We start from the raw sequence: 49,810 nt of genomic DNA, 5'->3' as shown, positions 1-49,810 counted from the left end.
ATGCAAGCATTTTACACCTGTTTTATGAAATTTTGCTTGGCTCTGAACAGTTACATTTTTTTAAAGTTTAATTAAGGTTACGGGAGTATCTTATATATGTAAAATAAAAAACAGGAGGAAAACAATGGCTTATCAAATGACTTTTAAGCGTTATGAATTGAAATATCTGCTGAACAGACAGGAAAAAGAGCAGATTCTTCTGGCAATGGAGCCTTATATGAAGCTGGATGATTACGGAAGAACCGTCATAAGAAATATTTATTTTGATACTGATACATTTCGGCTGATTCGGCGTTCTCTGGAAAAACCGGTGTACAAAGAAAAGCTGCGGATCCGAAGTTATAAACCTGTAGAAAAATCCGATCCGGTATTTGTAGAAATCAAGAAAAAATATAAATCTGTCGTATACAAACGCAGGTTACAGCTTCCGGAAGAGAAGGTTATGGACAGTTTTCAGACTGGAGAACCGTTACCGGTTCATTCACAGATTGGAAATGAAATTCAATATTTCCGCGATTACTATGAAAATCTTCATCCATCCGTATTTTTATCCTATGAACGGGAAGCTTATTATTCTCTGGACGGCAGTGATTTTCGTGTAACTTTTGATGAAAATATCCTGTATCGGAGAAATGATTTTTCCCTTGGCAGCGAAATCTATGGATTTTCTTTACTGGGAAATGATCAGACACTGATGGAAATTAAAACTTCCGGAGGAATTCCACTCTGGATGAGCGAAGTGCTTACGAAACAGCATTTATACAAAACATCATTTTCAAAATATGGTTCTGCTTATCAGCGTATATTAACAGAATCTTTACAAGGAGGATACAGCAATGTCTAATACTTTATTTCAGGGAATTTTTGATACCAATATGACCAGTGTGATTTCTATTTCGAATTTCTTATTATGCGTGGGATGTGCCTTAGTGATTGGTCTGATCTTAGCCGTCACTTATATGTATGGAACAAAATATACGAAAAGCTTTGTAGCAACACTGGCGCTGCTTCCGGCAGTGGTTTGTGTAGTGATCATGATGGTCAATGGAAATGTAGGAACCGGTGTGGCTGTTGCCGGAGCATTCAGCCTTGTCCGATTCCGTTCAGTTCCTGGGTCTGCAAAAGAAATCGGAGCGATTTTTCTTGCCATGTGTTCCGGTTTAGTAGCTGGAATGGGATATCTCGCGTATGCTTTACTATCTGCTGCAATTCTTGGAAGTATCATGCTTCTGTATAATCGTCTGGATTTTGGAACAAGAAAACATGGAGCACGTTACAAAACTTTACATATCACGATACCGGAGGATTTGGACTACAGCGGAGTATTTGACAGGATCTTAAAGAAATATACAATAGATTATGAAATTCTACAGATCAAAACTACAAATATGGGAAGCTTGTTTAAGCTGACTTACAATTTAACATTAAAAGATCCTGCAACAGAAAAAGAACTGATCGACGCTCTTCGTTGCAGAAACGGCAACCTGGAAATTACGATGTGCAGACAGGAAACTATAGTCGGAGAATTATAAGAATTCAGGAGGCGATAACTGATGCAAAAAAAAACAATTATATTATTTCTCACAATGGGAGCTTTGATGCTATCCGGCTGTAACACAAAAATTGGAAATACAACACAGCAAACTACAGAATCATCTACTACGACAAGTTCTTCTGTTACCGAAACAGATACTTCCGATATGTTTTCAGATCGAGATAAAGAAGTAGGATATGACGAATCCGAAAGCGTCACCATTTCTCTGGCTGATAATAGTTCCAGCTGTGAGTCCGATGCAGTGTCCATTACGGAAAATACTATAACGATCAAAGACGAAGGAACCTATATTCTTTCAGGCTCTTTATCTGACGGAATGGTGGTTGTAGAAGCAGAAGATACCGACAAAGTTCAGATTGTTCTTAACAGAGTAAGCATCTCTAACGATCAATCCGCTGCATTATATGTCCGCTCGGCAGATAAGGTATTTGTTACTACAGCTTCTGGAACTGAAAATACCTTAGAGCATAACGGAAGTTCCTATACTGCCATAGATGAAAATAATATCGATGCCGCTATATTTTCTAAATCAGACCTGACTCTAAACGGAGAGGGAACCCTTACAGTTACAGCACAGGAAGGACACGGAATTGTATCCAAAGATGATCTCGTTCTCACAAGCGGAACATATGTGATCACCAGTGCCAGTCATGGACTTTCCGGAAAGGACAGCGTGCGTATTGCCAATGGTACTTATACGATTGTATCAGGAAAAGATGGTATCCATGCACAAAATAAAGATGATAGCAGTTCCGGGTTCGTTTATCTGGCTGGAGGTACTTATACGATATCAGCAGGAGATGATGGAATTCATGCAGCTTCTAATGTGACTATTTCTGATGGAAAGATAGACATTACGCAAAGCTATGAGGGCATCGAAGGATTAAGTATCGACATTGCGGGCGGTGAAATTACAGTATTGGCATCGGATGATGGATTAAATGCTGCAGGCGGAAATGATAGTAGTAGTTCTGAAGGATTTCAGGGCGGAGACGACCAGTTTGCAGCCACAGAAGGCGCTTATATTCAAATTTCTGGCGGCGTGCTTCATGTAAATGCTTCCGGAGACGGAGTTGATTCCAACGGAGACATCACAGTTTCCGGTGGAGAAACCTACGTTTCAGGTCCTACAAATGATGGAAATGGAAGCTTAGATTACAATGGAAGTGCCCAGATAACCGGTGGCATATTTGCAGCATCCGGTTCCTCTGGTATGGCACAAAATTTTGATTCTTCTTCAACGCAGGGTGTTATTATGGTAAATGTTGATGGACAGGAAGGTAATACTGCGATTTCACTCCTTGACAGTAGTAGTACCGAACTTCTCAGCTGGACAGCAGAAAAACAATATTCTTCCATTATCATAAGCACCCCGGAAATCCAACAGGGAGAAACTTATACTATAACAGCCGGAACAGCAGAGCAGAGCGTTACCATGGATAGTCTGGTTTATGGAAGTAACGCGCATGGAGAAATGCCTGGCAATGGTGGAGAAAGAGGTGACATGAAAGGCGGACCAGGGAACAGACAGCCTGACGCAGACATGGAGAAACCTCAGGGGAGCACTCCTCCAGATGCCCCATCCGGTAGTAAGTAAGAAAAAATGCATGAGTATGAAACGAAAAATCATACACATGCATTTTTTCGTTTATTTATCATATAACAAGTGAAAAGCAAACTTGTTCATGTTATAATTGATTCAAAGAAAAATGGTAAAAATACTTTGCCAAACTTGATAAAATAGCGAACAATGAGGCAGTACACTAGCAGGAGGCAGAAAAATGTTTAACACAGAATGTAAAAAAACAGTTTCAAAAATAATCCTATCATTCATACTGATTATGATGACTCTATTGTCCGGCTGTCAAAAGAATACCACCCATTCTGCTATTGAGTTTGGAACTATAGATGTGTCTGAAATTGATAAAATCGAACTTTCTGGCACAACAGGTGGGAAAGATGGAAATTTTTCCTATACACTGTCAGATCAGGAAAAGAAGGAGTTCGTCCATTTGCTGAATCAAGTTGAGCTTGGTGATGAAGTTGATAAAAATCAAGCATTATCAAGTGGAGCAGTTACTTACTATAAGCTTTATTTCCAAGGAAAAGACGTAGTTACACTCTGTCCGGGACATTATTTCGGTGTTGATGAAAAGTATTATGAGTTTGTTAATTTCGATAAATTGTGGGATGAATTTGTCACTTTCAATAGTAAACAAGATACCTCTCAGCAAGACAAATGGGATTGTTCTGTTACTTGCGCAGAAACCTCTGAGACAAATAACTATGTAGTTACATATTCTGATAAAAAAGTATTCTCCCAAACTGGAATACTCACCTTTCAAAACAGCAATAATTTCAATATTATTGTTCATCTACAAATACCGGATGAAGAAGAAAGAACAGCAGAAATTCCAGCGGGCGGTGTTAGTTCCTTGTATCAGATATCCCAAAACAAGGCATGTACTGTAGGTGTATACGCTGATGTTCCTGAAAATGAAACGATAAAATTAATGGTCTATGATGGAGCTGTAGCAGATTTAAATTCAAGTCAGGAAAAAGAACAAGTATATTTTGATGCAACTGTTCTTGAAGTAAAGAAAAAATCAATTAAGGTAAAATGTTCAGAATCCTTTGATAGTGGTATTCCTGTTGATGAAGAATTCTCTGTAACAACAAATATAGTAGAAAGTGGTGAGCTCCCTGATTTGAATGCCGGTGACCATATTCGTATTGTATTTGATGGCATCATCAAGGAAAGTTATCCTCTGCAACTTGGAAAAGTCTTTGCTATATATCTTCTAGATGAAAACAGAAACTTGTGAAGTCCGTAGTCTGAAAGGCTCCTGCAGGAGCCTTTCGTTTTTTTATGTCCCAAACCAATATATTTTATGGCCATAATATGAATGCGTGTTCGAAGTATGTTATACTGATACTGATTATGTGAGGCGAGGTGAATTCAACTTATGATAAAAATTGCAATCGTTGACGATGAAGAACAGACAAGAGAACAAATTCTCCGGACTCTAAAGGAAAATATACAGGAACAATACGAAGTAGAGATTAAACTATATGCATCAGGTGAAAGTTTCTTTGAGGAAATTCAAAAGGGCGAATCAACAGATATTTTATTTACAGACATTCAGATGCAACAGCTGGATGGAGTGGAACTGGGGAAATTGGTTCGAAGGCTTTGCCCTGACATGTACATTGTCTTCATCACATCTTATGAAGAATATGCGGCAGAAAGTTATCGGATCGAAGCATATCAGTATATTTTGAAACAGGATCTAGAATTTCGTCTTCCCGGAGTTGCTGAACAGCTTATTGAAAAGCTGCAAAAACAAAAGAAAGAATTCTGTATTATAAAAGACGGTACAGAACAGGTGAAATTGCTTTATAAGGATATTCTTTATCTGTATAAATCCAAAGGTGCTAAGTATGTAAATTATGTTACTACCCAAGGCGTTGTGAGAGAGCGAACTTCTTTGGAAAATGCACTGAAAATGTTAAATAGTAGACAATTTCTTCTGGTGGAACGTGGATACGCTGTTAATATAAAGCAGATTTGCAGAGTAAGCGGTGACACTATCTATCTCGAAAAAGGATATGAAGTACCGGTAAGTAAGGCAAGACTTGCAGAAGTAAAGCGAGAAATCAATCTCTACTGGAGGAATTCGTAACGATGGATACACTTGGAATATGGATTGGACTGAATTTTCTTGAAACCTTCCTTTTCTATTATCTGTTATTCGGAACAGTTATAGACAGAAAGACTCTGAAAACGAAAGATAAATGGATTCTCTATTTTGTTTTGATCAGCACTTCAACAATTATTTCTGTATGGGTCAAAAGATCTGTGTTTAGTGCTTATGGATACCTGTTGACGATTTTTATTTTGGTTTTCGGAAGTTTCCTTGCCTATCGAAAGAAATTGATTCTTCTTACAGGGATCGCATCTATGTATGAAGCAGCGATGACATTATTTTTATATATCATTTACTACCTTCTCGCATTTATTTATGGGAATCAGGCAGAAAACCCTCAGATTCTATTTTTCCGTTACCATGAAAATGAAGTATCTTGTGTGATACGAAGCCTGTTATTAATTATTTTCTTTTTTATCATTTTCAAAATAAGAAGCTGGAAGAAGAAAAAAGACATAGAAGCCTTTCAATGGGTATTTGTTTTATGTGGCGTACTGTTGTCAGCACTCGTTCTGGAGTATCAAAAACTTTTAAAATACGGGCTTCTATACTCTGCAGCCGGAATTCCGGTGATTCAGGATGTCTTAAAAGGAAGTCTCATCAGTTTTCTTACTATGATCGTGCTTGTCAGCGTCATGACATTTCTTATATGGAAAAACAGAAACATAACGGGACAAAATACATTTCTTCTGATGAAAGAAGAGATGGAGAAACAGAAATATGAGGAAATAAAAGCTTCCATCGAGCAGAACAAAGAACTCGTTCATGATACAAAGAATCATTATCTTGTAATCAGTGAATATGTAAAAAATCAGGAATATGAAAAGCTGGAAAATTATGTAGATGAAATCAGAAGAAATTTCGTAAAAATCAATCCACAGATTTATACAGGAAATCATGTAGTGGATCTGATTCTTGGGCAAAAGCGAATCCTGGCAGTACAAAAAGGGATTGATTTTCAATTGGATGTAACACCACTATCCAGTCTGACGATGGAAGAAAGAGAGATCTGTTCACTATTTGGGAATCTGCTAGACAATGCCCTGGAAGCCTGTGAGAAAGTGACTGATAAAGAACGTAAGAAAATCAGTATAAAGATTGAGCAGCATATGCAAATGTTGTTTCTTGAAATTAAGAATGGAACCGATAAGCTTCCTGCCAAATCAGGACATACTTTTCTGACTTCGAAGCAGGATAAATCTCTTCATGGATATGGTTTGAAAAGTGTGGAACGGATTGTCACACGATATGATGGAGATCTGGCCTATGAAATGGAAGATGGAATGTTTGTTGTTTCAATAACATTTTTTGATTTATAAATACTCATGTCCAGTAATCCAGTACTTGAAGGCCATCCGCTTGCAGTACTTTCACCACAAGATTAAACTGAATGTAAGAAAAAAACCTGTTCCAAATTTTCAGGATACGAAATTCATATCACACAAACAGGAATGGAAATGGAGGAATGATGCCATGACAATTAAGAAAAAGAGAACTAAAATCATTTTACCATCGATTCTGACAGTCAGTCTTACTTGTGGTCTGTTACTTACGGGATGTCAGAAGACACCTGACCAGAGTGCAGTTGTCAGTAAGGCCGGAGGATTAAGCGAGGATGTAATTGCAGAACCATTGAAAGATGGAGAGACACAGACACTGGATCTGCCGGAACACTGGGACACAACAGTAACATGGAGTAATGACCGCGGAGTTTTTCACGCAGATCAGAAATTAGAATCTGTTACGACAGGAAATCTTCCGGTGATTGAAGTCAGTCAGAAAAAACTGGAGCTTGAACAATTAAACGGACTTATTTCCTATTTTGCAGGCGGAGAGATTTTGTATCAGACGCAGGAACTTACCAGAGAATACTATCAGAACCTCTTAGATAGGATTAAGAACAGGGAAGGATTCTATGCTGACAACAGTGTGGAGTATGATTTAACAGGGCTTGAAAAGTTAGTGGAAGAAGTTCTTCCTCTTGCGCCAGAGCAGACACCATTGCAGGAAATTGGACAGATTGAATACACATCAAAAAAGACAGATCCGGCGTATGAAGCAACAAGAAAATCACTGGAAGCTAACGGATATGATATTCTTCCGGATACCACAAAGCAGGATGGAATGGAGATTCATTTTCAGGCAACGGTTGGTGCAGATGCAAAGGGTACGATCAATGCAGAAACTTACGATCCGGAAGCAGGAAATTATAGTATCTTCTCCTGGTCAGAAGGAAATGGGATCGAACTGGCAACTATTGAAAACTATCTGGCAATAGAGAATCGCACAGACGAATATGGAGTTCCTGCAGGAAGCGTAAAAGAATCTTTTATGGAGAAACTACAAACACTGAAAGACCAGATGAAAGAAACCACTCTCTTAGAAGAGACAGCAGAAGATGAAGCTGAAAAAATTCTGAAAGATCTGAACCTCGAAAATATGCAGTTGTTGTCATCAGACAAAATCCTCTGGTATGCACAGTCTGATTATCCGGAAGCCACTATATTAGAACAACAGGAAGCATTATGGAATGCTGATCCAAATCTTGGAAAAACCGGTTATCGGCTTACTTACGTTCCTTCTGTTTCCGGATTAAAAATAAATCAGGATAAAACCGGAGGATATTCAGATGATAGTGGATTTGCATATGCACCTTCCATGCCGGTAGAGCAGATTTATATTGTAGTGACAGAAGATGGAATCCGTTCCTTCAAATGGAAGGGTATGAGTCAGGAAGAAAAGATAGTTACAGAAAATGTAAAACTCCTTGCATTTGATGAAATAGAAAACCGCCTGATCGATCAGGTGAAATATCTTTACCCTTCCAGTCAGCCTGCAGAGAGCAAGACGATATTTGGTTATGATGTTGCAACTGTCGAACTGGGATATACTTATATACCGGCATATAAGAATCCACAAAATGCCTGGCTGGTTCCGGCATGGTTTTTCACTATAAGCGAGAGTCAAGATGCAACTGCCGAACTTGGAACAGCCGGAAGAAAAATAGAAGGATATCAGACCGACTACATTGTATTAAATGCAACAGACGGTGGAAGAATAGGTTCTTATTGGAGATGATAGAATATGAAACGAAGACATCTTTTCAGAACAGAATTGAAATATGACTTTGGAAACCGAAGATTTTATATCTCTGTACTGGCGTTGTGTGCGGTTCTTTTGATTGTTGCACTTCCTTATCGAAATCATCTGATCGCTTTCGGTGGATCAACAGAAGGGGAAGCATGGTTATGCACCTTCACCTATGCAATCACTTCAGAAAAAGCCTTGCTTTTCTTTCCACTGTTGGTTCCTCTGGCAACAGCCGCAGATATACAGGAAGAATTACACAGCCGCTATGCATGGTTTCTTATTAACAGAATAGGAAAAAGAAATTATATTTGGATGAAAAGTTTTGGAGTCGCATTCACAGGTGGTGCCATTTCCGTTTCAGCGGCAGGAATTGCATTGGTTGTTTTTATAGTTATCTGTAGAAATATCCCGACTCTGAATACTTTGCAAAATATATCAGAGGTAATAAGTATCACAGGAATTGCATTTATCCGACTTTTTCTAAATGGAACATTGTGGTCTTTATGCGGTTCACTGACAGCAGTTTTGACTAAAAATAAGTATCTGAGCTGTGCTGTTCCATTTATTTTATATTATGTACTAACAGTGTTTCAAGAACGATATTACCGCAATTATTTTTTCCTAAGTCCAAAGCAGTGGGCAAGTCCGGCATATTATGGAAACGGATTCTGTCTTCTGGCTCTGCTTCTAATCAGCAGTCTTCTGGCACTGGCTTTGCGTAAATGCGTGGTAAGGAGAGTGGTGGCATGAAAAAATCGCAATTTAAAATGGACATTCATCAAATCTTTCTTCTAACAAAAAGGAATTTCTCTGACTGGGGCAAAAATCCGAGAATCTGGATGACATTTGCATTAGGATTTGTACTTTGTCTGATGTTGACAAATCAGATTTTAGAGCAGGCACAGACGTTCCAGACACCGGTTCAGATGTTCGAGCCACTGATCTGGACTTTCGGTGACGCACAGTCCGTGATGCTTTCGTCCCTTCTACTGCTGTTATTATTTGCAGATATGCCTTTTGTAAATCAGATGACACCCTATTGGCTGATCCGGACAAAGCGAAGCGTATGGATGGCAAGTCAGATCCTATATGTGATCCTGGCTACTTGCCTTTATACCGTCTTCCTCTGCCTGACAGAACTTCTAATTGCAAGTCCCTGGGCTTACGTTGGGAATGTATGGAGCCAGACCGCTGCAAGCATTGGATATGGAAGTAATAATCATCTTACGGTTCCTGTATCAATAAAGACAATGGAAATGACAACACCATATAAATGTGCACTCTGTGTTGTATTTCTTATGCTTTTCTATTCGTTATTTATTACTTCAGTCATGCTTGTATTAAATCTACAGAAGGGAAGAGCCGGAGGCGTTGTTGGCGCACTCCTGATAAATCTTTATGGAATTCTTCTGACTCCGGATATTTTTCAAAAAGTTTTTCATCTGGGTGGAGGGCTTTCCTATCGGGCAAATATTCTTTGCGGATGGTTATCACCCTTAAATCACGCAACATTTCCAATGCATAATTTCGGATATGATTATTTGCCACAAATAAAAATAAGCATCCTGTTATTTCTTGCAGTGATATGCATTTTGCTTTTCATCTCGAGAAAATGTATCAAACGATATAATTTTACATTTTCTCAGGTTGATGAATCCTGACGGAATAAGAAAGGGGAAAATTATGAAAGCTGCTGTGAAAGTTAAAAATCTAACAAAATCTTTTGGCAAAGAAAAAGTATTAAAAGGAATCAGTCATACCTTTGAGGCAGGAAAAATCCACGGAATCATGGGATTTAATGGCTCCGGTAAAACAGTAATGTTCAAATGCATCTGCGGTTTTCTTCAACCTGACAGAGGGAGCGTATATGTCTATGGAAAAAGAATTGGAAAAGATATTGATTTTCCGGAAAATACCGGGATGATTATTGAGAGTCCGGGATTTCTTCCATATATCAGTGGATATGAAAACTTAAAACGCCTTGCACAACTTAATCGAAAAATAGGAGATACTGAGATCCGGGATGCAATCGCAAGAGTTGGTCTTGATCCATTTTCTAAAAAGAAAGTAGGTCAATATTCACTCGGGATGAGAGAACGCCTTGGAATTGCACAGGCGATCATGGAGCGGCCAAAATTATTAATTTTAGACGAACCATTCAATGGATTGGATAAAAGAGGCGCACAAGATGTCTGCGAACTCTTTGTTGAATTGAAAGAAAAAGGGACAACTATTCTGTTAGCTGCACACAATGTGATGGAAATGGAATGGTTGTGTGATACAGTGTGCGAAATGGATGCCGGACAGTTAGAAGTTGTTTATGAAAAATGAAATAATAATTTTTTCAAATTAAAAGAAGAGAGCGAACCCAAGAATATTAAACGAATATTCTTCAGTTCGCTCTCTTCGCACATTGCGATATAGGTACTCCGACAAAATGATACATTTCTACGTTCTCAACATCTTCAACATCAGCTTGAAATTCATGTTAAAATTTGTTAGAATGATTTGCGAACTTACATTCTAAAGAGTTTTTAGAAAACCCTTGAAAACTAAGGAGAAATTGATGGAAAATATTGACATAGATAAGCTGACGCCCATGATGAAAATTTATTGCGAGACGAAAGAGCAGTACAGGGATTGTATCTTATTCTACCGCCTCGGAGATTTCTACGAAATGTTCTTTGATGATGCCTTGACTGCATCCCGAGAGCTTGAGATCACACTGACCGGGAAAAGCTGTGGTCTGGATGAACGTGCCCCGATGTGCGGAATCCCATACCATGCCGTAGAAGGTTACTTGAACCGTCTTGTTGCGAAGGGATACAAAGTCGCAATCTGTGAACAGGTAGAAGACCCAAAGACTGCGAAGGGGATCGTAAAACGTGAGGTTGTAAGAATTGTTACACCCGGAACGAATCTGGATACACAGGCATTAGATGAAACGAAGAATAATTACATCATGTGTATCGTCTATATTGCAGACCGCTATGGAGTTGCAATCGCAGATATTTCCACCGGGGATTATTTTGTTACAGAGCTTCCGGACAGCAGTCGTCTGATGGATGAGATTTATAAATTCAGTCCGTCTGAGATTATCTGCAACGAAGCGTTCTATATGAGTGGTATGGATCTGGATGCGATGAGAGATAAGCTTGGGATCACGATTTATTCTCTCGATTCCTGGTATTTTGATGATGCTGTCTGCAAAGATAAGCTGCTTGAGCATTTCAAAGTAAAGAATTTTGCAGGGCTTGGACTTGCTGATTATGACTGTGGAATCATCAGTGCCGGAGCACTGCTGATCTATTTATTTGAGACACAGAAGAATTCGCTTTCCAACCTGACACATATCACACCGTATGTCACAGGAAAATATATGATGATCGACAGTTCTACTCGTCGAAATCTGGAGCTGTGCGAAACTTTACGTGAAAAGCAGAAGCGTGGTTCCCTTCTCTGGGTTCTTGACAAAACACGTACTGCAATGGGCGCACGTACGCTTCGCAAAAATGTAGAACAGCCTTTGATCGATAAGTCCGAGATCAACCGCAGACTGGATGCAGTAGAAGAACTGAAAAATCAGGCCATTGCCCGTGAAGAGATCCGGGAATATTTATCTCCGGTCTATGATCTGGAGCGTCTGATCACGAAGATCACTTATGGTTCTGCGAATCCGCGAGACCTCACCGCATTCAAAGGTTCTCTGGAGATGCTGCCACCGATCCGCTATATTTTACAGGATCTGCAGGCACCGCTTTTAAAAGAGATTTATGAAGATCTGGATGCATTAGAAGATCTCTGCGAGCTCGTCACGAAAGCCATTCGTGAGGATCCGCCGCTTGCCATGAAAGAGGGAAATATTATCCGCGACGGTTATAACGAAGAAGTTGATAAGCTTCGCCGGGCGAAATCGGACGGAAAAGACTGGCTTGCAAAACTTGAGAATGATGAACGAGAAAAAACAGGCATTAAAAACCTGAAAATAAAATACAACAAAGTCTTCGGCTATTATCTGGAAGTGACGAATTCTTACAAGGATCTTGTCCCGGATTATTATACAAGAAAACAGACACTTGCGAATGCTGAGCGTTATATCACACCGGAGCTCAAAGAGCTTGAGGACATGATCCTTGGTGCGGAAGATAAACTGTATGCACTGGAATATGAGCTTTACAGCGAAGTCCGTGAAACGATTGCCGGACAGGTAGAGAGAATCCAGCAGACTGCCAAAGCGGTTGCCGCACTGGATGCATTCAGTTCTCTTGCACTTGTTGCAGAGCGCAACAACTACGTCCGTCCGAAGATCAATGAAAAAGGAATCCTTGATATCAAAGAAGGCCGTCACCCGGTCGTTGAGCGAATGATTCCAAATGACATGTTCATCGCCAATGATACTTACCTGGATGATAAGAAGCACAGAATTTCAATCATCACTGGTCCGAACATGGCCGGTAAATCAACTTACATGCGTCAGACTGCATTAATCGCACTGATGGCACAGATTGGATCTTTTGTTCCGGCAGAGAGCGCAAATATCTGTCTTTCCGACCGTATTTTCACCAGAGTCGGAGCATCCGATGACCTTGCTTCCGGACAGAGTACATTCATGGTTGAGATGACCGAAGTTGCCAATATTTTAAGAAATGCAACCTCAAAAAGTCTTCTCATTCTTGATGAGATCGGACGCGGAACAAGTACATTTGACGGGCTGTCAATTGCATGGGCTGTCGTAGAGTACATCAGCGACAGCAAACTGCTGGGAGCAAAGACTTTATTTGCCACACATTATCATGAACTGACAGAACTTGAAGGAAAGATTGATAATGTCAATAACTATTGTATTGCTGTAAAAGAAAAGGGTGACGACATCGTATTCTTACGAAAGATCGTAAAAGGCGGGGCTGACAAGAGTTATGGTATCCAGGTTGCAAAGCTTGCCGGAGTACCGGATCTTGTCATTTCTCGTGCGAAAGAAATCGTAGAAGAACTCAGCGATGAGGATATCACAAACCGTGTCAGTGAGATTGCAGCCAAAGAGCATACTGCAAAGAAAAAGAGTAAGACAAAGAAATATGACGAAGTCGATATGGCTCAGATGTCTCTGTTTGACACTATAAAAGATGATGATGTACTTGACGAATTGAAAAATATTGATGTCGGAAATCTGACACCGATCGATGCTTTAAATACCATCTACCGGTTACAGAACAAGCTGAAGAACCGTTGGTAAAAGGAAAGGAGGAAATATGCCACACATTCATGTATTAGACCAGATCACAATCGATAAGATTGCCGCAGGTGAAGTGATCGAGCGTCCAGCGTCAATTGTAAAGGAGCTTGTTGAAAATGCGATTGACGCAGGAGCAACTTTCGTCAAAATAGAGATTAAAGACGGCGGCATTTCCTTCATCCGTATTACAGATAACGGCTGTGGCATTCCGCAGGATGAAGTACAACGTGCATTTTTGCGGCATTCTACAAGCAAGATTGAGACAGTGGAAGACCTGTCTCATATTGCATCTTTGGGATTCCGTGGAGAGGCGCTTTCAAGTATTGCAGCTGTCACTCGGACGGAACTGATCACAAAGACTGCCGATGCAGAGTTTGGTACCCGTTATGTCATTGAAGGTGGAAAAGAAGTATCCTTGGAAGATACCGGTGCGCCGAACGGAACAACTTTCCTCGTCCATCAGTTATTTTACAATGTTCCTGCGAGAAGAAAATTTTTGAAAACACCTATGACAGAGGCCGGACATGTGCAGGATTTATTAATGCATCTTGCCCTGTCTCATCCGGAAGTTGCTTTTCAGTTTTTGAATAACGGACAGGAAAAACTGCGTACTTCCGGAAATGGAAAACTGAAAGATGTGATCTACAATGTCTATGGCCGTGACGTAGCGGCTAACCTGATTGAGATCGATTATGAGAAAAATGGAATCCATATCACAGGTTTTCTCGGCAAGCCGATCATCACACGTGGAAATCGTAACTTTGAAAATTTCTTCGTAAACGGCCGTTATGTCAAAAGTGCAATGATCTCCAAATCCGTGGAAGACGCTTATCGTGATTTTGTGATGCAACACAAGTTTCCATTTGCAGTTCTGCATTTTCATCTGAGTGGAGAAAATGTAGATATCAATGTGCATCCGACAAAGATGGAGCTTCGCTTCTCACGGCAGCAGGAGGTTTATAATACCGTCTTTGAAGCCGTACACAGGACTTTGCTGGAACCGGAACTGATCCAGAAAGCAGAAGTTCCTGATCCGGTGGAATCGAACGAAAACAAGGCAGAAAGACCGGAGCGAGTGAAAAAGACATTCACATCCGCTTCGACCAAAGATAAAGAGGATACCGGCAGTCCGTTTCTTCTTCGTCCGCGTAAGGAGAATGAAAAAGTAACAGCTGCGGAATTGATCAAAGAATCCAGGGAAACGGTTAAGGATGATGTTCAAGATGAGGATTATTTTATCCGTAAGATGAAGGAGCGCGTACTTTCTTACCATAATCGTTCTTCTTCCGCCGAAGTTGCAGACCGGAAAGAGATTTTCCGTGCAGATGAACAGAAAGACAAAATTGCTGAACATGTCAAATACGCCGTTGAAGCAGCAGATAAGACAGTTGCACCGGAAACTGCGGCAGCAGTTCAGAAATCCGAACCGGCTGCTGAAACACCGACTGCTGCCACAAGCGCAGACACAACATCGAATCATGAAGCAACTGATGCAAAATCAGATCCAGGAACAGGCACTCAGATGGATCTCTTTGAAGAAAATTTCTTAAAAAGAGATATCCGTGCAGAATATAAATTGATCGGCCAGGTCTTTGACACCTACTGGCTCGTAGAATTCAAAGATAATCTCTACATCATTGATCAGCATGCGGCTCATGAACGCGTCTTGTATGAGCGTACCTTGCGTGAAATGAAAAGCAGAGAATTTACTTCTCAGTACTTAAGTCCTCCGATCATTTTAAGCTTATCCATGCAGGAAGCACAGCTTCTGAATGAAAATATGGACCGCTTTTCACGCATTGGGTTTGAGATTGAGCCATTTGGTGGGGAAGAGTATGCAGTCCGTGCAGTACCTGACAATCTGTTCAGTATTGCCAAGAAAGAACTTCTGATGGAGATGATCGATAACCTGACCGAAGGTCTTTCTACTTCTATGACACCGGAGCTGATCGATGAGAAGGTTGCATCCTTGTCCTGTAAGGCTGCTGTAAAGGGAAATAACCGTCTTTCTGCACAGGAAGTAGACAAACTGATCGGCGAACTCCTGACACTGGACAATCCATATCACTGTCCGCATGGACGACCGACAATCATTGCCATGACAAAACGTGATCTGGAAAAGAAATTTAAACGAATTGTATAAATGGAATCGAGGAAATATAGATGGAACAGACAAACAAACGCCCACTTGTCATTCTGACCGGACCAACTGCTGTCGGGAAGACTGCTGCCTCCATCGGACTTGCCAAAGCGATCGGCGGAGAGATCATTTCTGCTGACTCTATGCAGGTCTACAGGGAGATGGACATCGGCTCTGCCAAGATTCGTCCGGAAGAGATGGACGGTGTACCGCATCATCTGGTAGATGTTCTTGATCCGTCTGAGGATTTTAACGTTGTTCTCTTTCAGCAGATGGCAAAAGAAGCAATGGAAGGAATTTATCAGCGGAGACATATCCCGATCGTTGTCGGCGGAACAGGATTCTATATTCAGGCATTACTTTACGACATTGATTTCACAGAAAATAATGCCGATACTGCTTATCGGGAAGAATTAGAAGTACTTGCCAAAACCCAGGGTGCAGAATATCTTCATGAAATGCTTGAAAAAGTAGACCCGGAATCTGCGGAACAGATTCATTTTCATAATATAAAACGTGTGATCCGCGCGCTGGAATATTATCAACAGACCGGACAGAAGATTTCCGAGCACAATGAGGCGGAACGTGAGAAAGAATCTGCTTATAACTCCGCATATTTTGTGCTGACAGATGATCGTAAGATTCTCTATGACCGGATTGATAAACGTGTCGATCTGATGATGCAGGAAGGACTTCTTGAAGAAGTCAATGCGTTAAGATTGCGCGGACTTAAAAGAGAAAGTGTTGCGATGCAGGGACTTGGATACAAAGAACTGTTTGGTTATTTTGAAGGAGAGTATCCTTTGGAAGAAGCCGTACGCATTATTAAGAGAGACACAAGACATTTTGCCAAGCGGCAGTTGACCTGGTTTAGAAGAGAACGAGATGTCATCTGGCTTGATAAAAGTGAGATTGGAAGAGAAGATGAACAACTGATCCAACAGATGCTCACTGTTTTAAAGGAAAAAGAAATCATTCATTAGGACATCAGGCTGCATTTAGATAAAATGCAGCTTTGCCATGCAAATCAACAATAAAAAACTTAAAAAGAAAGAAGAAGAAAAATGAATACACCAACTACAGAAACAATTTATGAACAGCTAGGAATCAGCAAAGAAGTCTGGGCGTTCGGACAGAAAACAGAGGAGAAATTAAAAGAGCGATTTGAGGAATTTGACAGAAGCGCTGAATACAATCAGTTAAAAGTAATTCATGCCATGCAGGAAAACCGCGTAAGTGAAGGATGCTTTAACTATGTAAGCGGATATGGATACAATGATCAGGGAAGAGATACTTTAGAAGATGTCTATGCCTCTGTTTTCCATACAGAAGCCGCTCTGGTGCGCCCACAGATCACTTGCGGAACCCATGCACTTGCCCTCGCACTTGCTGCAAATCTGCGTCCTGGAGACACACTGTTATCTCCGGTTGGGAAACCATATGATACACTTGAAGAAGTAATCGGAATCCGTCCGTCTAAAGGCTCTCTTGCAGAATATGGAATCTCCTATAAACAAGTAGAGCTTCTGGAAGATGGATATTTTGATTATCCTGCGATTGAAAAAGCTCTGGAAGATAAAACAATCAAACTGGCAACGATCCAGCGTTCCAAAGGATATCAGACACGCCCAAGCTACTCCGTAGAAAAAATCGGCGAACTGATCACATTTATCAAAGAGCATCGCCCGGATGTTATCTGCATGGTAGATAACTGTTACGGTGAATTCGTTGAGCGAATCGAGCCAAGTGATGTCGGTGCAGACATGATCGTCGGTTCTCTGATCAAGAACCCGGGTGGCGGACTTGCTCCGATCGGCGGATATGTTGCCGGAAAAGCCGATCTGATCGAAAACTGCGCTTACCGTCTGACTTCTCCGGGACTCGGTAAAGAAGTCGGTGCTACACTTGGTGTTACGCAGTCCTTCTATCAGGGATTCTTCCTTGCACCAACTGTTGTATGCGGTGCTTTAAAAGGTGCTACTTTTGCAGCAAATATCTACGAAGCTTTAGGATATCCGGTGATCCCGAACGGTTCTGAATCCCGTCATGATATCATCCAGGCGGTTACACTTGGATCTGCAGAAGGTGTTATTGCATTCTGTAAGGGAATTCAGGCCGCAGCTCCGGTAGACAGTTATGTAAGCCCGGAACCATGGGCAATGCCGGGATATGACAGCGATGTGATCATGGCAGCTGGTGCTTTCGTTCAGGGTTCCTCGATTGAACTGAGTGCAGACGGACCGGTAAAACCACCGTATGCTGTTTATTTCCAGGGTGGACTTACATGGTATCACGCAAAGCTTGGTATTCTCAAATCACTGCAGAGCATTATTGATGCAGGTGTTCTTTCTATCGAACGTGTGAGAGAACTTCTGTAAAACAATTTTTTGAGAGAATTCTATCGAAAATTCAGTTGAGTTGAATGAATTGTTATGTTAAAATTCAGACAGATGTAATCTGCTAAGAAAGTAAGAGGATATGAATTTTAATGAACACAATTGCAATTATAGGTGGCGGTGCATCAGGAATGATGGCCGCCATTTTCGCTGCCAGAAAAGGAGCGAAAGTTCTCCTTCTGGAGCAAAATGATAGATTGGGAAAGAAAATATTAGTGACAGGAAATGGCCGGTGTAATTATACAAACACTTACCAGGACGCTTCCTGTTATCGTTCGGAGCAGCCTGACTTTATCACGCAGGTACTGGATCAATTTCCGGCGGAAAAAGTCATTGCTTTTTTCCGAGAACTTGGAATCTATCCAAAAGACAGAAATGGATATCTGTATCCATTCTCCGATCAGGCAAGCGCAGTCCGTGATGTATTAGAACAGGAAGTATACCGTCTTGGAGTTGATGTACGTACAGGAATCTCCTGTACTGGAATACAGAAAACAAATGAACGATTTTCCTTGCAGACATCACACGGTTCTTTAACCGTAGATCAAGTGATTCTCTGCAATGGTTCAAAAGCTGCACCTTCCACCGGTTCTGACGGTTCCGGATACGCTTTAGCCAAACAGCTTGGGCATCAGATAATTCCTGTACTTCCTGCTCTTTGTGCTTTACATTGTACCGGAAAGCATTTCCGTGCAATTGCCGGAGTGCGTGCACAGGGAAAAGTTTCGTTGTTTGTTGACAGTGAATTAACTGCTGCCGATACCGGTGAACTCCAATTGACCGCCTACGGAATCTCAGGAATTCCGGTATTCCAGATCAGTCGTTATGCATCGAAAGCATTATACAAGCAGAAGGAAGTTGTTGCCATGCTGGATTTTCTTCCGGAATATTCTGTTGATGAAGTAAAAATTCTTCTGAAAGAACGTGCCAACCGCCAGCCGGAAAAGACAGCAGAACAGTTCTTTACCGGCCTGTTTCATGAAAAACTGGCCGCTGTCTGGCTGAAATTTACCAAGATCAAGAAAGAGAAGCTATGCGGCGACTTTACAGATGCAGATATTCAGAGGCTGGCATGGATGATCAAGGAATTCAAATCGCCTGTAATTAAGATAAATTCTTATGAACAGGCACAGATCTGCTGTGGCGGCGTTGATACGACACAGATTCATCCAGAAACAATGGAATCCAGACTTGTTCCCGGGCTTTATTTTGCCGGAGAACTGGTCGATGTAGATGCAATCTGCGGTGGGTATAATCTCACCTGGGCGTGGGCAAGCGGTTATGTTGCCGGACAGTCTGCCGCATCTGCATAATCGCCTGCTGCTAACTTGTAACCAATATCCGGATGATATACTTTAATATTAGATTTCCTGAAAGAAAGGATAGATAAATGATACGAATTAATCAGCTGAAACTACAGATTCCGCATACAGAAGAGGCTCTTGAAAAGAAGATACAAAAGACACTTCATCTAAAGAATGGGGATTCATTTACTTATCGGATTCACCGTCAGTCATTAGACGCTCGCAGAAAACCTGAGTTATTCTATGTGTATACGGTTGATGTCACTGTTTCCAATGAGAATGCTGTTTTAAAGCATTGTAAAGGAAACATCCAGAAAGTAGAAGAGAAGCATTACCAGATTCCATCTCACGGAACAGAGATTCTGAATGCCCGTCCGGTTGTCATCGGCAGCGGTCCTGCCGGACTATTCTGCGCTTATCTGCTCGCACTGGAAGGATACCGTCCTTTGGTTCTTGAACGTGGTGCCTGTGTAGAAGAACGTAAGAAGGATGTGGATCGTTTCTGGGAGACCGGTGTGCTTGACCCTTCTTCCAATGTCCAGTTCGGTGAAGGCGGCGCTGGTACATTTTCAGATGGAAAGTTAAATACACTTGTAAAAGATAAGACAGGACGTAACCGTTTCGTTCTTGAAACTTTCGTAAAATTCGGAGCGGACGAAGATATTTTATATGCACATAAGCCACATATCGGTACGGATGTCCTGATTGATGTTGTAAGCCAGATGCGTCAGGAGATCATTTCGCTTGGCGGTGAATTCTGTTTTCATACACAGGTCACAGATGTTGATCTGACATCAAAAACACTGAAAATTGTTCACCTCTCAGAGAATTCCGCAGAAGAAGAGGTATCTGCCGGAGCAGCCGTTTTTGCGATCGGTCACAGCGCCCGTGATACATTTGAAATGCTTTATAAGCATCAGATTCCGATGCGCGCAAAATCATTTGCCGTCGGAGTCCGTATCGAACACCCACAAACATTGATCGATCATTCTCAATATGGAAGAGATCGGGGAAATGATCTTCCGGCAGCAGCATATAAACTGACCGAGAACTTGGACAATGGAAGAGGAGTCTATACTTTCTGTATGTGCCCGGGCGGATATGTTGTAAATGCTTCTTCTGAAGAGCATCGTCTTGCAGTCAATGGAATGAGCTATCATGACCGTGCCGGAGAAAATGCAAACAGTGCTGTGATTGTCACAGTTACTCCGGATGACTTCGGTTCTGACCATCCGCTTGCCGGAATTTCTTTCCAGCGCAGCTTAGAAGAAAAAGCTTATCAGGCAGGACAGGGAAAAGTTCCTGTCCAACGTTTTGGCGACTTTAAAGAAGATCAGATCACAACTTCTTATGGTATGGTTCATTCTTGCATGAAAGGGGCTTCTGTCTTTGGGGATGTACGTGGTATCTTTCCAGAAGAAATCGCACAGTCGCTTGAGGATGGAATCACAGCAATGGATCATAAGATTCATGGTTTTGCAGATAATGATGCATTATTATCCGGTGTGGAGAGCCGAACTTCTTCCCCTGTAAGAATTGAAAGGGATGAGAACTTTGTCTGTGCTTCCTGTGACTGGATCTATCCATGTGGTGAAGGGGCCGGATATGCCGGTGGAATCACTTCCGCAGCGATGGACGGAATGAAGGTCGCCGAGGCAATCATTCAAAAATATAAATCTTAATCATTTATGAAATTTGTGGTTTTTTGGTATCTTCTCTATACACTTTTTTGAAACTGTGCTAAAATGAATCGTTGTATTATGTCATCGCAGTGATATGATTCACATGGAAAATAGAAATACAGAAACAATCAAAATGATGTATCTTGAAGACCGTCCTTATGAAAAATGTGAGCAGTACGGTGCAGAACATCTGACAGATGTGGAACTTTTAGCTGTTTTACTTCGTACCGGAACGAAAGGGGAGAATTCGCTTCGGCTTGCCCAGAAGATTCTGCATCCACCATTTGGCTCTGAAGGACTTCTCAGCATCCCACAGTGGTCTATGGAACAACTGCTGAAGATCAAAGGAATCGGAAAGGTAAAATCCATCCAGATTCTTTGTCTGGCAGAACTTGCAAGACGTATGGCGAAAGCAGAAGCCTCACTGGGATTGGATTTTTCCTCTCCGGACAGTATTGCACGTTACTATATGGAAGATCTTCGGCATAAGAAACGGGAAGTAATGAAGCTTTTGCTTCTGAATACCAGATCCAGGCTGATCAGTGAGATGGACGTTTCAACAGGAACCATAAATTCCACACTTGTTTCTCCACGAGAACTGTTTGTGGAAGCTTTGCAGAAGAATGCCGTATCCATTATTCTTTTGCATAATCATCCGAGTGGAGATCCGACACCAAGCAAAGAAGATCTTCTGACAACCCGGCGCATCCGTGAAGCAGGGGCTTTGATCGGTATAGAACTTCTCGATCACATCATTATTGGAGATAATTGTTATTTCAGTTTAAGGGAGAAAGGATTCTTTTCTCAAGAATCTGCAAATAGATAAGGGGATGGAGTGTATTTATGGCCAGGAATGTATATGGGTTAGATCTTGGAACTTATGATATCAAGATTTTTGATAAGAAAAAAGACCGCATATGGCATGCCAAGAATGTAATTGCCATGAAAGATAAAAAATATATTTTTTCTGTCGGAGACGATGCTTATGAGATGTATGAAAAGGCTCCGGGAAATATACAGATCATATTTCCGATGAAGAATGGTGTCATTGCCCGTTTTGATGATATGCAATATCTTCTTGGAGATCTTTTGAAGGAAGAGCGTCCGTTTATCCGTGGGGCAGAATATGTAATCGCTGTTCCTACAGATGTCACAGAAGTAGAAAAGAAGGCTTTCTATGATCTTGTGCTTCATTCTGAAGCGAAAGCAAAATCAGTAAGAATTGTAGAGCGCGGTCTTGCAGACGGACTTGGACTTGGGATTGATGTTCTGGAAGAACCAGGAGCTTTTATCGCCAATTTAGGTGGAGGAACAACAGAACTTTCCGTTCTTTCCTACGGTGGTATTGTTATGAACCGTCTGCTTAAGATCGGTGGCGAACAGCTGGATAGTGCGATCGCCAATCTTGTCCGTCATTCTAAAGATTTTATAATTGGCCGTCCGACTGCCGAACGACTGCGGAAAGAATTTGGAGTTTTTGACCAGTCCACCGGAAGTACTCTTACTGTATACGGCAGAGATATGATGCGCGGCGGTCCGTCGCACATTGACATTCCAATCAGTCTTGTACGGGCAGCGATCAAAGAGCCTTTGAGAGAATGTGTACAGGCCATTCATTCCATGCTCGACCGTACGCCTCCCGATGTCCGGAGAAATATTAATAAAAACGGGATTTATATTACTGGAGGACTTGCTAATCTGCGAGGGATTTCTACTTATCTGGAAGAAAGTATCGGTCTGCCGGTTCACATGAAAACAGACCCTGAACTCTGTGCCGTCAAAGGTCTGCAGAGGATCATACTGAATAAGACCTTGTATAGAAAATTAAGTTACTCCATGTTAGACGAAGATTATAGGTGGTTAAGATAATATGAAAAAAAAGAAGAATCAGACTTCTGTTATGAACAGATATTTACTTATAGGACTTTCTGTTTTCTGCATTTTTATGATGCTGTTATCTTCCTTTTCAGACAAAGTAGGAGGTCCATTTAAAGTTGTTGCAAATGTAACCGTTATCCCTCTTCAGCAGGGAATCAATCAGATTGGTGGCTGGATGGGAGATATGAAAGACAATTTCCAAACTCTGAAACAGGTACGCGCAGAAAATACAAAGCTTCAGAAACAGGTTGACTCTCTGATTACAGAAAATAACAATCTGCAGCAAGAACGTTATGAGCTTCAGAGACTGCAGGAATTATATCAGTTGGACAAGAACTATGCAGATTACAAAAAAACTGCTGCGCATGTAATCGGGAAAGATTCTGGAAACTGGTTCAGTACATTTACCATTGATAAAGGAAGTAAAGACGGTATTGCCACAGATATGAACGTAATGGCCGGAAGCGGTCTTGTCGGCATTGTCACAGAAGTTGGTCCAACCTGGGCAAAAGTCCGTTCTATTATCGATGATTCAAGTAATGTAAGTGCAATGGTACTTTCTACTTCTGACCGTTGTATCGTAAGTGGAGATCTGTCACTTATGAGTGATAACCAGATTCGTTTTGGTCAGATGGAAAACAATGATAATACGGTTTCCGTCGGAGACCAGATCGTCACTTCTTATATTAGTGATAAATACCTGCAGGGAATCCTGATCGGATATGTCAGTGAAGTAACGGTCGACTCTAACAATCTGACTCGTTCCGGATATATTACACCGGCTGTAGATTTTAAAAATCTTCAGGAAGTTCTTGTTATCACAACAACGAAAGCGGATTTGGTTGGATCCAATCAGAGCGAATAGGAGTGAATACTCATGAAATTAATGAAATTTAAAAGAGTTGCTGTAACTGTACTGATCGTACTTGCAGCATATCTGCTCCAGTGTACCTTATTCAATCATCTGGAACTTGCCGGAATTAAACCTAACCTGATTCTGATTGTCACAGCATCCTTTGGTTTTATGCGTGGGCAGAAAGAAGGAATGCTGGTCGGTTTCTTTGCCGGCCTTATCACAGATATCCAGTTTGGTACAATTTTGGGATTTTATGCATTACTTTACCTGGTAATCGGTTTTGTAAACGGATTATTTGAACAGCTTTATTTTGATGAAGATATCAAGCTGCCGTTATTTTTGATTTCTGTCAGCGAATTTCTCTACGGTATCATCATTTATTTGCTCATGTTCATGTTGCGAAGTGATTTTAACTTTTTATATTATCTCAACCGCATCATCGTTCCTGAACTGATTTACACAATCGTGATCACACTGGGATTATACCCACTGATTTTATTTATTAACCACAAACTTGAAGCAGAAGAAAAAAGGAGTGCAAGTAAATTTGTTTAGAAATATTTTAGACCGTCTGAAAGAAGCCGGAGCTTACCTGATGCAGTCAAGACTCGTTACTTTGATCATTATATTTTGTGTCAGTTCTTCCATCCTGATCGGAAGATTATTCTATCTTCAGATTGTAAAAGGGTCTGATTATCTTGAAAACTACGAATATTCTATCCGCCGGACGACATCCGTTGCAGCAACACGCGGAAATATTTATGACCGTAATGGAAATCTGCTGGCTTATAACCAGCTGGCTTATTCCGTGACAATTAATCTGTCAACCGTTGAAAACTCCATCACAACAGATAAACGTTCTGAAAAAAATGCGGCATTAAATAAAATCCTGGATCAGGTTCTTTCTATCGTAGAATCAAATGGAGATTCTGTTGTTTCAAGCTTTGGTATCATCCTGGATTCCTCCGGAACCTATCAGTTTACACAGTCAAGCGATACCCAGAAGCTCCGTTTTATTGCAGATGTCTATGGAAAACGAACAATAGATGAACTTACAAAAAAACAACAGAACCAAAGTGCAGCGGATATCATTCATTATCTTTGTACCGATGAAAAATATGGATATGGCCTTGATGACAGCACATTAGAGCCTGCTTATATTTTAAAGATCATCAACATGCGTTATGCAATGGCATTAAATGCATATCAGCAGTATATTGATACAGTTCTTGCATCCGATGTAAGTGACGAAACAGCAGCAGCAATTATGGAGAATAAGGACGTTCTTACCGGTGTTGACATTTCAGAAGATTCTATCCGAAAATATACCGATGGAATGTATTTTGCATCTATTATCGGATATACCGGACAGATTTCCCAGGATGAATACGATGCGCTGGACAAGGATGAAAAGAAAAAGTACTCTCTGTCTGATATTGTAGGAAAGGCCGGCATTGAACAAAGCATGGACAATGTCCTTCAGGGCACAAAAGGTGAAAGAACCGTGTATGTAGATAACCTCGGACGTGTAACTGATACTGTCAGCCGGAAAGATCCTGAAGCCGGAAATGATGTATATCTGACGATTGATAAAAATCTTCAGGAAAGTACTTATAAACTTCTGGAAGAGAAGATTGCCGGAATTGTTTTATCCAAACTACAGAATGTTCTGGAATACGATACATCCAGCGTAGATGACTCTAAGAATCTGATCATCCCGGTCAGCGATGCATATTATAATCTGATTGGAAATGCCGTTATCGATTCCGGACACTTTTCAAGCAGTGATGCAAAAACTGCCGAGCAGCAGGTTTATTCCATTTTCCAGGGGAAAAAGACTGAGACGATTTCCCTGCTTGAATCAGAACTTCAGAACTCACAGGCCAGCGCATATACAGATCTTTCCAATGAAATGAAAGCATATATGGATTACATCTGTGATACCCTGCTGACAAAGGATACAGGCATCCTTATGTCAGATCAGATTGATAAGAATGATGCTACTTATATTGCATGGGCAAAAGATGAGACAATCAATTTATATACTTACCTGAATTATGCGATTTCTAAAAACTGGATCGATACTTCCAAACTTGGAAGCAGTTCTTATTCCAGTTCAGAAGAGATTTATCAGGAGATTTTAAAATATTTAAAAGAATATTTGGCAGATGACAGTAATTTCGACAAACTTCTCTACAAATATCTTATAAAATCAGGTAGTGTTACTGGTGAACAAGTTTGTGCTATCGTATATGAACAGGGTGTTCTTCCTATGGATGACTCGACCTATAACGGATTACTCAACGGAGAGACAAATGCTTTTTCCTGGATCAAGAGCAAGCTGGAAAGCCTTGAGCTTACACCTGGTGAACTGGCACTTGAGCCATGTTCTGCCGGTGCAGTTGTAACAAATCCAAATACCGGAGAAGTTTTAGCATGTGTTTCTTACCCTGGATATGACAATAATCGTCTCTCAAACGTAATGGATCGTTCTTATTATGTGCAGTTGAGCATGGGTATGTCACGTACCTTCTACAACAGAGCGACCCAGGAGAAGACAGCGCCAGGTTCTACTTATAAAATGCTTTCTTCTGTAGCCGGTCTGACAGAAGGGGTAATTAATGGAAACTCCTATATCAGTTGTTCAGGTGTATTTGACAAGATCACACCAAGTCCAAAATGCTGGATTTATCCAAGTGCTCATGGAAGTCTGAATGTAGTAGGTGCACTGCAGCATTCCTGTAATGATTTCTTCTATGAAGTTGGTTATCGTCTTGGACAAGACTCGAATGGTAACTATGACAGTGATACCGGCCTTGAAAAACTGGCAAAATATGCAAAAATGTTTGGATTTGACCAGACGTCAGGAATCGAAATTCCTGAATCACAACCTCAGATTTCTGATTTTGACTCTGTACGATCTGCCATTGGACAGGGTACCAATAACTATACTGTCAGCCAGATCAACCGTTATGTAACAGCCGTTGCAAACCGAGGAACTGTTTACAGTCTTTCTCTTATTGACAAAACAACCGATTCGAATGGAAAACTAATCAAAGATTATACTCCGGAAGTTGTAAATCAGATGGATGAGATCAGCTCAAGTACATGGGATCTGGTACACAATGGAATGGAAAGCATGGTAAAAAGCAGCTCCACCTTTGCCGGAATGGATATTTCCATGGGAGGAAAAACCGGAACTGCCCAGTATAGTAAGATGCATGCAGATAATGTTCTGTTTGTCGGTTATGCGCCGGCAGATTCACCTGAAATTTCAATTGCTGTCCGCATTGCAAATGGATATGCGTCTACCTATGCAGCTGAAATTGGAAGAGATATCACAAAAGTGTACTTCAATCCAGAATCCGCCGATGAACTGCTTCAAGGATATGCTTCTTCTTTAGGAACTGCAGAAGCCGGTGATTAATTAAGATAACGAAAGGGGATGGGATCATGAGTGAACTGGTAACAATAAAAAGCAGTCATTCCGGTATAGAGCTGCGGCTTAATGCCAACCTCCCATTCCCGGATCTTTTGAAAGCTGTAGAAGAGAAATTCCGACAATCTGCTGATTTTTTCAAGAATGCAAAGATGGCAGTTTCATTTAGCGGAAGGACACTTTCTATCAGCGAAGAGGAGCAGTTAATACAGGTTATTACGCAGACGACAAACCTTGAGATTATCTGTATCATTGATCATGATGAACGCAAGGAACTGATCTACAAAAGAGCGGTAGCACAGTGTTTATCTGAACGTGAGAAATCAGATGGACAATTCTATCGCGGAACATTAAAGCGAAGACAGCTTCTTGAATCCGAATCCAGCATTGTGATCTTAGGAGATGTTGAATTCGGAGCTAAAGTAGTTGCAAAAGGAAATATTATCATTCTCGGTACTCTCTATGGATCTGTTCATGCGGGAGCTGCCGGTGACAGGAATGCTTTTATCATTGCTCTCTCCATGCAGCCGCAGCGACTTGTAATCGGAGATATTGAAGCAAAACGTCAACTGATCTATCAGGACAGCCTTTCCATCAACGGACCGCAAATTGCAGTTGTTGACGGAAAAAGAATTTACCTTGATCCACTGATAGAATAAATCTTTGGAAAGACATAAGCATGGGAAATAGGAGGAATATTCAACATGGGTGAAGTAATCGTCATTACATCGGGAAAGGGCGGTGTTGGAAAAACAACAACAACAGCGAATATTGGAATTGGTCTGTCTTCAGCAGGAAAAAAAGTTCTTGTAATTGATACAGATCTCGGACTTCGAAATCTGGATGTTGTTCTTGGACTTGAAAATCGTATTGTCTACAATCTTGTTGACGTCATTGAAAGCAAATGTCGTCTGAAACAGGCAGTGATCAAAGATACGCGATTTGAAAATCTGTACCTGCTCCCATCTGCCCAGACAAAAGATAAGACAAGCGTATCACCGGAACAGATGAAAAAACTGATTGACGAACTAAAAGATGATTATGACTTCATTCTTTTAGATTGTCCGGCAGGAATTGAACAGGGCTTTAAAAATGCAATTGCAGGCGCACAGCGTTCCATTGTTGTTACAACACCTGAAGTTTCCTCAATTCGTGATGCTGACAGAATTATTGGATTACTTGAAGCTTCCGGAATCCGGAAAAATGAACTTCTGATCAATCGTCTGCGCGTTGACATGGTTCGCAGAGGTGATATGATGTCTGTAGAAGATGTCACAGAGATTCTAGCGATTGATCTGCTTGGAGTCATCCCTGATGATGAGTCTGTTGTTGTTGCAACCAATCAGGGAGAACCGGTAGTCGGCGAAGATTCCTTAGCCGGAAAATGTTACCAGAATATCTGTAGACGTCTGTTAGGAGAAGAAGTCCCGATTTCCGATTTTAATCATAAACCCGGACTTCGCAGTAAACTCTCCAGTCTTTTTCATAAGAACTAGGAGGTCACATTATGAGTGTACCTTCTGTTACAATTGCAAAAGACAGGTTGCGAAATTTGCTAATTACTGACAGAATTCAATGTACACCCGATATGATAGAATTTCTGACATCGGATTTATATCAGACGATTTCTAAATACATAGAAATCTCCCCGGAACAATTTGATGTCAAAATAACACGCACGGATATACATATAAAATATACAGGAGAAAAACATTGAAATCATTTTTTACTAATTTGAAACAGCGTTATAATATTAGAGATTATAAAATCAGTCTGGTTTTTCTGGTCACTCTGATTTCACTGGTCGGAATCCTTATGGTCCGAAGTGCAAGACCTGATTTAATGAATCGTCAGATTATGGGCGTTTGTCTTGGTCTGATTGTTATGTTTATTATCTCTTTCATTGATTATAAATGGATTTTAAACCTATATTGGCCGCTTTATGCTCTGAATATTGTTATGCTCCTGGCTGTTTTGGTTTTTGGAACAAAAGTAAATGGCGCGAGAAGATGGCTGAACCTTGGATTTACACAATTCCAGCCTTCCGACCTTACAAAAATCCTTATGATTCTGTTCTTTGCAAAATTCTTAATGGAACGAGAGCAAAAGATTAAAGAACCCAAAACGATTATTCAGGCAATTGCTTTAATCCTTCCATCACTTGCATTGATTTACAAGCAGCCAAACTTGTCTACAACAATTTGTATTGCCGCATTGTTTGCTGTCCTTCTTTACCTTGGAGGATTAAGCTACAAACTCATTGGAACCGTTCTTGTAATCACAATACCGACGATCATTATACTGCTTGTTGTTGCAATACAGCCAAACCAGCCGTTCTTAAAAGACTATCAGCAGGAACGTATCCTTGCATGGCTGGAACCTGAAAAGTATGCCGACGACGAATCTTACCAGCAGTTAAATTCCGTTATGGCAATTGGGTCCGGACAGCTGACCGGAAAAGGGTATGATAATGACGCAACAACATCCGTTAAGAACGGAAATTTCGTATCTGAGCCGCAAACAGACTTTATTTTTGCAATAATTGGTGAAGAATTAGGATTTGTGGGTTGTTGTGGAGTCATAATTTTGTTATTATTAATTGTGATAGAGTGTATCTTAATTGGTTTAAAGGCCAAAGATACAGGAGGGCGGATCATTTGCGGAGGCGTTGCTTCACTGATTGGAATCCAGAGCTTTATTAACGTCAGTGTAGCTACAATGATTTTTCCAAATACAGGCTTGTCCCTCCCATTTGTCAGTTATGGACTGACTTCCGTAGTATGTTTTTTCATGGGAATCGGTTTTGTATTAAATGTAGGCTTACAGCCTAATAAATATCAGTAAAGAGAGGATACCACTATGAATATCGGATTAGTAGCGCATGATGCGAAGAAAAAATTGATGCAGAATTTCTGCATTGCATACCGTGGGATACTCAGTAAGCATAATTTATATGCAACAGAAACCACCGGTATACTGGTCGAGAATGTAACAAACTTAAGCATTCACAAATATCTTGCTGGACATCTCGGAGGAAAACAGCAGCTCGGCTCACAGATTGAACACAATCAGATGGATCTTTTGATTTTCTTCCGTGATCCACTGACACCTCACTCACATGAACCGGATGTTAATGACATTGTTAAGCTTTGTGATATTTATAACATTCCGATCGCAACGAATATCGCAACTGCTGAAGCATTGATCCTTGCTCTTGACAGAGGCGACCTTGACTGGCGGGAGATGTATCGATAATATGAGTAAACCATATAAAAAGAAGAGAAGACGAAGAAAGCAACGGCATTCTGTCAGCCGCATACTTATTCCTGTCATATGTCTTATTGTTGTATTGTCCGGAGCTGTCGGCGGAGTCTGGTATTACAAAGAATATGGTGGTGATCCTGTCCGGACATATGAGACATCCACTTATAACTCTAATTTATACCAGGGAAGTTTGTTTGCTGATGATTTATGCGTCGCTGCTGATGATGTGGCTCTCACTGGATTTGATGATGAGGATTCTCTTCATGCTGCAGGATTATTCAATCTAAATGATAAAACAGTTGAATATGGATATAAACTTTATGATAAATTATATCCTGCAAGTACAACAAAGCTTATGACTGCATACCTTGCTTTTAAGTACGGTAATATGGATGACATTGTAACTGTTTCTGACAGTGTTTCAGGCTTTGCATCTGATGAAGTAGTCTGCAACCTGCAGCCTGGTGATACAGTGACACTTTATGATTTATTATGTGGGCTTTTACTTCGTTCAGGTAATGATTGTGGTGTTGCTATCGCTGAACATATTTCCGGAAGTGTAGAAGCTTTTGCTGAGCTTATGAACTCAGAAGCGAAGGCTCTTGGTGCCACTGGCAGTCATTTCGTGAATCCTCACGGACTTCATAACGAAAACCACTATACGACAGCATATGACCTGTATCTGATCTTTAATGCCTGCATTCAGGATCAGAAATTTATGGACATTATTTCCATGGATTCTTATACAATGCATCTTACCGGAGCAGATGGTACAGCAAGAACATTTGATGTAGTCCCAACCAACTATTATTCCTCAGGGAAGATCAATGCCCCTGACGGGATTCGTGTATTTGGCGGTAAGACCGGTACCACAGATGAAGCAGGATGCTGTGTGATCCTTTATAGCGAAGATCTGGAAAAGAATCCTTATATTTCCATTATTATGGGGGCTGAAGATAAGAGTTTTCTTTACCAGGAGATGAACCGGCTTCTTGAGGCTGGAGAAACAACTAAAACAGAATAAAGAATAACCGATACGAAAAAGCCATGTGGCACAGATCAACAAATAGAAACTTTCATTTTTAATCTGTCCGCATGGTTTTTTCTATCTCATTTCATCTAATATTTTCCTTTGCCGTTTCCTGTTTCCACTAACGCTCTTTGATTTATTAATATGTATTCTTCCCCTGAAAGGCTGGAAATATACACAAAAAAATGATATACTAACAAAGTTAAAACAGAAATGACAGGAGGTAATATTTTTATCTTGGCAAAGAAAAAAAACAAGTCTGTAAATATAAAAAGATATAAGGCAAAAAAAGAATTTAATATTGGAATTTTTCTGTTTGCAGTTGTATTTATTTATCTTATTGTTACTATTACCGCATATCTTTTAGAAGATAAGCCTTCTATTTACGAAGTGCGGGAGGGCAGTATTCTGAAGGATAATACCTATACCGGATTGATCATCCGCCAGGAAACAACTGTAAATGCAGAATCAGACGGCTACATTAATTATTATCAGAATGGGAACAGCAAAGTCAAATATGGCGCACCTGTTTATGCAATTTCAAAGAATGCTTTGAATTTTGATGATTCATCTACGGAATCATCTTCAACTGCAGATCTTAGTCCTGATGTTCAATCAGGACTTGTGGCACAACTTCAGACATTCAATGAGAACTATGACAATTCCAACTTTTCAAGTATCTATACCTTAAAGAATGAGCTGCAAAATACATTGCAAAATGCATACCGCACAACTAAAACTGCGCAGCTTGCATCTGTAATTGAGAGCAGCGGACAAACTGTCACAACCGCTTCTGCCGGACAGGACGGAATTGTTTCCTATACGATTGATGGTTTAGAGTCCTTAACTGTTGACAATTTTACAGCAGATAATTTTAATAAAACAAATTATAAAGTAACTGAGCTTACCGATCAGATGAAGATATCAAGCGGTTCACCGGCTTACCGCTTGATTACCAGTGAAAACTGGTCCGTAGTGATACCTTTAAAAGAAGACACCGCAAAAGAATTTCAGAAATCTAATTTACAGAATGTGCAGGTCCGCATAGATAAAGACAGTGAAAAGATGTGGTCCGCTTTCTCTGTTCTTGAACGAGATGGGAATTTCTATGGTGTTCTGACCTTTGACAACTCTATGATTCGTTATGCATCAGAGCGTTTTCTGAACATAGAACTTATCTTAGAAGATGAGTGTGGCCTGAAGATTCCAAAATCTTCCGTAGTAGAAGAGCAGTTCTTTGTAATTCCTCATGATTACATTACAAACGGAGGTAACAGCTCTTTAGAAGGTGTTATGGTTTTGGATTCAAAAGGAACTGCCTCATTTCAGGCTGTTGATATCTATGACACCTCCGACGATGGAGAAGTTTATTTAAGTCGAGATCAGCTGAAATCCGGAACAGTGATTGTAAAACCGGATTCTTCTGATACTTATACGATTGATACCCAAAAGCCATTAAAGGGCGTCTACAATATCAATAAAGGATACGCTATTTTCAAAAAAGTATCCATTTTATGTGAAAGCGACGAATATTACATTGTTCAGGAAGGAGATTCTTACGGACTTTCTAATTACGATCATATCGTACAAAACGGAGCCGGTGTTTCCTCTGATGATGTTGTATTTCAGTGATTTGATTTTGTAGTCCTTTGGAAATTGGATACAAAATTCAAAAGAGGATAATCAAATTTAAAAAAGGAGAGATAACTTATGCTAGAAACACAGTTAAAAGAAGTAGAAGCAAAGATTCAGGCAGCCTGTGACCGTGCCGGACGCAAGCGGGAAGAAGTTACATTGATCGCCGTAAGTAAGACAAAACCGATAGAAATGCTTCAGGAAGCTTACGATCTCGGTGTCCGTGTGTTTGGTGAGAATAAAGTGCAGGAAATCACAGCCAAATACGATGCACTTCCTGATGATATCCACTGGCACATGATCGGACATCTGCAGACCAATAAGGTAAAATATATTATTGATAAAGTAGATCTGATCCACTCTGTCGATTCTTTCAAGCTTGCAGAGACAATTGAAAAGGAAGCTGCAAAACATAATCTTACAGCTAATATTTTAATTGAAGTAAATGTTGCTCAGGAAGAAAGTAAGTTTGGACTTAAAACAGAAGAAGTTCTCCCGTTTATTGAAAAGATTGCAAATTTCGAACATATCAAGGTCTGCGGACTGATGACAATTGCACCTTTTGTCGATAACCCGGAAGAAAATCGTCAAATTTTCGCAAATTTACATAAATTATCTGTTGACATTAATGAGAAAAACATTGATAATGTTTATGTGAACATACTTTCAATGGGAATGACCAATGATTACGAGGTTGCCATAGAAGAGGGAGCAACTATGGTTCGAGTTGGAACTGGTATCTTTGGTGCAAGGAACTATAATATCTGACTTAATTTATTAACCTGATGAATGAGTTACTGTTTACAATATTTTTGAACAGTAATTGAATAGTATCATTTTTTCGTTGGATCGTATGAATAAAAAAGAGCGCCACCTGAAAAAGGGGACAAGATAGGAGTGTAAAAATGGGTGTATTTGATAAATTTCTTGACATCATGAAGTTAAATGATGACGATTATGATGACGATGAATTTTATGATGATGATGATTTTGCAGATGACGGTGATTTTGAGGAAAAACCGCGTCGTTCTTTCTTCGGTAAGAAGAATAATAAAGAGGAATCTTTCAATGACTTTGATGCTGATGAAGATAAGACGTTTCAGCCTTCTGCTTCCAGCAAGGTTACACCAATGCGTTCTGCTGCAAAACACGGCGGAAACATGGAAGTATGCGTTGTAAAACCAACTTCTGTAGATGATTCCCGTGAGATCACAGAGACATTACTTGCAGGCCGTACTGTAATCCTTAACTTAGAAGGTATGGATCTTGAGATTGCACAGAGAATTATTGATTTTATTTCCGGAGCAGCATTTGCGATCAGCGGAAACCTTCAGAAGATTTCCAGCTATATCTTCCTTGTTACACCTACAAATGTTGATATTTCCGGTGATCTTCAGGATCTTCTCAGTGGATCTATGGAAACACCAAGTGTTCGTGGAAGATACTAGAATATAACTTCAACTATAGGAACTGGATTTTAGAATTATTATGATAAAAGAAAATCAGAAAAAAGAAACAAAGCTTTTGGAACACAGATTTATTGAACTTTCCAGAATTGCTTTTGAACGTGAGATTGTTACATATTCGGATTTTCTTAACCTGAATGATCAGAATATCCTGCATACCCTGCCAAAGAACAAGCTTTATTCAAGATATGTCCTCTTTGGCGGGTATGATATGGCGGAGCGTCAGATGGCTGCATTTATCCCTGAGGCTCTTTCTTTGCGTTATGGGGTATCTGATATTACTCCGAAAGAGATTGATTATCCGTTTTGTGCCGTGAAAATAGAACCAAAAAATAAAAGATTTTCCGAAGACCTGACTCACAGGGATTTTCTTGGTTCCATATTAAATCTTGGGATTGACCGTTCAAAAACCGGAGATATTCTTGTGACAGAAGATTCAGCACTTCTTTTTATCAATAAGGACCTTGTATCTGTTGTAACAGAAGACTTAACCCGGGTTCGCCACACTGTTATAAATAGTTCTGTCATCAACTTAGATATGATAAACTACACGCCTGATTTCCAGCAGATAAAAGGAACTGTTTCATCTGTTCGCTTAGACAGCCTACTTCCACTTGCATTTTCTTCTTCCAGAAGTAAACTGTCCGGACTCATTGAAGGCGCAAAGGTCTTTGTAAACGGCAAATTGATTACAAGCAATGGATATCAGGTAAAAGAAGGAGATCTTATCTCTGTACGCGGATTAGGTAAGTTCCGTTTTGAGGAAGCGGGGAAAATCACTAAAAAGAATCGGATCAGTGTAACTATTCAGAAATATGTATAATCTAAAAAGCTTAGAAAAGAGGAGCTTATCGACTCATGAATAATACAAAAACAAAGACAAAGAGTTATCTTTTCGCTGCCATTGGGTTTCTGCTCACATTAGCACTTGACCAATGGACCAAATATCTTGCATCTACTATCTTACGCCGTCTCGAGTCTTTCTCTTTGATTTCCGGAGTTTTTGAACTTCGCTATCTTGAGAACCGCGGAGCTGCATTTGGTATTATGCAGAATCGACAGATTGTGTTTGTAGTCGGAGGTATTATTATACTTGCTGTCATTTTGTATCTGTACCAGAAGATGCCATTTACACCACATTACAGACCACTGCGTATCTGTGCTGTACTGCTTGCATCCGGAGCTGTGGGAAATATGATCGATCGTGTGAAACTTGATTATGTTGTTGACTTTTTCTATTTCCGACTGATTGATTTTCCAATCTTTAATGTTGCAGACTGCTATGTTGTAATTGCATGTATTTTATTTGTTGTTCTCATTTTATTTTATTATAAGGACGACAACGATTTTGAGTTTTTAAATTTTAAGAACAGATAAAAACGCACAACAGGAAGGATTCTGAAAGCTTATGGAAGAACTTCATTTTAATGCGGATATTACAGGGGAAAGGATCGATAAATTCCTTGACGGGAGAATAGAGAGCCTTTCCCGTTCTTATATCCAGAAATTAATTAAAGAAAAAAAAATTCTTGTAAATCAATTACCGGTTAAAGCGAATTACAAGTTAACAACAGGGGATACTATCATTCTTCAGATCCCTGACCCGGAACCACTTGATATTCAGCCTGAAAATCTTCCTCTGGATATTCTCTATGAAGATGATGACATTCTCGTCGTTAACAAACCAAAAGGAATGGTTGTACATCCTGCACCGGGACATTACAGCCATACGCTGGTCAATGCGGTTCTATATCACTGTGGAGAAAACCTGTCGGGAATCAATGGTGTAATCCGTCCGGGAATCGTCCATCGGATTGACATGAATACAACCGGTTCCCTTCTGATCTGCAAAAATGATAAAGCTCATCAGATTCTTGCAGAACAATTAAAAGAACATTCTATCACAAGAAAGTATCACGCTATCGTACATGGCAATCTGAAGGAGGATACAGGCACTGTGAACGCTCCGATCGGTCGGCACCCTACAGATCGTAAGAAGATGAGTACAAAAGCACCAAATGGGCGACATGCAGTCACTCATTACCGTGTATTGGAAAGATTTGGTAATTTTACCTACATTGAGTGCCAGCTTGAAACCGGTCGGACACATCAGATCCGTGTTCATATGTCCAGTATCGGACATCCAATTCTGGGCGATGAGATTTATGGTCCTGCAAAATGTCCTTATAAACTCCAGGGACAGACTTTGCATGCAAAAATCCTTGGTATCACTCATCCATCTACAGGAGAATATATAGAATTTGACGCACCTTTGCCAGACTATTTTAAAGATTTATTAAATAAATTAAGAAAACAAAACTAAGTATAAGAAATGGTGTAGGAAATAGTGAATTGACATTGTCTTTTTTCATCTTTTTGGTTATAATATAGATAAGATTTCGCATAGACTTGAAAAGGAGTGTGGCTTATTATGAAGACAAATACTATTATAACAATCGGACGTCAGTACGGAAGTGGTGGAAAAGAGATCGGACATTTCGTTGCCGAGGCATTTGGAATTAAATTATACGACAAGGAAATGCTTGCGCGTGCAGCAAAAGAAAGTGGTATCTGTGAGGAATTATTTGAGACTCATGACGAAAAGCCAACGAACAGTTTTCTATATTCTCTTGTGATGGATACATATTCTATGGGATATGCCGGCAACACATACACGGAGATGCCTATCAATCACAAAGTTTTTCTTGCACAGTTTGATGCAATTAAAAAGATTGCAGATGAGGGACCATGTGTCCTGGTAGGCCGTTGTGCAGATTATGCACTTGAATCCTATCCAAATGTTGTCAGCATCTTCATTCGTGCAGATATGGAAGATCGTATTCGTCGTGTAGCAACAAGACTTGATCTTACGGATGCAAAAGCAAAAGATCTGATCAATAAGACGGATAAAAAGAGAGCAAGCTATTACAATTATTATACAAACAAGAAGTGGGGCGAGGCAGCCAGCTATGAGCTTTGCTTAAACAGTTCTGAACTCGGAGTACAAGGTACAGCGAAAGCAATTGAACAGTATATTCTTTTAAAAGAAAGTATTGAAAAAGAAGCCAGAAATATTGTTTAATCTTATTTATTAAAATGTATAGTGCAAAGGATACAGAAGAGCAGTAGTGCATTCTTTCTGTATCCTTTTTATCTATTCTTATTCTTTTTACTTCCTATACTTCACGAAGCTTTACAGCACCTGCCGCCTGACGGCGTCGGTCTTCATCGATTGCTGCATAATGTTTCTTTGTTGTATTGACATCTTTATGCCCCAGAACATCTGCGACAAGATAAATGTCTCCGGTTTCTTTATAAAGTGCTGTTCCGTAAGTGCTGCGCAGTTTATGTGGAGTTATCTTCTTATTCGGAGTGACCTCCCTGGCGTACTTCTTTACCATATTTTCAACAGCCTGAACGCCCATCCGTTTTCGCTGGGTAGACAAGAACAATGCGTTTTCATGACCGGAGAGTGGTATAGTTTGCTTCCTGGTCGTGTAAAGATACGTCTTTAATGCATTCTCAACCTCTTCACCGAAATACACAACCATCTGATTCCCACCTTTTCGTGTTACAGTAATTCCGTTATTCTTAAAATCAATATCCTGAAGATCCAGTCCAACACATTCTGATACACGGATTCCTGTTCCAAGCAGAAGCGTCAGAATTGCCAGATCTCGATTTTTTGTCTTTTCAAAATATGCTTTCCGCTGACCTGTAAGATTATCCCCTCCATGATCAACATAATCCAGGAGCATTGCGATTTCATCCGTATCAAGCCGTATAATCGCTTTCTCGTGCATCTTTGGCATCTCCACAAGCAACGTAGGGTTCTTGCTGATAATTTGCCGTTTAAAATAATATCCATAAAAGCTGCGAAGCGCAGACATCTTTCTTGCAAGTCCCTTTTCTGTGTTCGTGATACATTTTTCTTCGTCATTCTTATAGACCTTCAGATATTCCTGGTATTCCTCAATATCTACAGGCTCCAGGCGTTCCAGATCATGTACCTCAAATTGTTCGATCGTATAATTTTTATAAACCGGATTATTCTCCATAAGGAAATGAAAGAAAACACGGATATCATAGGCATAAGAAATCCTGGTCCGCGCAGATGTCGTTGGTTCCACCGCACGAAAATAATCCTTTGCAAATGGAGGCAATGTCTTCAGGATCTCTCTGAGACGTAATGTGTTATCTATATATGTCTGTTCATGATATGTTTTTCTGTTAGAAGTTTCTGCCATATTAAAAGCTCCTTTATAGATTCAAATGTACTGAAATCCTATATTTCTTATATATTTTAACATAAGTACTGTTTTTCGTCTAGATCTTTTGGAAAAATCGGTATTTGTCGTATAGATTGATTTCTGTTAAAAATCCGAAGAGACTATCTGCTGCTATTTAAAGCGCTATTTCTGGAAAGCAGATAGCAATCTTCTTCGGATTCAGGGAGTGTATATATCAATACATAGGGTGTATATTGATACCATTTAGAATTTTTCGTAAGCGATCATCAGGTATTGACCTGCATGAATCGTATCCGAATCAAGATGATTCATCACCTTAAGTGCTTCTACATATTCGCTTACGGAGCCATATCCGTCTGTAATTGTTTCTTCTGCAATGCTCCAAAGGCTGTCACCTGGTTCAATTAATCTACTTGTGTAACAGATCTCAATAGCATCTGAAGTTCTCTGTTGATCTATTTCCTTTGCCGAAACTCGGAACATTCCAAAGTACATACAGCTGCAGAGAATAAAAAGAATACTGCATATTACCAAACCAGAATGACGAATAACACCATGTTTCTTCTTTGAATTTACTGAATGATTTCCTGAATACTTTTTCATAATCCTTTTCCTCTCTTTTCGCTTACTGTATACCTATCTTCTGTTATTGCTATGCATCGAACATCTGTTCTTTTATGTTTTCATTATATCGTTCGAACAAATGTTTGTCAAGCATTTTACTTCATAAAACCGAACATATTTTCGCAACAAATGTTTGCTTTCTAAAAAATGCTGTGTTATTATGTTCTTATGATTATAGTAGATTCGGAGGGAACAATATGTCAGAAGGGAATATTACTCCTAAGCAAAAAGAGATTTTAGAATATATAAAAGACCAGATTTTAACAAGAGGCTTTCCGCCGGCAGTTCGTGAGATCTGTGAGGCTGTGAATTTAAAGTCTACCTCTTCCGTTCATTCGCATCTGGAGACGCTGGAAAAGAATGGTTACATAAGAAGAGACCCTACCAAGCCTCGTGCAATTGAGATTCTGGATGATAATTTCAACCTGACAAGAAGAGAGATGGTGAATATTCCGATCATAGGCCGTGTCGCTGCCGGCGAACCGCTTCTTGCAGAACAGAATATTGAGGATTATTTTCCTATTCCTGTAGAATATATGCCGAACAAGCAGACATTTATGCTTCAGGTACAAGGTGAAAGTATGATCAATGCAGGAATTCTGAGTGGGGATTATGTTATTGTTGAGCAGACTCCATCTGCTGAAAATGGGGAACAGGTAGTTGCACTGATTGAAGATGGCGCTACAGTCAAGACTTTCTATCGTGAAGAAGGTATTATTCGCCTGCAGCCGGAAAATGATGCATATGATCCGATCATTCTTACAGATGTCACTATCCTGGGTAAGGTGATCGGTGTTATCCGTATGTATTAAATCTCATTACTGGATATAGGATTTTTAATTAGAACTCAAAGTATAAAAAACTGGCAGAATGTAGTACTCCACTACTCTTCTGCCAGTTTTTTATAACTCTCATTATTTATGCTTCAAGATCTTCAACAGACACATGATGTCCATCTTTCCAGATTCTCTCCAAATTGTAGAACTGTCTGTTCTCACGATCAAAGACGTGTACAATAATATCACCAAAATCAAGTAACACCCATCTTCCGGATGCATTTCCTTCTCTCTGTACCAGAGAATATCCTGCTTTATGCAATTCTTCCTCAACATTATCCACAAGGGCATTCACCTGACTGTCACTGTTTCCATTTACGATCAGGAAATAATCTGCAAGTACAGACACGCCTGAGATATCGATGATCTGGATATCTTCTCCTTTTTTATCACTGAGGGCTGCATATGCCAGCTTTGCCATTTCTTTTGACTGATTCATCTTTTATTCTCCTTTGTCGCTATAATATTGATAAGTTTCAATGCTCATCGGATCTACCGGCTTACCATTCTTACGCAGATAATTAACCGTATTCCCTGCACAAAGACAGATTGCGTGGTCAATATCGACAAACACAGTTTCACGGATCTCCTGAAGACCAGGAATTATCTTTCTGTTCGGTTCAATATAATCAGCAATATAAATAATCTTCTCAAGCATTGTCATCTCCGGTCGTCCTGTTGTATGCCATGTAATTGCACTTAAAACGCCTTTATTGGTCACACCATACTCTTTCTCCGCGAAATATGCTCCCAGTTTCGCATGGACCAATGCCGGCATCTCAAGTTCTGATTGTGTAAGCAGAATACCGTGTTTTTGACATCTCTCAACCTGTTCCTGCGCAGAACCATACTTTCCACAATCATGCAGAAGTCCTGCCATCATAGCATCATCGATATCTTCATGATAACGCATTGCAAGAGATGCTGCTGTATACATAACTCCGATTGTATGTTCAAAACGATCTTTTTTCAGCTTTTTTTCCAGTTGTTTTCTAATGTCAATGAAAGCTTCTTTCATAATTGTGTTCTGTCTCCTCTCTGGTTACTGTTCACTCCACACCACCATTTTGACAAGTGCAGATAAAATATGCTTTAAATATATAGATTCTTTTCTTTGATATAATCCGCGACAACATCAGGCACCATATAACGCACGCTGAGTCCCTTTGCTACCCTTTCTCTTATTGTAGTGGAAGAAATCTCTACCAACGGCGCGCGAAGCAGTTCTATATGCGCTCCGTATGCTTCCGTGAGATATCGTATCTGTCCCTTCATTGCTGAAGCATCTTTGTCGTCACGCATTGCTGCAAGAATCGTACAGGTCGTAAAAATTTTTCTGAAATCTTTCCACTCTTCAAAAGCAAACAGAGAATCCGCTCCGAGAATAAAATAAAATTCATCGTTTGGGTAGATCTCGTTAAAATGCCTCATTGTATGATACGTATAAGAGTGCTTCTTCGTATCCGCTTCTGAAAGATTCAATGAGAAATTCGGATTACTTTTTATTGCAAGACGAACCATCTCGATCCTGTGATGCATTGCCTCTTCTGTATCGAGTGTCTCTTTGTGTGGAGGATTTCCATTCGGTAAAAACCAGATCTCATCAAGTCCAAAATCTTCATAAGCAAACTCACCAAGAAGAAGATGACCGATATGAATCGGCTCAAATGTACCACCCATAATACCAATCTTCATTGTCTATACCCGTTCCTTTTCTACTATGGAAAACACGCTCTGCGAGTTTCCTATATTCAAATTCAGCTTCCGAATCATATAATAACTCAGAAGCTGAAAAAATAATTATTTTGGAAGCTGAATTTTCTTTTTATCGTCTTTTCCTTCTTTGTAAAGAACGATTTTCTTTCCGATTACCTGAACAACCTGAGACTGTGTTCTCTCTGCAAGTGTCTCTGCGATTTCTCTCGGATCATCCATGCAGTTCTTTAAAACACTGATCTTGATCAGCTCACGTGCTTCCAGTGCCTCGGCAATTGCCTCCGTAAGCCCCGGATTCATGCTTGCCTTTCCAACCTGGAAAATCGGATCCATTGTCATCGCAAGTCCTTTTAAATAGGCTCTCTGTTTTGTAGTCATAATATTCTCCTTATTTATAATAATCAAACTGAAGTCCGTACATTCTAACTGTGTCACCTTCCTGGATGCCAGCTCTCTCAAGATCTGCAAGAATACCTGAATCTTTCAGGAACTTCTGGAAGAATGCAAATCCCTTCTCTGAATCAAGATTCGTATATCCAAGCATTTTCTCAATCTTCGGACCTTCAACTACATACATTCCATCTGCCTGTTCTACCGTATAAGGAAGATCTTCATAGATCAGTTCATCATCCGGGAAGTATTCCTGCTCGAATACTACCGGTTTCTGATCCAGCTTCTGAAGCTCGTTACTTACATAGTAGAGAAGATCAGAGATTCCTTTTCCTGTAGCTCCGGAGATAGGAAATACTTTGATTCCCTTTGGCTCAAACTCATCTTTCAAGCGCTGAACCGGATCATCTTCCGGATCATAGATCAGATCCGTCTTGTTTGCTGCAATTACCTGCGGACGTTCCGCAATTTCCGGATTGTAAGCAGCAAGCTCTGCATTGATCTTATGAATATCATCAACCGGATCACGTCCTTCTGTTCCGGCTGCATCAACAACATGGATCATTAACTTTGTTCTCTCGATATGGCGAAGGAACTCATGTCCAAGACCAACGCCTTCGGATGCACCCTCGATCAGTCCCGGGATATCAGCCATAACGAATCCCTTTGCTCCATCCAGATCAACAACACCGAGATTCGGATTCAATGTTGTGAAATGATAGTTTGCAATTTTCGGTTCCGCATTTGTAACACGGGAAAGCAATGTAGATTTACCAACGTTCGGGAAACCGATCAGACCTACATCTGCGATCACCTTCAATTCCAGATTCACTTCCAGCTCTCTTGCCGGCTGTCCTGGCTGTGCATACTTCGGAACCTGCATGGTAGAAGTAGCAAAATGCTGATTTCCAAGCCCGCCTCGGCCGCCTTTTAAGACAACCTGACGTCTGTTCTCTCCGGACATATCAGCGATAACTTTTCCTGTAACAGATTCTTTAATTACTGTACCTTCCGGCACACGAAGAACAAGGTCTTTTCCGTCCTTACCGTGACAGCGGCGCTTTCCGCCCTGTTCCCCATCTTCGGCAGCAAATTTTCTCTTATGTCTGTAGTCAACAAGAGTATTCAGCCCTTCATCTACTTCGAAGATCAGGTCTCCGCCGTGTCCACCGTCTCCACCGTCCGGTCCGCCGTTTGGTACATACAGTTCTCTGCGGAAGCTGCAGTGACCGTCTCCGCCTTTACCGGAACGGATCAATATCTTAGCTCTGTCTGCAAACATATTATTCTCCTCTTAATTTGTATCAACAACTGTTTCTGTATCTTTATTCACATCATATATGCGTAAATTTCTTTATCATCTGACAATAAAAGATTTCTTTGAAAGAAAAAGCCTCAGACCTTAAAAAACGTCTGAGGCTTCCTTTTGCCATGTATGCGAGTGAAAAGATTCCGTCGGAACTTTCCAGCCAAAACTGATTACTCAGCTACTGGATAGATAGAAACCTGTTTCTTATCTCTTCCTTTTCTTTCAAATCTTACTACACCGTCTACAAGTGCAAACAGAGTGTCATCTCCACCGCGTCCTACGTTAAGTCCTGGATGGATCTTTGTTCCACGCTGTCTGTAAAGAATGTTACCAGCTTTTACAAACTGTCCGTCTGCTCTTTTAGCGCCCAGTCTCTTTGCCTCGGAGTCACGACCGTTCTTTGTAGAACCAACTCCTTTTTTATGAGCGAAAAACTGAAGATTCATTTTCATCATGGTAATTACACCTCCTTGAAAATTATGTCGATATATTTCTCGTAGTCATTGCTGTCTTCTATCTCTTCCAGACCAAGAATCATGGAATCCAGCAATAATGTGGCATCATGTGATGGTATTCCGTCAAAACGGAACTCAATACTTCCGGTATCTTCATCCGAAACGCAGCTTGTCTCATCATCTGTAAAACGCTCAATTGAATTCAGCGCATTGATCACGAGAGCGGATACTCCGGCACAGACAATGTCTTCACCGGCCTCTGCATATCCCGCATGACCCTCCATATCAAACCCAACATATTCCTGCCGTTCGGTCTTATAAATGGTTACCTTAATCATCAGAAACAGATTAAGCGTTGATCTTTTCGATCTTTACTTCTGTGTACTGCTGTCTGTGACCGTTTTTCTTATGGTATCCAGATTTTCTCTTATACTTGTAAACGATAACTTTCTTAGCTTTACCGTCACCGATTACAGAAGCTGTAACTGTTGCACCTTCAACTGTCGGGTTACCAACAACCATCTTGTCGTTGTTAACTGCAAGTACCTGGTCAAATGTATAAGTCTCACCAGCTTCTACCCCAAGTTTCTCTACTCTAATGATATCGCCTTCAGCTACTTTGTACTGTTTACCACCTGTTGCTATAATCGCGTACATATGGCACCTCCTATTATCATTACTCGCCAACTATGGTGTCTGAAATCAGAACTTAAATACCTCGTTGTGCGGCATACTCATATATATTAACTTGCAAATTTAGATTTGTCAATAGGGTTCATCTAATTTTTTTATTTTTTCATAACAGTATTCAATAATACTTTTTCTTGTTATGATTCCAATGAATTTCTTCTGGTCATCCACAACCGGAACAAAATTCTGATTCATCGCTTTCTGAAGAAGATCCTCCATGTCAGCATCTGCCGATACAGCCTCATAATCTGCTTTTCGTGGGAAGTCCTGGATAAAAATTGTCTCTGCCTCTTTCAGGTTCAGATTCGTATACTTCTTGATTCCCCAAAGGATATCTCCTTCTGTCATTGTTCCGACATATTCCCCTGCCTTATTCAGCATTGGAATGGATGCATATTTATGAAATTCCATTGTTTCCAAAACCTGACGTAATGTGCTGTAATCATAAATAAAAGCAACCTCGCTCTTCGGTTTCAGAAAAAATAAGATATTCATCTCTTTTCAGCCTTTCTTGGTTTTAAATCTGTGTCAGTACGAAAATCTCATACAATGCTTTGATCGCATTTTTAAAATCATCATGACGTACACCAACGATGATATTAAGCTCACTGGATCCCTGGTCGATCATCTTGACATTAATGTGTGCGTGAGCAAGTGCAGAGAAGATTCTTCCTGCTGTTCCTCTTGTAGACTTCATTCCACGACCTACGATCGCGATCAGTGCAAGATCAGACTCAAGCTCAATGTGATCCGGATCTACCGCTTTGTGAATTCCTGCAAGAATCTGCTGTTCTTTCTCTTCAAACTTATCTTTGTGGACAAAGATTGTCATTGTATCGATTCCAGATGGCATGTGCTCAATAGAAACACCATTGTCTTCAAATACCTGAAGTACTTTACGACAGAAACCAACTTCTGAGTTCATCATCGCTTTTTCAATTGTGATCGCAGCGAATCCATCTGTTCCGGCGATTCCTGTAATTGTGTACTTCGGCTGATAGCATGTTGCTTCTACGATAAGTGTTCCTTTGTCTGCCGGTGCATTTGTATTACGGATATTGATCGGGATTCCTGCTCTTCTTACCGGGAAGATCGCATCTTCATGAAGGACACTTGCGCCCATATAAGAAAGCTCACGAAGCTCTTTATATGTAATTGTCTCAATTGATTTTGATCCTTTTACAATTCTTGGATCTGCAATCAGGAATCCTGATACATCCGTCCAGTTCTCATAAAGATCTGCATTGACTGCACGAGCTACAAGAGAACCTGTGATATCAGAACCACCTCTTGAAAATGTAACTACACGTCCTTCCTCTGTTGCTCCGTAGAATCCCGGGATAACAGCATTCTTAGCCTTTTCAAGTCGTGCAGACATAATTTCATTTGTGATCTCGGACTGGAAATCTCCATTCTCATCAAAACGAACAACCTCTGCTGCATCAATGAATTCAAATCCAAGATATGCAGCCATAATCTTACCATTCAGGAATTCTCCTCTGGATGCTGCATAATTGCTTCCTGCTTTTTCAGAAAAGTTCTTGCGGATCACTTCAAAATCCTCATCCAGGGAGAACTTTAAACCAAGTCCATCAATAATTTCCTGATATCTATCTTTAATTGCTGCAAGCTTCTCTGTGAAATCTTCACCATTCTCAGCAGCCGCATAGCAGCCATAGAGCATATCTGTTACCTTTGTATCAGCTGAAAAACGCTTTCCCGGAGCAGATGGTACAACATATCTTCTGGATTCTTCTGCACGGATAATATTTCCAACTTTTTTAAACTGTTCTGCGCTCGCAAGAGAACTTCCGCCGAACTTTACTACTTTCTTCATTCTTGCTATTCCTCCAATGTAATTCTGCGTTGCTGTTTCGAGTTTCCCGTGAACAGTAACAATACTGCTTTCTGCATTATCGGTTCATTATTATACAGTGTTCCACAGTTCTTGTAAACTTTTAAATAAGAAAACTTATAGGAATTTCTTATAAACATTAATAATAATCAATTAAAACGTGATCTCTCCATATTCCGCCCGTGCAGCCTTTTTCAGATCATCCGGTTTCAATTTGATCTGCATTCCAATCTTCCCGCCACTTACATAAATGTATTCCTGATGCTGTGCACTGGAATCGATCACAGTCGGAAATTGCTTCTTCATTCCGATTGCCGTACAGCCACCACGCACATAACCGGTCACCGCAGTAATATCCTTCACATGGAGCATTTCTACTGATTTTTCCCCGACTGACTTCGCAGCCTTTTTCAGATCAAGCTCCGCCGCAATCGGAATAACAAACACATAATGCCCGCCTGTTTTTCCAACCGTCACAAGCGTCTTATATACCTGTTCGTGCGGAAGACCGATTTTATCTGCTGTTGTGATTCCATCGACAAATTCATCACATTCATAGGTTTCATATTCATATGGTATCTTGTTCCTGTCCAAGATTCTCATTGCATTTGTTTTCAGTTCTTTCTTACTCATTATATTAGCATCTCCTCTGTTGTCTCTGCCTGCAAATGCATCTACTATTCTATCTCTCTTACTGCTTCATGCAGCGGCTTACGCACTTTCTTTCTCGTCACCTCAGCAAGTCCAAGTGCTGTAATATCAACTAATGTTGTCTGGATTGGATCTTTCGCAAGAAAATATCGGAATTCTTTTAATAAAGTTTCCTCATTCTTTTCCTCATCCTGATTTATAAAATCAATCAGAATGATTCCAGACAGATTACGAAGACGTATCTGTCTGGCTGTTTCCTTCGCCGCCTCCAGATTCATCTTCAATGTAGACTCATCATCACCCTTTTTACGGACGTTTTTCCCGGAATTTACGTCTATCACGGTAAGCGCCTCTGTTACCTGGATCACCAGATATCCTCCATGTTTCAGCCAGACTCTTTCTGCTAAGGCATGTTCAACCGCTGTTTCTGTACTATAAATCTTTCCAAGTGGATAACCACTGTCATCATGGAAATGAACCAGTTCCAGATTCTCCGGCATTTCTTTCTTGAAATAGCCGCAAATCTTTTCATATATTTCTGCATCATTCACAAGAATTTCTTCCATGCCATCCATATAGACATTTTTCAGATCTGTAATATAGGACGGTGGAGCAGATTTCAGGCATGAGAAACACACTCTGGAAGCCGCATATTTTAAAAGATGTTCATATTCCGCTTTCAGCTGTTCAATCTCTGTAAGGACATCTTCGAATGCAGCATCTTTTGCATTTGTTCTGATTATAAGACCATACTGGTCATTCTGATATTCCTGAAGGCGCTCCTTATAGGCTTCCCTGTCTTTTTTTGCAATTTTAGAAGATACACCTATTCTTGTATTACCATGCGTCAAAACGGCATATCTGCCTGTCAGACTGATATTACCGGTCACTGTCGGAACCTTTGTCTTTACAGCTTCCCTGCTGATCTGAACTACCAGTTCATCACCGATGCAAAGTGGCTTCTTCCCAATCTTATGCGTAAAAAATGCATTCTGTGCATCTCTTAAATCAAAATAACAATTAACGCCAGGTTCGATCTCAAGAAAAGCTGCCCCTATATTCTGTACGATATTCTGTACTTTGGCGACATATATATCGCCAATCTGATGCACCTTTTCCTGTTCGTCGGACTTTGCACAGTGAATTTCAGCAATCTGATCCTCTTCCAGAAAAAAGGTCCACACATGATTTTCTTTTTTCTCTATCAAAACTTTTCGTTTCATCTGTTTCTTCTCATTCCTCATCGCCTGTCATATCAACACCCATTTCCTCTAATGGAATCAGGGATCCATCTTCACTGCGATCTGTATACATTTCCAGTCTGTGATGCTGGAATTTCACGCTGTCCGGTTCAATTCCAAGGAACTGACAAAATGCTTCCATCACAAGATCCGGTTTCAGATTCTCTACACTTCCTGCTGCCACTTTCAGGTAAACAGAATCGCCTCGCAGTTCCCATGCATAGATCAATGGTTTAATGTCAACTTCCTTCTCGCTTCGTTTCGTCTGCTTTACGATCCGGATCTCCGGCTGTTCCATAAATTCTGAAAATCGTTCTTTCCAGCCCTCCGGAAATGCTCCCTTTCTCACAGATGTCAGATAATCTGCTCCTGCAAGGATTGTCATTCCGGTCATCTTCTTCTCCTCAGCAATTCTACGGATGCTTACGATCTCGATCCCCTCAATCTGACAGGCTTCGTTCATCCTTCTGACTGCATCTGCACTGTTGACTGCTTCTGTTAATTCAATATCAAAATATTCTCCGTCACTTGTCAGTCCGATTCCAAGCGGGTTAGCAAATGACATGATCATATGTGGACTATATCCTCCTGAAAATGCAATCGGAATATCCGCGCGACGCATCACTTTCTGGAAGAAACGCATCACGTCAAGATGTCCGATGAATCGGAGAGAACCATATTTTCTAAATTTAATTCTTGCCTTCATAACAGACACCTCCTCCAAATTTCGCTGCACCACATCCGGAACACTGCATACGGCAGTTCGGAGTTACTTTTTCTTCCATCGCACGATCCCATTCTCTGCGCAGGAACTTTCTTGTCACACCAATATCGATGAAATCCCACGGGAACAATTCATCTTCTCCACGCTCACGCAGATTGTAAAAATCAATATCAACACCCGTGTTCTCAAATGCCTGCATCCAAAGTTCATTGTGGAAACTCTCTGTCCAGGAATCGAACAAACATCCCAGACGATATGCCTCCTCGATCGCCTTGCTGATCTTACGGTCACCTCTGGCCATAATACCTTCCAGAACCGTAACTTCCGCATCATGCCAGTTATATTTCAGACTCTTACGGTTTAACTGTTCTTTAAATTCATCATTTACAAGATG

At 40.4% G+C, this 49,810-nt stretch carries 51 protein-coding genes (1 of these 51 running past the window's edge); 35 read left to right on the top strand and 16 right to left on the bottom strand.

The window, feature by feature from the left end; all coding sequences use genetic code 11:
• The first annotated feature begins 124 nt into the window (after nucleotides 1-124).
• From LI162_RS07815 to LI162_RS07650, 34 genes are all read left to right on the top strand, one after another.
• Nucleotides 125-844: a polyphosphate polymerase domain-containing protein gene (locus LI162_RS07815; protein ID WP_196021037.1), complete on the top strand. Its 720-nt coding sequence runs from the start codon at nucleotides 125-127 to the stop codon at nucleotides 842-844.
• Nucleotides 837-1,532 carry a DUF4956 domain-containing protein gene (locus LI162_RS07810; protein WP_196021039.1) on the top strand — a complete coding sequence of 232 codons (696 nt, stop codon included), beginning with the start codon at nucleotides 837-839 and terminating at the stop codon, nucleotides 1,530-1,532. The genes LI162_RS07815 and LI162_RS07810 overlap by 8 nt, the downstream gene beginning before the upstream one ends.
• Nucleotides 1,533-1,553: 21 nt before the next feature.
• Complete coding sequence (locus LI162_RS07805) at nucleotides 1,554-3,152, top strand: carbohydrate-binding domain-containing protein (RefSeq protein ID WP_227156213.1); 1,599 nt, start codon at nucleotides 1,554-1,556, stop codon at nucleotides 3,150-3,152.
• A 184-nt stretch (nucleotides 3,153-3,336) separates the two neighbouring features.
• The gene (locus tag LI162_RS07800; RefSeq protein WP_196021043.1) at nucleotides 3,337-4,380 is read left to right on the top strand and encodes a hypothetical protein; all 1,044 of its coding nucleotides are present in this window, start codon (nucleotides 3,337-3,339) and stop codon (nucleotides 4,378-4,380) included.
• Nucleotides 4,381-4,521: 141 nt separating this feature from the next.
• Entirely contained in the window at nucleotides 4,522-5,238 is a 717-nt protein-coding gene (locus tag LI162_RS07795; RefSeq protein ID WP_196021045.1) for a LytR/AlgR family response regulator transcription factor, read from the top strand.
• A 2-nt stretch (nucleotides 5,239-5,240) separates the two neighbouring features.
• On the top strand, nucleotides 5,241-6,581 hold the full coding sequence (locus LI162_RS07790) for a sensor histidine kinase (protein ID WP_020436020.1): 1,341 nt from the start codon (nucleotides 5,241-5,243) through the stop codon (nucleotides 6,579-6,581).
• A gap of 154 nt (nucleotides 6,582-6,735) precedes the next feature.
• On the top strand, nucleotides 6,736-8,340 hold the full coding sequence (locus tag LI162_RS07785) for a DUF6034 family protein (RefSeq protein WP_227156211.1): 1,605 nt from the start codon (nucleotides 6,736-6,738) through the stop codon (nucleotides 8,338-8,340).
• 6 nt (nucleotides 8,341-8,346) lie between these two features.
• Entirely contained in the window at nucleotides 8,347-9,102 is a 756-nt protein-coding gene (locus tag LI162_RS07780; RefSeq protein ID WP_196021049.1) for a hypothetical protein, read from the top strand.
• On the top strand, nucleotides 9,099-10,013 hold the full coding sequence (locus LI162_RS07775) for a hypothetical protein (RefSeq protein WP_196021051.1): 915 nt from the start codon (nucleotides 9,099-9,101) through the stop codon (nucleotides 10,011-10,013). Before LI162_RS07780 ends, LI162_RS07775 begins: the two co-directional genes overlap by 4 nt.
• A 22-nt stretch (nucleotides 10,014-10,035) precedes the next feature.
• Nucleotides 10,036-10,683, top strand: coding sequence for an ABC transporter ATP-binding protein (locus LI162_RS07770; protein ID WP_054751219.1), 648 nt, complete (start codon nucleotides 10,036-10,038; stop codon nucleotides 10,681-10,683).
• Between the two features lie 235 nt (nucleotides 10,684-10,918).
• Nucleotides 10,919-13,585: a DNA mismatch repair protein MutS gene (gene mutS, locus LI162_RS07765; RefSeq protein ID WP_331470804.1), complete on the top strand. Its 2,667-nt coding sequence runs from the start codon at nucleotides 10,919-10,921 to the stop codon at nucleotides 13,583-13,585.
• A gap of 16 nt (nucleotides 13,586-13,601) precedes the next feature.
• On the top strand, nucleotides 13,602-15,728 hold the full coding sequence (mutL, locus tag LI162_RS07760; protein ID WP_227156209.1) for a DNA mismatch repair endonuclease MutL: 2,127 nt from the start codon (nucleotides 13,602-13,604) through the stop codon (nucleotides 15,726-15,728).
• Nucleotides 15,729-15,748: 20 nt separating this feature from the next.
• Nucleotides 15,749-16,708, top strand: a complete 960-nt coding sequence (miaA, locus tag LI162_RS07755; protein WP_227156207.1) for a tRNA (adenosine(37)-N6)-dimethylallyltransferase MiaA — start codon at nucleotides 15,749-15,751, stop codon at nucleotides 16,706-16,708.
• Between the two features lie 81 nt (nucleotides 16,709-16,789).
• Nucleotides 16,790-18,103, top strand: coding sequence for a methionine gamma-lyase family protein (locus LI162_RS07750; RefSeq protein ID WP_227156206.1), 1,314 nt, complete (start codon nucleotides 16,790-16,792; stop codon nucleotides 18,101-18,103).
• A gap of 110 nt (nucleotides 18,104-18,213) precedes the next feature.
• Nucleotides 18,214-19,434 carry an NAD(P)/FAD-dependent oxidoreductase gene (locus LI162_RS07745; RefSeq protein WP_117568219.1) on the top strand — a complete coding sequence of 407 codons (1,221 nt, stop codon included), beginning with the start codon at nucleotides 18,214-18,216 and terminating at the stop codon, nucleotides 19,432-19,434.
• A gap of 77 nt (nucleotides 19,435-19,511) precedes the next feature.
• Nucleotides 19,512-21,107, top strand: a complete 1,596-nt coding sequence (locus LI162_RS07740; RefSeq protein WP_227156204.1) for an NAD(P)/FAD-dependent oxidoreductase — start codon at nucleotides 19,512-19,514, stop codon at nucleotides 21,105-21,107.
• 103 nt (nucleotides 21,108-21,210) lie between these two features.
• Nucleotides 21,211-21,933: a RadC family protein gene (gene radC / locus LI162_RS07735; protein WP_015529243.1), complete on the top strand. Its 723-nt coding sequence runs from the start codon at nucleotides 21,211-21,213 to the stop codon at nucleotides 21,931-21,933.
• A gap of 17 nt (nucleotides 21,934-21,950) precedes the next feature.
• Nucleotides 21,951-22,976, top strand: a complete 1,026-nt coding sequence (locus tag LI162_RS07730) for a rod shape-determining protein (protein WP_055172529.1) — start codon at nucleotides 21,951-21,953, stop codon at nucleotides 22,974-22,976.
• A gap of 1 nt (nucleotide 22,977) precedes the next feature.
• A complete protein-coding gene (gene mreC / locus LI162_RS07725) occupies nucleotides 22,978-23,850 on the top strand; it encodes a rod shape-determining protein MreC (RefSeq protein ID WP_015529241.1) in 873 nt (290 codons plus the stop codon).
• Nucleotides 23,851-23,862: 12 nt separating this feature from the next.
• The gene (gene mreD / locus LI162_RS07720; protein ID WP_015529240.1) at nucleotides 23,863-24,396 is read left to right on the top strand and encodes a rod shape-determining protein MreD; all 534 of its coding nucleotides are present in this window, start codon (nucleotides 23,863-23,865) and stop codon (nucleotides 24,394-24,396) included.
• A gap of 40 nt (nucleotides 24,397-24,436) precedes the next feature.
• On the top strand, nucleotides 24,437-27,268 hold the full coding sequence (locus LI162_RS07715) for a penicillin-binding transpeptidase domain-containing protein (RefSeq protein WP_227156215.1): 2,832 nt from the start codon (nucleotides 24,437-24,439) through the stop codon (nucleotides 27,266-27,268).
• Nucleotides 27,269-27,294: 26 nt separating this feature from the next.
• Nucleotides 27,295-27,939, top strand: a complete 645-nt coding sequence (locus tag LI162_RS07710) for a septum site-determining protein MinC (RefSeq protein WP_055172532.1) — start codon at nucleotides 27,295-27,297, stop codon at nucleotides 27,937-27,939.
• Between the two features lie 45 nt (nucleotides 27,940-27,984).
• A complete protein-coding gene (gene minD, locus LI162_RS07705) occupies nucleotides 27,985-28,776 on the top strand; it encodes a septum site-determining protein MinD (RefSeq protein WP_015529238.1) in 792 nt (263 codons plus the stop codon).
• A gap of 11 nt (nucleotides 28,777-28,787) precedes the next feature.
• Nucleotides 28,788-28,997 (top strand): cell division topological specificity factor MinE, encoded by a 210-nt coding sequence (locus tag LI162_RS07700; protein WP_015529237.1) that lies wholly within the window; start codon nucleotides 28,788-28,790, stop codon nucleotides 28,995-28,997.
• Nucleotides 28,994-30,124: an FtsW/RodA/SpoVE family cell cycle protein gene (locus tag LI162_RS07695; RefSeq protein ID WP_020436005.1), complete on the top strand. Its 1,131-nt coding sequence runs from the start codon at nucleotides 28,994-28,996 to the stop codon at nucleotides 30,122-30,124. Before LI162_RS07700 ends, LI162_RS07695 begins: the two co-directional genes overlap by 4 nt.
• Nucleotides 30,125-30,139: 15 nt before the next feature.
• Entirely contained in the window at nucleotides 30,140-30,535 is a 396-nt protein-coding gene (locus LI162_RS07690) for a methylglyoxal synthase (protein ID WP_015529236.1), read from the top strand.
• A gap of 1 nt (nucleotide 30,536) precedes the next feature.
• On the top strand, nucleotides 30,537-31,568 hold the full coding sequence (locus tag LI162_RS07685) for a D-alanyl-D-alanine carboxypeptidase family protein (protein WP_227156202.1): 1,032 nt from the start codon (nucleotides 30,537-30,539) through the stop codon (nucleotides 31,566-31,568).
• Between the two features lie 243 nt (nucleotides 31,569-31,811).
• Nucleotides 31,812-33,206, top strand: a complete 1,395-nt coding sequence (locus LI162_RS07680; RefSeq protein WP_227156200.1) for an HlyD family efflux transporter periplasmic adaptor subunit — start codon at nucleotides 31,812-31,814, stop codon at nucleotides 33,204-33,206.
• Between the two features lie 78 nt (nucleotides 33,207-33,284).
• Nucleotides 33,285-33,977 (top strand): YggS family pyridoxal phosphate-dependent enzyme, encoded by a 693-nt coding sequence (locus LI162_RS07675; RefSeq protein WP_054751210.1) that lies wholly within the window; start codon nucleotides 33,285-33,287, stop codon nucleotides 33,975-33,977.
• A gap of 137 nt (nucleotides 33,978-34,114) precedes the next feature.
• Complete coding sequence (locus tag LI162_RS07670) at nucleotides 34,115-34,657, top strand: cell division protein SepF (protein ID WP_055156508.1); 543 nt, start codon at nucleotides 34,115-34,117, stop codon at nucleotides 34,655-34,657.
• Between the two features lie 40 nt (nucleotides 34,658-34,697).
• On the top strand, nucleotides 34,698-35,498 hold the full coding sequence (locus tag LI162_RS07665) for a YlmH family RNA-binding protein (protein ID WP_117497019.1): 801 nt from the start codon (nucleotides 34,698-34,700) through the stop codon (nucleotides 35,496-35,498).
• 35 nt (nucleotides 35,499-35,533) lie between these two features.
• A complete protein-coding gene (gene lspA, locus LI162_RS07660; protein WP_020436001.1) occupies nucleotides 35,534-36,052 on the top strand; it encodes a signal peptidase II in 519 nt (172 codons plus the stop codon).
• 31 nt (nucleotides 36,053-36,083) lie between these two features.
• Nucleotides 36,084-36,998: an RluA family pseudouridine synthase gene (locus tag LI162_RS07655; RefSeq protein ID WP_227156198.1), complete on the top strand. Its 915-nt coding sequence runs from the start codon at nucleotides 36,084-36,086 to the stop codon at nucleotides 36,996-36,998.
• Between the two features lie 108 nt (nucleotides 36,999-37,106).
• Nucleotides 37,107-37,757 (top strand): cytidylate kinase-like family protein, encoded by a 651-nt coding sequence (locus LI162_RS07650; RefSeq protein WP_015529229.1) that lies wholly within the window; start codon nucleotides 37,107-37,109, stop codon nucleotides 37,755-37,757.
• A gap of 94 nt (nucleotides 37,758-37,851) precedes the next feature.
• On the opposite strand, the gene LI162_RS07645 is transcribed toward LI162_RS07650, so the two are convergent.
• On the bottom strand, nucleotides 37,852-38,922 hold the full coding sequence (locus LI162_RS07645; RefSeq protein ID WP_117541293.1) for a tyrosine-type recombinase/integrase: 1,071 nt from the start codon (nucleotides 38,920-38,922) through the stop codon (nucleotides 37,852-37,854).
• A 246-nt stretch (nucleotides 38,923-39,168) separates the two neighbouring features.
• A complete protein-coding gene (locus LI162_RS07640; RefSeq protein WP_227156196.1) occupies nucleotides 39,169-39,528 on the bottom strand; it encodes a LysM peptidoglycan-binding domain-containing protein in 360 nt (119 codons plus the stop codon).
• A gap of 218 nt (nucleotides 39,529-39,746) precedes the next feature.
• On the opposite strand from LI162_RS07640, the gene lexA reads away from it, so the two are divergent.
• Entirely contained in the window at nucleotides 39,747-40,361 is a 615-nt protein-coding gene (lexA, locus tag LI162_RS07635) for a transcriptional repressor LexA (RefSeq protein ID WP_015529226.1), read from the top strand.
• A gap of 106 nt (nucleotides 40,362-40,467) precedes the next feature.
• Here lexA and rsfS read toward each other — a convergent pair whose 3' ends face one another.
• The 14 genes from rsfS to LI162_RS07565 all read right to left on the bottom strand — a co-directional run.
• On the bottom strand, nucleotides 40,468-40,824 hold the full coding sequence (gene rsfS / locus LI162_RS07630) for a ribosome silencing factor (protein WP_055145483.1): 357 nt from the start codon (nucleotides 40,822-40,824) through the stop codon (nucleotides 40,468-40,470).
• A 3-nt stretch (nucleotides 40,825-40,827) separates the two neighbouring features.
• On the bottom strand, nucleotides 40,828-41,403 hold the full coding sequence (gene yqeK / locus LI162_RS07625; RefSeq protein ID WP_015529222.1) for a bis(5'-nucleosyl)-tetraphosphatase (symmetrical) YqeK: 576 nt from the start codon (nucleotides 41,401-41,403) through the stop codon (nucleotides 40,828-40,830).
• 74 nt (nucleotides 41,404-41,477) lie between these two features.
• A complete protein-coding gene (gene nadD / locus LI162_RS07620) occupies nucleotides 41,478-42,080 on the bottom strand; it encodes a nicotinate-nucleotide adenylyltransferase (protein ID WP_227156194.1) in 603 nt (200 codons plus the stop codon).
• Nucleotides 42,081-42,185: 105 nt separating this feature from the next.
• A complete protein-coding gene (gene yhbY / locus LI162_RS07615) occupies nucleotides 42,186-42,479 on the bottom strand; it encodes a ribosome assembly RNA-binding protein YhbY (RefSeq protein ID WP_015529221.1) in 294 nt (97 codons plus the stop codon).
• Between the two features lie 10 nt (nucleotides 42,480-42,489).
• The gene (obgE, locus tag LI162_RS07610) at nucleotides 42,490-43,773 is read right to left on the bottom strand and encodes a GTPase ObgE (protein ID WP_020435994.1); all 1,284 of its coding nucleotides are present in this window, start codon (nucleotides 43,771-43,773) and stop codon (nucleotides 42,490-42,492) included.
• Nucleotides 43,774-43,970: 197 nt separating this feature from the next.
• Nucleotides 43,971-44,255: a 50S ribosomal protein L27 gene (rpmA, locus tag LI162_RS07605; protein ID WP_015529219.1), complete on the bottom strand. Its 285-nt coding sequence runs from the start codon at nucleotides 44,253-44,255 to the stop codon at nucleotides 43,971-43,973.
• 5 nt (nucleotides 44,256-44,260) lie between these two features.
• A complete protein-coding gene (locus tag LI162_RS07600; RefSeq protein ID WP_155203024.1) occupies nucleotides 44,261-44,593 on the bottom strand; it encodes a ribosomal-processing cysteine protease Prp in 333 nt (110 codons plus the stop codon).
• A gap of 10 nt (nucleotides 44,594-44,603) precedes the next feature.
• Nucleotides 44,604-44,912 carry a 50S ribosomal protein L21 gene (gene rplU / locus LI162_RS07595; RefSeq protein ID WP_015529217.1) on the bottom strand — a complete coding sequence of 103 codons (309 nt, stop codon included), beginning with the start codon at nucleotides 44,910-44,912 and terminating at the stop codon, nucleotides 44,604-44,606.
• 108 nt (nucleotides 44,913-45,020) lie between these two features.
• Nucleotides 45,021-45,440, bottom strand: a complete 420-nt coding sequence (locus tag LI162_RS07590; RefSeq protein WP_015529216.1) for a CBS domain-containing protein — start codon at nucleotides 45,438-45,440, stop codon at nucleotides 45,021-45,023.
• A gap of 22 nt (nucleotides 45,441-45,462) precedes the next feature.
• A complete protein-coding gene (locus tag LI162_RS07585) occupies nucleotides 45,463-46,782 on the bottom strand; it encodes an aspartate kinase (protein ID WP_020435991.1) in 1,320 nt (439 codons plus the stop codon).
• 171 nt (nucleotides 46,783-46,953) lie between these two features.
• Nucleotides 46,954-47,433 (bottom strand): Cys-tRNA(Pro) deacylase, encoded by a 480-nt coding sequence (gene ybaK, locus LI162_RS07580; RefSeq protein WP_015529191.1) that lies wholly within the window; start codon nucleotides 47,431-47,433, stop codon nucleotides 46,954-46,956.
• A 44-nt stretch (nucleotides 47,434-47,477) separates the two neighbouring features.
• On the bottom strand, nucleotides 47,478-48,674 hold the full coding sequence (locus LI162_RS07575) for a ribonuclease E/G (RefSeq protein WP_117497408.1): 1,197 nt from the start codon (nucleotides 48,672-48,674) through the stop codon (nucleotides 47,478-47,480).
• A 10-nt stretch (nucleotides 48,675-48,684) separates the two neighbouring features.
• Entirely contained in the window at nucleotides 48,685-49,398 is a 714-nt protein-coding gene (locus LI162_RS07570; protein WP_117497002.1) for a TIGR03936 family radical SAM-associated protein, read from the bottom strand.
• Nucleotides 49,382-49,810: the 3' portion of a TIGR03960 family B12-binding radical SAM protein gene (locus LI162_RS07565; protein ID WP_020435988.1), read on the bottom strand. It continues 1,437 nt past the right edge of the window; only the last 429 of its 1,866 coding nucleotides appear in the window; its start codon lies beyond the right edge, outside the window — the gene reads right to left on this strand; its stop codon occupies nucleotides 49,382-49,384. The genes LI162_RS07570 and LI162_RS07565 overlap by 17 nt, the downstream gene beginning before the upstream one ends.

This window comes from Mediterraneibacter sp. 210702-DFI.3.120 (assembly GCF_020561005.1).
Lineage (GTDB): Bacteria > Bacillota > Clostridia > Lachnospirales > Lachnospiraceae > Mediterraneibacter > Mediterraneibacter faecis.
This window is presented reverse-complemented; position numbering and strand designations above follow the sequence as displayed.

Excerpts from the sequence above, each read along its gene's own strand:
- LI162_RS07815 (WP_196021037.1), top strand. The coding sequence starts at position 125 with ATGGCTTATCAAATGACTTTTAAGCGTTATGAATTGAAATATCTGCTG.
- LI162_RS07810 (WP_196021039.1), top strand. The coding sequence starts at position 837 with ATGTCTAATACTTTATTTCAGGGAATTTTTGATACCAATATGACCAGT.
- LI162_RS07805 (WP_227156213.1), top strand. The coding sequence starts at position 1,554 with ATGCAAAAAAAAACAATTATATTATTTCTCACAATGGGAGCTTTGATG.
- LI162_RS07800 (WP_196021043.1), top strand. The coding sequence starts at position 3,337 with ATGTTTAACACAGAATGTAAAAAAACAGTTTCAAAAATAATCCTATCA.
- LI162_RS07795 (WP_196021045.1), top strand. The coding sequence starts at position 4,522 with ATGATAAAAATTGCAATCGTTGACGATGAAGAACAGACAAGAGAACAA.
- LI162_RS07790 (WP_020436020.1), top strand. The coding sequence starts at position 5,241 with ATGGATACACTTGGAATATGGATTGGACTGAATTTTCTTGAAACCTTC.
- LI162_RS07785 (WP_227156211.1), top strand. The coding sequence starts at position 6,736 with ATGACAATTAAGAAAAAGAGAACTAAAATCATTTTACCATCGATTCTG.
- LI162_RS07780 (WP_196021049.1), top strand. The coding sequence starts at position 8,347 with ATGAAACGAAGACATCTTTTCAGAACAGAATTGAAATATGACTTTGGA.
- LI162_RS07775 (WP_196021051.1), top strand. The coding sequence starts at position 9,099 with ATGAAAAAATCGCAATTTAAAATGGACATTCATCAAATCTTTCTTCTA.
- LI162_RS07770 (WP_054751219.1), top strand. The coding sequence starts at position 10,036 with ATGAAAGCTGCTGTGAAAGTTAAAAATCTAACAAAATCTTTTGGCAAA.
- mutS (WP_331470804.1), top strand. The coding sequence starts at position 10,919 with ATGGAAAATATTGACATAGATAAGCTGACGCCCATGATGAAAATTTAT.
- mutL (WP_227156209.1), top strand. The coding sequence starts at position 13,602 with ATGCCACACATTCATGTATTAGACCAGATCACAATCGATAAGATTGCC.
- miaA (WP_227156207.1), top strand. The coding sequence starts at position 15,749 with ATGGAACAGACAAACAAACGCCCACTTGTCATTCTGACCGGACCAACT.
- LI162_RS07750 (WP_227156206.1), top strand. The coding sequence starts at position 16,790 with ATGAATACACCAACTACAGAAACAATTTATGAACAGCTAGGAATCAGC.
- LI162_RS07745 (WP_117568219.1), top strand. The coding sequence starts at position 18,214 with ATGAACACAATTGCAATTATAGGTGGCGGTGCATCAGGAATGATGGCC.
- LI162_RS07740 (WP_227156204.1), top strand. The coding sequence starts at position 19,512 with ATGATACGAATTAATCAGCTGAAACTACAGATTCCGCATACAGAAGAG.
- radC (WP_015529243.1), top strand. The coding sequence starts at position 21,211 with ATGGAAAATAGAAATACAGAAACAATCAAAATGATGTATCTTGAAGAC.
- LI162_RS07730 (WP_055172529.1), top strand. The coding sequence starts at position 21,951 with ATGGCCAGGAATGTATATGGGTTAGATCTTGGAACTTATGATATCAAG.
- mreC (WP_015529241.1), top strand. The coding sequence starts at position 22,978 with ATGAAAAAAAAGAAGAATCAGACTTCTGTTATGAACAGATATTTACTT.
- mreD (WP_015529240.1), top strand. The coding sequence starts at position 23,863 with ATGAAATTAATGAAATTTAAAAGAGTTGCTGTAACTGTACTGATCGTA.
- LI162_RS07715 (WP_227156215.1), top strand. The coding sequence starts at position 24,437 with ATGCAGTCAAGACTCGTTACTTTGATCATTATATTTTGTGTCAGTTCT.
- LI162_RS07710 (WP_055172532.1), top strand. The coding sequence starts at position 27,295 with ATGAGTGAACTGGTAACAATAAAAAGCAGTCATTCCGGTATAGAGCTG.
- minD (WP_015529238.1), top strand. The coding sequence starts at position 27,985 with ATGGGTGAAGTAATCGTCATTACATCGGGAAAGGGCGGTGTTGGAAAA.
- LI162_RS07700 (WP_015529237.1), top strand. The coding sequence starts at position 28,788 with ATGAGTGTACCTTCTGTTACAATTGCAAAAGACAGGTTGCGAAATTTG.
- LI162_RS07690 (WP_015529236.1), top strand. The coding sequence starts at position 30,140 with ATGAATATCGGATTAGTAGCGCATGATGCGAAGAAAAAATTGATGCAG.
- LI162_RS07685 (WP_227156202.1), top strand. The coding sequence starts at position 30,537 with ATGAGTAAACCATATAAAAAGAAGAGAAGACGAAGAAAGCAACGGCAT.
- LI162_RS07675 (WP_054751210.1), top strand. The coding sequence starts at position 33,285 with ATGCTAGAAACACAGTTAAAAGAAGTAGAAGCAAAGATTCAGGCAGCC.
- LI162_RS07670 (WP_055156508.1), top strand. The coding sequence starts at position 34,115 with ATGGGTGTATTTGATAAATTTCTTGACATCATGAAGTTAAATGATGAC.
- LI162_RS07665 (WP_117497019.1), top strand. The coding sequence starts at position 34,698 with ATGATAAAAGAAAATCAGAAAAAAGAAACAAAGCTTTTGGAACACAGA.
- lspA (WP_020436001.1), top strand. The coding sequence starts at position 35,534 with ATGAATAATACAAAAACAAAGACAAAGAGTTATCTTTTCGCTGCCATT.
- LI162_RS07655 (WP_227156198.1), top strand. The coding sequence starts at position 36,084 with ATGGAAGAACTTCATTTTAATGCGGATATTACAGGGGAAAGGATCGAT.
- LI162_RS07650 (WP_015529229.1), top strand. The coding sequence starts at position 37,107 with ATGAAGACAAATACTATTATAACAATCGGACGTCAGTACGGAAGTGGT.
- LI162_RS07645 (WP_117541293.1), bottom strand. The coding sequence starts at position 38,922 with ATGGCAGAAACTTCTAACAGAAAAACATATCATGAACAGACATATATA.
- LI162_RS07640 (WP_227156196.1), bottom strand. The coding sequence starts at position 39,528 with ATGAAAAAGTATTCAGGAAATCATTCAGTAAATTCAAAGAAGAAACAT.
- lexA (WP_015529226.1), top strand. The coding sequence starts at position 39,747 with ATGTCAGAAGGGAATATTACTCCTAAGCAAAAAGAGATTTTAGAATAT.
- rsfS (WP_055145483.1), bottom strand. The coding sequence starts at position 40,824 with ATGAATCAGTCAAAAGAAATGGCAAAGCTGGCATATGCAGCCCTCAGT.
- yqeK (WP_015529222.1), bottom strand. The coding sequence starts at position 41,403 with ATGAAAGAAGCTTTCATTGACATTAGAAAACAACTGGAAAAAAAGCTG.
- nadD (WP_227156194.1), bottom strand. The coding sequence starts at position 42,080 with ATGAAGATTGGTATTATGGGTGGTACATTTGAGCCGATTCATATCGGT.
- yhbY (WP_015529221.1), bottom strand. The coding sequence starts at position 42,479 with ATGACTACAAAACAGAGAGCCTATTTAAAAGGACTTGCGATGACAATG.
- obgE (WP_020435994.1), bottom strand. The coding sequence starts at position 43,773 with ATGTTTGCAGACAGAGCTAAGATATTGATCCGTTCCGGTAAAGGCGGA.
- rpmA (WP_015529219.1), bottom strand. The coding sequence starts at position 44,255 with ATGATGAAAATGAATCTTCAGTTTTTCGCTCATAAAAAAGGAGTTGGT.
- LI162_RS07600 (WP_155203024.1), bottom strand. The coding sequence starts at position 44,593 with ATGATTAAGGTAACCATTTATAAGACCGAACGGCAGGAATATGTTGGG.
- rplU (WP_015529217.1), bottom strand. The coding sequence starts at position 44,912 with ATGTACGCGATTATAGCAACAGGTGGTAAACAGTACAAAGTAGCTGAA.
- LI162_RS07590 (WP_015529216.1), bottom strand. The coding sequence starts at position 45,440 with ATGAATATCTTATTTTTTCTGAAACCGAAGAGCGAGGTTGCTTTTATT.
- LI162_RS07585 (WP_020435991.1), bottom strand. The coding sequence starts at position 46,782 with ATGAAGAAAGTAGTAAAGTTCGGCGGAAGTTCTCTTGCGAGCGCAGAA.
- ybaK (WP_015529191.1), bottom strand. The coding sequence starts at position 47,433 with ATGAGTAAGAAAGAACTGAAAACAAATGCAATGAGAATCTTGGACAGG.
- LI162_RS07575 (WP_117497408.1), bottom strand. The coding sequence starts at position 48,674 with ATGAAACGAAAAGTTTTGATAGAGAAAAAAGAAAATCATGTGTGGACC.
- LI162_RS07570 (WP_117497002.1), bottom strand. The coding sequence starts at position 49,398 with ATGAAGGCAAGAATTAAATTTAGAAAATATGGTTCTCTCCGATTCATC.